Below are 54,400 nucleotides of genomic sequence, written 5' to 3'. Positions count from 1 at the left end.
GTGCCATGTCTTGGACTCCGCGAAGGTCAGCATCGTTTTCATGTGCAAATTATCGACCACAAGGATCATCCCGAAGAAGCGCAGGGCTGTTCGTGCTGTCGGGTCTTTGCTTGCCCAGCATCAAGTTTTGGCAGCATGCGCCTAAAATGCCCTTGAGGAAATCACCATGAACGCTGACCTGCACTGCCATTCTGTTGTCTCTGACGGCACCCTCACCCCTGAAGCCTTGGCCGAACGCGCCAAAGCCAATGGCGTTGAACTGTGGGCACTGACCGACCATGACGAAGTGAGCGGACAAGACCGCGCCCTTGCAGCGGCACGCGCTCACGGTCTGCCCTACCTCACGGGCACCGAGATCTCGGTCACCTTTGCCCATCAGACCGTGCACATCGTCGGCTTGGGCTTTGACGCGCACAACACGCAATTGACCGATGGTTTGCGCCGCACCCGAAGTGGCCGCAGCGAACGCGCCCAGGAAATGGCAGATGGCCTGGCCAAAGTCGGCATCTTGCACAGCTACGAAGGCGCACTGAAATACGTGGGCAACCCCGAATTGATTTCGCGCACTCACTTTGCCCGCTTCCTCGTCGACTCGGGCGTGTGCAGTGACACCTCCGAGGTGTTTCGAAAATACCTGACCGAAGGCAAACCCGGCTATGTGCCCCACCGCTGGGCACGCCTGCAAGAAGCCGTGCAATGGATCACCGAAGCAGGCGGAATCGCCGTCATTGCCCATCCCGCGCGATATGGCTTCAGTCCCAATGAAGAATATGCACTCTTCAGTGAATTCAAGGCACACGGGGGTCGGGGGGTGGAAGTCGTCACCGGCAGCCATTCGTCGCAAGATGCCATTCGTTACGCAGAAACCGCCCTCGAATTTGACCTGGTGGCCTCTCGGGGCAGTGACTTTCACAGCCCCGATGAGAGCCGCATAGACCTGGGCACTTTGCCCTTGTTGCCGGGCCAATTGACCCCGGTTTGGGAACTGCTGGCCGACCGCGTGCAGTGAGTAAAACGAGCGCCCAAACGCTGCATGGCATCGGCTTTGCCATCCTGGCCATCGCCTGCTTTGCCACGCTGGACACCACCACAAGGCATGTCAGCATGGGCATGTCCGTGCTGCTGGCACTCTGGTTTCGCTATGCCATTCAAGCCGCCATCACCACCGCCGTGATTTGGCCCGGGCGAGGCCGCAAAATTCTGCGCACCCAACACCCCCGCTTTCAATTGGCCCGAGGGCTGCTGCTGTTTGCCTGCAGCATCCTGGCTTTTTTGAGCCTCAAGTACATGCCGGTGGGTGAATTCACCGCCATCGCCCTTTTGGCGCCACTGGTCATCACCTTGCTGTCGGCCTGGATACTCAAGGAAAAAATCCGCAAGCTGCGATGGCTGCTGGTAGCGGGGGGGTTTGTGGGCACGATGGTCATCATCCGGCCGGGCAGCCAGCACTTCGACTGGACCGTGATTTTGCCGCTCATGCTGGTGGCCACCAATTCGGGCTTTCAGCTCCTGACCAGCAAAATGGCCAAAACCGAAGACCCCTTGACCATGCACCTGTACACCGGCTGGATCGGTACCTTCATGTCCACACTGATCCTGCCCTTTGTCTGGGAAATGCCCACCAACTGGATCGTCTGGCTGCAGCTGTTCCTGATGGGCCTGATGGGAACCATCGGCCATTTCTTTTTGATCCTGGCCTACGGCCGAGCCCCGGCTGCCACACTCACCCCTTACATGTATACCCAAATCGGTTTTGGCGTGTTGGGCGGCTGGCTTGTTTTCGACCACCTGCCAGACCAGTGGACCTTTGTGGGCATGGGGCTGGTGGCACTGTGTGGTGCCTTGGGGGCCTGGCTCACCGTGCGAGAAACCCGCCTCACCATCATGCCACCTGAATCCTGAAGGCAAGACCCCATGGCCCAGTTCTTCACTGTTCACCCCGACAACCCGCAAGCCCGACTGCTCAAGCAGGCCGTGCAACTGCTCAACCAAGGCCAGATCTTGGCTGTGCCTACCGATTCCAGCTATGCACTCGTTTGCCACTTGGACGACAAAAACGCTGCCGACCAATTGCGCCGGGTGCGAGGCGTGGACGACAAGCACCACCTGAGCTTGCTGTGCCGCGACCTGAGCGAACTGGCCAACTACGCCAAGGTGAACAACCAGCAATTTCGGGCCATCAAGCAAGCCACGCCAGGGCCATTCACCTTCATTTTGGAAGCCACCAAAGAAGTCCCCCGCCGAGTGAGCCACCCGCAGCGCAAAACCATTGGCTTGCGTGTGCCTGATCACAAAGTGCTGCAAGAGTTGCTGGCCTTGCACGGCGCCCCTTTGCTCGCATCCACACTCATCATGCCCGGCGAATCACTTCCGCTCAACGACCCCGAGGAAATTCGCGAACGCCTGGAGCACCAACTTGGTGCCGTGATCGATGCAGGCGCCTGCTCGCTGGCGCCAACGACCGTGGTTGACATGAGTGGAGAGTCACCGCAGGTACTGCGTTACGGCCAAGGCAAGCCTGCCCTGCTGGGACTCTGATGACCTGCCACGCTGTCTGAGACAATCGAGGGGTGAACATCTCTGATCTCATTCAAACCGTTCTGATTTATGCCCTGCCTGTGATCTTTGCAATCACTTTGCACGAGGCCGCCCACGCTTATGCCGCACAGCGGCTTGGAGACCCCACGGCTGCCATGCTGGGGCGAGTAACGCTAAACCCCCTGACGCACATTGATCCGGTAGGAACCATTTTGCTGCCCTTGCTGTTGTACTTCAGTACCAGCGGGGCCTTTTTGTTTGGTTATGCCAAACCCGTGCCAGTGCGCTTTGACCAGCTTCGACACCCCAAGCGAGACATGGTGTGGGTAGCGCTGGCCGGGCCAGGCGCCAATCTGCTTCAAGCATTGCTGTGGGGCGTGCTGCTGTATCTGCTGGCGGGCAGCGGCGTCACACAGCGCTTTTTTGTCGAAATGTGCAAAGCTGGCATGCTGACCAACGTGGTCATGTTTGCATTCAATTTATTCCCGCTGCCGCCGCTCGATGGCGGTCGCATTCTGGTGGGCCTTTTGCCATGGCGGCAGGCGGTGTTGGTCTCACGCATAGAGCCTTTCGGGTTTTATATCGTCATGGCCCTGGTCATCACAGGTGTCATCAGCAGCCTTTGGATGCAACCCCTCATGAGCGTGACCTTTGACCTGATCAAACTGGCCCTCAGCCCTTTGTCTTTTTTGCTTCGTTGAATCCTTCCGAACTCATGACCTCCAAGCCTCGCACCCGCGTCCTCACCGGCATCACCACCACTGGCACACCCCACCTGGGCAACTATGTGGGGGCTATCCGCCCCACGGTACAAGCCAGCCGCGACAGCCAGACCGATGGCTTTTACTTCTTGGCTGACTACCACGCCCTGATCAAATGCGATGAACCCGCCCGGATTCAACGCTCCACGCTGGAGATCGCGGCAAGCTGGATCGCCTCAGGCCTTGATCCGGAAAAAGTCACCTTTTATCGCCAATCCGACATCCCGGAGATTCCTGAACTCACCTGGCTTTTGACCTGCGTGACTGGAAAAGGCTTGCTCAACCGCGCCCACGCCTACAAAGCCACCGTCGACAAAAACAATGCAGCAGGCCATGACCCCGACAGCGACGTGACGGCCGGTCTTTTCATGTACCCGGTGCTCATGGGAGCAGACATTTTGATGTTCAAGGCGCACAAAGTGCCCGTCGGTCGCGACCAGATCCAACACATCGAAATGGCACGCGACATGGCGTCCAGCTTCAACCATTTGTATGGTGCGCATTTTGTACTGCCCGAGGCCGTGATCGAAGAATCCGTGGCCCTTTTGCCAGGCCTGGATGGGCGCAAGATGAGCAAAAGCTACGACAACACCATCCCGCTGTTTGCCCCCTCTGCAACGCTTAAAAAGCAGATTGCAGGCATCGTGACCGACTCCAAACTTCCAGGCGAGCCCAAGGCCACAGAAGGCTCCGCGCTTTTTCAGATCTACCAAGCATTTGCCAACGACCAGGAAACAGCCGATTTCGCTCGGGCCTACGCTGAAGGCATCGGTTGGGGAGATGCCAAGCAAATGCTGTTTGAGCGCATTGATCGCGAAGTCGGCCCAATGCGCGAGCCATACGAGGCCTTGATCAACAATCCAGCAAAGTTGGACAAGATATTGTTGTCTGGTGCCGATAAAGCACGCCAACTGGCCACCCCTTTCATGCGCGAATTGCGCCATGCCGTAGGTTTGCGCTCGCTGTCATTTGGCGCCACCACCGAAGCACCCAAAGCGCTCAAAACGGCTGCGCCAAGCTTCAAGCAATACCGGGAAAAAGATGGTCAGTTTTACTTCAAGCTGGTCGATGCACAAGGCCAGTTGATACTGCAAAGCACGGGCTTTGCCTCACCCAAAGAAGCAGGCCAAACCATTGCCCGTCTACAGACCGAAGGCATCGACAGCCTGTCCGATATGGGTGCATCATTGCAAGCACTGTCGCCTGAGAAAAAATTGCGCTTGGCCCAAGCCCTGTCGGAAATTGCACACTCACAAAAAACAACTCAATAATTTTTTTGGTTTTGGCGTTTAATATTGCTGAAACCAACAAATAAGTGTATCCTTAATCCTTTAGCTTACTACCGAGACCAATATGACTGTGTATGTCATCGATGACCACCCCTTGATGCGCGATGCGCTGACCATGCTCGTTCACCGTGTGCGCCCGGGACTCAAAATCATCCCGATTCACAAACTGAATGTGGTGGAATCCACCGTTGAAAAGAACGGTACGCCTGAGCTTTTCTGCCTTGATTTGCAATTGCCGGACACCCTGGGCATGTCGGGTGTTCAGGTGTTGAAAGCCAAATACCCGGATGTGCCGCTGGCCGTAGTGACCAGCGCCAGCGCCAGTGAATTTGAGGCACGCTGTCTCGAAGCTGGGGCCAATGCATTCATCGAAAAATCAAACAGTCCGACTGAAATCATTGCAGCGCTGCGTACTCTGTTGGTTTCCGAAGAAGATGCTGCGGCCGAAGACGCCGCCAGCACTGCAGGCCCGACCAAATTGTCCAAGCGCCAAAAGCAATTGATTTTGATGCTGGACCAGGGTTTGTCCAACCGTGAAATCGCCGAAAAACTGGACATCAGCGAGCACACCGTCAAGGTTCACTTCTGGCGCCTGTTCCGCCGTCTGGGCGTCAACAGCCGAACACAAGCTCTGCACTTTGCACGCACCAACGGCTGGCTGGGTATTTGAGTCAACGGCACGCCAAGTGCCTGTCACGTTTTGAAAAACCGGCGCTCACGTGCCGGTTTTTCTTTGTGCCAAAGGCACAAATTGATCGCCCCTTGGTCACCCTCAAGCCAGCTTGAAGCGATGCGGCTCAATCCTTTTTTTTGTTGACCAGATCGGGCGTGACCGCATCCAGCACGTTCACTGTGGTCTTGACCCCATAGACCACCGCCGAGCCCGCAGCATCGGCAATGGCAAGGACCGTGCAGCCAGGCAAGCAGGCCACCAGCACAACGACAGAACAGGAACACAACAGAAACTTCATGGCCGCCCTTTGACTCTGTTGAAAATCATCCAGCTTGGAGCAAGAACCACTGGTGACAAAAAAATCCCGCATCAACTTGCGAAAAGCTCCCAAGCATGAATTGGGGCGACATTGTCAAGGAATGTCGTGGTTTGATGAGTGAAGTCCAACTTTTTAGTTTGACTTGGAATGTATCTTCAAGGAAAAAAGAAAAAACCCTAAGTAAATCAATCACTTAGGGTTTTTATTTGGCGGAGGAGGAGGGATTCGAACCCTCGGTAGTGTTGCCACTACGCCTGATTTCGAGTCAGGTACATTCGACCACTCTGCCACCCCTCCTGGGTTTCGTCGAAGAATGGATTCTAACAGAGCCCCCTCAAGGTTTCTTGACCCGTCATTCTCCGCATTGCACGGCGACATGGTCACTGAGCACTGCAGCGCAGCAGGCCAATCTGGTGCTCAACAGCAATGCCAAAACTCAGCGCGCATGAAGTTCAAAATACCCTGTTCAGCTTCGATCGGAATTCACACGCTCAACAGTTTCAAACCGCCCATATAAGGACGCAACACGTCCGGTATGGTGACCGAGCCGTCCGCATTCTGATAATTTTCGAGCACCGCCACCAGCGCACGGCCCACAGCCAATCCCGAGCCATTGAGCGTATGCACCAGCTCGTTTTTACCTTGCGCGTTCTTGAAGCGCGCTTGCAGGCGACGGGCCTGAAAAGCCTCGCAGTTGGAGACCGAACTGATCTCTCGGTACGTGTTTTGTGCGGGCACCCAAACCTCCAGGTCATAGGTCTTGCTTGCACCAAAACCCATGTCACCGGTGCACAGGCTCATGACACGGTAGGGCAAGCCCAGCTTTTGCAAGATGGCCTCGGCATGGCCGGTCATGGCCTCCAGCGCTTCGTAACTTTGATCAGGGTGCACGATCTGCACCATCTCCACCTTGTCGAACTGGTGCTGGCGTATCAGGCCACGCACATCGCGCCCGCCGCTGCCTGCTTCAGACCGGAAACAAGGTGTGTGCGCCGTCAGCTTGATCGGCAAATCATTTTCAGCAAGCACCTCGTCGCGCACCAAATTGGTCAGAGTAACTTCAGAGGTGGGGATCAGGTAAAGGGCTTGGTTTTCTTCACCTTCCTGCCCGCCCTTGTTGACCGCAAAAAGATCGGCTTCGAACTTGGGCAACTGGCCCGTACCACGGAGGGTATCGGCGTTCACAATGTAAGGCGTGTAGCACTCGGTGTACCCATGCTCATGGGTCTGCACATCCAGCATGAACTGGGCCAAAGCACGGTGCAAACGGGCCATCGGACCCCGCATGAACGTGAAACGTGAACCGGTCAGCTTGGTGCCGGTTTCAAAATCCAAACCCAGCTTTTGACCGATGTCCACATGGTCCTTGATGTCGAAGTCAAAGCTTGGGACGGTGCCCCAGCGACGCACTTCGACGTTGCCGCTTTCGTCAGACCCTAGCGGCACTGACTCATGCGGCAAATTCGGCACTGCCAGCAGCAAGTTTTGTAATTCAGACTGGATGACCTCCAGACGCTGGGCCGAAGTATCCAGCTCGGCCTTGATGACCCCTACTTGCGCCATGACCGCGTCGGCATCGGCGTGTTGGCCTTTGCCCTTGAGCATGCCAATTTGCTTGGACAAATTATTCCGCTGACTCTGCAGTTCTTCGGTGCGGGTTTGCAGGGTTTTTCGCTCACCCTCCAAACCTCGGAAAGCCTCAACATTCAGGAACGCCTGGGGGGATTTACGGGTCTGCAAACGCGCCACGGCGGCGTCCAGATCTTTGCGGAGAAGAACAATATCAAGCATGTCAGTATTGTAGTGACCCCGAACAGCCAAGATGCAAGCTGAAGCTGGGCAGCCAGAAGGCCATGGGCCTGGCCGTTGACAAAGGTCCCAATGCCACCCAAAAAAATCAGCGCCTTAAACCTTTGGGCAGAGGGAACTTGATGGTTTCCTGAATACCGTCCAATGTACGCACTGACACAACCCCCAAGCCACGCAGACGCTGGATCACATCCTGAACCAGTACATCCGGAGCAGAGGCCCCTGCAGTGAGGCCCACTTTTTGAGCACCTTCAAACCAAGCAGGGTTCAGGTCATCTGCACTGTCCACCATGTAAGCCGGCTTTCCCATGCGATCGGCCAACTCGCGCAAACGGGTGCTGTTGGAGCTCGTCGGGCTACCCACCACAATCACCACATCCACCTGCGGACTCATCAACTTGACAGCATCTTGCCGATTTTGGGTGGCATAACAAATGTCTTGCTGCTTGGGTTCTCGCACCTGCGGAAAGCGCTCTTTGATCGCAGCCATGATGCCAGCTGCATCGTCCACGCTCAAAGTAGTCTGCGTCACCACACCCAGCAGCACTGTCTGGGCGGGCTGCACTTTGGCCACGTCGTGAATGTCTTCCACCAGATGGATGCCGCTGTCGAGTTGGCCCATGGTGCCCTCCACCTCGGGGTGGCCCTTGTGGCCGATCATGATGAACTCATAGCCCTCTTTGTGCAACTTGGCCAATTCGACATGCACCTTGGAGACCAAGGGGCAGGTTGCATCAAATATGCGAAAACCGCGCGCCTTGGCTTCGTCATGCGTTGCCCGGCTGACGCCATGGGCACTGAAAATCAGTGTCGCCCCCGGTGGGACGTCTGACAATTCTTCGATGAAAATCGCACCCTTTTCCTTGAGGTCATTGACGACATAGGTGTTGTGCACGATTTCATGGCGCACATAAATAGGTTTGCCATACTTGGCCAGCGCGTGTTCCACGATTTCAATCGCGCGGTCCACGCCGGCGCAAAAGCCTCGGGGTTCGGCCAATAGCACTTCAGACGTCATCACAGCACTCCAATCAATTCAATTTCAAAAGTCACAGGTTGGCCGGCCAGCGGGTGGTTGAAGTCAAACAACACTGCGCCCTCGCTGTTCACTTGCAACACCGTGCCTGCGTAAGCACCTAGGCCATCGGGCGTGGGGAATTGCACCACATCACCCGCAGCATATTTTTCCATCGGATCACCCAACTCATTGAGGAGCTTGCGCGCCACCCATTGCTGCATGTCCGGATTGTGGTCGCCAAAGGCCTCGCCTGCAGGAATCTCCATGACCAGACTTGCGCCCTCAGCCATGCCCAGCAAACGCTGCTCCAGGGCAGGGGTCAAGGTGCCAGAGCCCAGCGACAGGGTGGCCGGTTTATCGTTGAACGTGTTGATGATGTCGCCTTGCGGGCCCGCCAGACGGTAGTGGAGTGTCAAAAAAGAGCCAGGTTCAACAATGGACATAAGGGTTTACTGGAATGCCGCAAATGCGGCCAAACAGGCATAAAGAAGGCACTATTGTAAAAAGCCCGGCCAACCCGCTCCGCAAAAGGGGCAAACAGGACCGAAGGCTGCTCCGGGGAGGGGCATCAAATGAGCATGAAGGACTTGCCTGCCGACGCGCGCCCGCGCGAAAAATTACTAGCTAGAGGCCCCCAAGCACTGAGCGATATCGAGTTGCTGGCCATCTTGCTGCGCACGGGCATGGCGGGCAAAAACGTCTTCCAGTTGTCTGAGGAATTACTGGCTCCAGGGGGCATCGCAGGGCTTTTGCAAGCTACCGTTGCATCGCTGCGATTGGTCAAAGGCCTGGGACCCGCCAAGCAAGCCGAACTGCTGGCCGTGTTCGAAGTGGCCCGCAGGGCTCTGAGCCAACGCCTGAAAGAACGCGAGGCCTTCCACACGCCTGACGCCGTCAAGCATTACCTGCAATTGCAACTGGCCCACAAAAACCATGAGGTCTTTGCCGTGCTGTTTTTAGACAACCAAAACCGGATGTTGGCCATGGAAGAGCTCTTCAGGGGCACTCTCAGCCAAACCAGCGTCTACCCCCGGGAAGTTGTCATGCGCGCCCTGCACCACCAAGCTGCGGCTGTGGTGCTCTCGCACAACCACCCCAGCGGATCGGTACAACCGAGCCGCGCCGATGAGCACCTGACCCAGACCTTGAAAGCCTCGCTGGCACTGGTCGATGTGCGCGTGCTGGACCACATCATCGTGGGGCAAGGGCAGGCTTTTTCCATGGCTGAGCAGGGCTTGATGTAAGGGTGCGCATTGGCGCACAGCGGCCTTCATGGCCACATTGGCCCCTAACCGCAGCCAATTTGCGCCCGACCGCAGAAGCGCAACCGCTAAACTCCTGACCTTTGATCATCCATAACGGCCATGTCTCATTACCACCTCTACGCCATCGGCAACGCCCTGGTCGATACCGAATACGAAGTTTCTGATGCCCTGCTGAACACCATGGGTGTGAGCAAGCGGCACATGACGCTGATCGACACCCCGCAACGCGCAGAACTGCTCACCCATGTGCAAGGCCTGCATGCCCGCCGAACCGGCGGCGGCTCTGCCGGCAACACCGTGGTGGCCCTGGCCCAGTTGGGTGGTAAAGCGTTTTACTCTTGCCGAGTGGCCGATGACGAACTGGGTGCGTTCTATACGCAAGACCTGCAGGCCAACGATGTCGCCACCAACCTGACCCACACCCGACCCACCGAAGGCCAGACTGGCAGCTGCATGGTGCTGGTCACGCCAGATGCCGAACGAAGCATGTGCACCTTTCTGGGCGCCACCTCGCAACTCGACAGCAAGGCCCTGCACCCGCAAGACATCGCCAAATCCAAGATTTATTACATGGAAGGCTATCTGGCCGCATCGCCAAGTGGGCTGGAAGCCGCAGTTCAGGGCCGCCGGATCGCTCAAGAGCATCAGGTGGCCACCGCCCTGACTCTCAGCGATGTCAGCATGATCAATTTCTGCAAGGCGGGTCTCGATGCCATGGTGGGTGATGGCCTCGACTATTTGTTTGCCAACGAGGAGGAAGCTCAAACCTGGTGCGGCACCACCGACCTGGACACCATCATCGGCCAACTGTCTGTCTTGGCCAAAACCGTGTGCCTGACCCGCGGCCCCAAAGGCTGCATCGTCATTCAAGGCCAAAGCCGAACCGATGTGCCTGCCGTACCCACCAAAGCCGTTGACACCAACGGCGCCGGCGACATGTTTGCAGGCACCTTCTTGTACGCCATCACCCACGACCGCACGCCAATCGAAGCAGCCGCGCTGGCCAACCGAACAGCCGCAGCAGTGGTGAGCCAGCACGGCAACCGCTTGACGGCCGCTCAAATGGACAAGCTTCACACCGAATTTAAAAACGCTTGAAGAACATGGCCATGCCAGAGGCGCACGATCAAACCCTGCAGACACCTCACAAAAACTCGACATTCCATCCAACGATATGAAAAAAATTCTCCTTTTGGGATCCGGTGAACTGGGGAAAGAATTCGTCATCAGTGTCAAGCGTCTGGGATGTCACGTGATCGCCTGCGACAGCTATGCAGGCGCACCCGCCATGCAGGTGGCAGACGAATACTGCGTCTTCAGCATGCTCGACGAAACGTCCCTAAGAGCCGCCATTGCCAAATACCAGCCAGACTTGATCGTCCCCGAGATCGAAGCCATCCGTACCGAAGTGTTGCTGGAGGTGGAAAAAGAAGGCTTTGAAGTGATCCCCAGCGCCCGCGCCGCCAACCTGACCATGAACCGTGACCGCATCCGCGATGTGGCCGTGGGGCTGGGTGTTCGCACCGCCAAATTCAGCTACGCCGACTCAGCCGCTGATTTGTTGGCCAAAGCCACAGAAATCGGCTTTCCGGTTGTTATCAAGCCGGTGATGAGTTCATCGGGCAAAGGCCAAAGCGTGGCCAAAACACCTGCCGACATCCAGCACTGCTGGGAATTCGCCTGTGCGGGCATGCGCGGCGACCGGCAGAAAGTCATTGTCGAAGAGTTCATCCACTTCGAGTTTGAGATCACCCTGCTCACCGTGCGCCAGCGCAAAGGCCCCACACTGTTTTGCGAGCCCATCGGCCACGTTCAGGAACGTGGTGACTACCAATACAGCTGGCAGCCGCAAGCCATGGCGCCTAACTATCTGCAGGCGGCGCAAGACATGGCCGAAAAAGTCACCACCGATTTGGGTGGCGCGGGCCTGTTTGGGGTGGAGTTTTTCGTCACAAAAGACGAGGTTATTTTCAGCGAATTGAGCCCTCGCCCACACGACACCGGCATGGTCACTCTGGTCAGCCAGAGTCTGAGTGAGTTTGATTTGCACGCCCGCGCCATTTTGGGTCTGCCCATTCCGCAGATCGACTGCGTGGAAGGCGCCAGCGCCGTGGTGCTGGCTGACAAGGAAGGCACCAATCCGCAATTCACGGGTGTACCAGCGGCTTTGTCGGAGCCGGGTGTGGACGTTCGCATCTTTGGCAAACCCAGCACGCGGCCTTACCGCCGCATGGCCGTGGCTTTGGCCAAAGGGCCCAACGCATTGCAACGTGCCAGGGATGCGGCGGGCAAGATCAAGGTGGTTTGAGACACAGCCTGTGGACGTCTGATCCTTTGGCTGCTTTGGGGGCGCCTCAATCGATCCCGGCACCCCATCGGTCATCCCATGCACGCGCAATGAGCCTCCGATCGCGCTTGGTGGGCCGGCCCTGCTCAATGCTGAGGGCGGGCTCCCGCGCCAAGCGGTGCATCTCGGCGGCTTTTTGGCGCGCCTGGATACTTTCAGGGGTTTCTTCGTAAAGCAACTGAGCGGCCGTTGCCGGACCCCGCACCCCGCTCAGGCCCTGCACCAGCACCGTGCGCTCGACCGCGCCTTGCCTTAAGCGCACCGTATCGCCCTCTTTGACCTCACGCGAGGCTTTGGCATCCAAGCCGTTGACCTGCACGCGATTTTTGTCAATTTCATCGCTGGCAATGCTGCGGGTCTTGAAGAAACGTGCAGCCCATAGCCATTTGTCGATACGTTGGGCATTCATCCTGGTTTCTCCATCAGCCGCATCAAAGCAACTGGCCTTGCAGGCTCAAGCCGTCTCGCACATGCGGGTAGCGCAGCCGTATCTTCAACTCTTGCTTCATGCGGGTGTTGTCCAGCCGTCGAGACTCGTTCATGAAGCTCAGCAGCATCAAGGGCAACGCCACATTGGCATCGCTGCGCGCCATGCGGGGCGGCTTGGGCAAGCCGTACAAGCCGGCTGCCAAATCAAAGTAATCACCCATTTTCAGGTCGGTGTCGTCTGTCACGTTCACCACGCGCTGCGGCTTGCCACGCCACAAGGCGGCAGCACAAGCCCGCGCCAGATCGTTCGCGTGGATGTGGTTGGTGTACACATCTTCTTTAGAGACCAGCACTGGCGTGCCTTTGAGCAAGCGTTCACGAGGGGTGCCGCCTTCCCGATCGGGTGCATAGATGCCGGGGATGCGCAGCACACTGACCCGCACGCCACTGCGCCCCAAAAATCGCATCAGCTTTTCAGCATCGACCCGGCGTTGCGCGCGGGGCGTGTGCGGTTTCACGGGCCACGTTTCATCGACACGCTGGCCAGCGCAATCGCCATAGACACCCGTAGTGGATCCGTACACCACCACTTGCGGTGGTGTGCGCAAACGCAAAACACGCACCAAGGCCAAACTGCGCGGATCCCTGTCGGACTGTCCACGCCTCTCGCTCGGGGGTGGGGCCAAGTGGATGACCCGGTGGGCGATGCCCGCTAGGCGCTTCAAACTGGCCGCATCGTCCAGATTGCCTTGCAAAGGGGTGATACCGCAAGCCCGCAACAAACGCACGCGTTCGGGGGAAGATGTCAGCGCCAGCAGGCGCACCCTCTGCCTTTTTGGCGCGCCCAACTGACCGGCTGTGCGCAAGCCCACATCGCCACAGCCCACGATCAGGACACGCTGGCGGCGAAAGCGGGCGGGCAAGGCGCCCAAGGGGTTTTGGTTTGAAGGCAAAATCAGAGGTTCCGGGTCGAATTCACACCCTCAAGGATACCCAAAAGATGAGCTTTCAAATTTCCGTGCTGCCCAGTGGCCGCAACTTCACAGCCGATGACAACGAAACCTTGCTGGCGGCAGGCATTCGCCAGGGCATTGGTCTGCCTTATGGCTGCAAGGATGGCGCCTGCGGTTCGTGCAAATGCAAAAAAATATCAGGCACCGTGGTGCATGGCCCGCACCAGGCCAAAGCATTAAGTGACGAAGAGGAAGCCCAAGGTCTGGTGCTGACCTGCTGCGCCAAGGCCCAGAGCGATGTGGTTCTGGAATCGCGCCAGGTCACTGCAGAAGGTGGTCTGCCCGTCAAGAAAATGCCGGTGCGCGTGGTCAGCCTCGAGAAAAAATCACACGATGTGGTCGTGATGACACTGCAACTGCCCGCCAACGACGTGATGAAGTTCCACGCCGGTCAGTACATCGAGTTCTTGCTGCGTGACGGCTCGCGCCGCAGTTACAGCATGGCCAATGCGCCCCATACCCTGGAAGTGGCGCCACCCACCGTGGAACTGCACATCCGTCACATGCCCGGCGGCAAGTTCACCGACCCGGTCTTCACCACCATGAAGAAAAAGGACATCCTGCGTGCCGAAGGCCCTTACGGCAGTTTTTACCTGCGAGAAGACAGCGACAAGCCGATCGTCTTGCTGGCCTCGGGCACAGGTTTTGCGCCCATCAAGGCACTCATCGAGCACATGCAGCACCGTGGTATCACCCGATCCGCCACGCTGTATTGGGGGGGGCGTCGCCCTGATGACCTCTACATGGCCGAATGGGTGCAAGCCCGGTTGGCCGAAATGCCCAACCTGCGCTACGTGCCCGTGATCTCGAACGCCGAAGTTGAAGACCACTGGACGGGCCGCACCGGCTTTGTTCACCAGGCCGTTTTGCAAGACACCCCTGATCTGTCAGGCTACCAGGTGTATGCCTGCGGTGCGCCCATCGTAGTGGACTCGGCCAAGCGCGACTATGTGGCGCAAGGCGGTCTGCCCGAGGAAGAGTTTTATGCCGACTCGTTCACCTCCGAGGCCGACAAAGCCCAAGTCTGATCGTGACGCCCTTGGCCTTCACTGAAGTGACCGCTCTCCCCCTTTTGCACGGAGTACATCCATGAATTTATTCACCCGCCGCCAGTTTGGCGCTGCATCGCTGGCACTCAGCGCCCCGGCCTGAGCGCAGGGCAAGCCGATCCGCATCATCGTGCCCTATGCGCCAGGCGGGCCCATCGACGTCACAGCAAGGGCTCTGGCAGAGCGTGTGAAGGACAGCCTGGGAACCGTGATCATTGAAAACCGTCCTGGCGCTGGCGGCAATCTGGGCGCCGACTTGGTGGCCAAATCAATCCCTGACGGGTTGACCCTGGGCATTGCGGCCACGGCCACGCACGCGATCAACCCTTGGCTTTTCGCCAAAATGCCCTACGACGCCAGCCGTGACTTTGCCCCCATCACCCAAATGCTGCGCGTACCCAATGTGCTGGTGATGAACGCCGAAACCGCACAGGGCCTGAAGATCAACACCCTGGCCGATCTGGTGGCATATGCCAAAGCCAACCCGGCCAAGCTGAACTTTGGCTCAGGCGGCAACGGAAGCGCGGGCCATCTGGCCGGCGAAATGTTCAAACGCGCAGCGGGCATTTTTGCGGTGCACATCCCCTACAACGGGGGCAACCCTGCGCAACTGGCCTTGCTGTCGGGTCAGGTCGACTTCAACTTCGACAACTTGGCCACTGCCGCAGCCAACATCAAGGCAGGCCGCCTCAAGGCGCTGGCGGTCACCACCGCCAAACGAAGCAATGCCCTGCCCGACATCCCGAGCATGAGCGAGACACTGAAAGATTTCGAAATCGACACTTGGTGGGGTTTGGTGGCGCCCGCTGCCACACCACGCGACGTGGTGGATCGACTGAACAAGGCCTTTGTTACAGCACTGCAAGCGCCAGAAACGCAGGCCCGATTTGCCATGCTGTTGGCTGAACCCGTGGGCAACACGCCAGAGCAGTTTGGCGGTTTCATGAAAAAAGAGCTGGCGCGCTACGAGGCGGTGGTGAAAGCCAGTGGCGCAAGGGTGGACTAAGAAACAAGATTTTTCTGCGCCCATCTTGTTGCACAAAAAAGCCCGGCATGCCGGGCTTTTTTTGGGGCTTGCAAAGGGTGCTTACTCACCCAGATAAGCCGCTCGCACCTTGGGGTCTTCGAGCATGTCCTTGCCCACGCCGGTCATGGTGATCAGCCCAGAATCCATCACATAGCCACGGTCGGCAATGGCCAGAGCACGGCTGGCGTTTTGCTCCACCAATAGCACCGTCACGCCTTGTGCGTAGACATCACGCACCACCTCGAATATTTTGTCGACCATGATGGGCGACAAGCCCATGGAGGGTTCATCCAACAGCAGCACCTTGGGGCGGCTCATCAGGGCGCGGCCCATGGCCAGCATTTGCTGCTCACCACCGGACATGGTGCCTGCCAACTGGTCCTTGCGTTCACGCAAACGCGGAAAGATGGTGAACATCTTCTCGATGTCGTCGGCAATCTCTGCGGTGTCTGAACGGATGTAAGCACCCATCTGCAGGTTTTCGGTGATGGTCATACGCGTGAACACACCACGGCCTTCCGGCACCATGGCCAGTCCTTGTTTGACCAAGTCCCAGGGGCCTTGGCCTTTGATGCTTTTGCCCATGTACTCGATATCACCCGCTTGCAGTGGCAAAGTGCCGGTGATGGCTTTCATGGTGGTGGTTTTGCCAGCACCGTTGGAGCCGATCAGCGACACCAGTTCGCCTTCGCGCACTTCAAGGCTCACGCCCTTGACTGCCTGGATGCCGCCGTAACCAACTTGCAGGTCTTTGACTTTCAGAAGAATGTTGGCCATCTCAGTGTCCTCCCGTGCCCAGATAGGCTTCAATGACTTTTTCGTTCTTCTGCACATCGGCAGGCGTGCCTTCGGCAATTTGCTTGCCGTAGTCGAGCACAGTCACACGGTCACACAAACCCATGACCAGCTTCACATCGTGCTCGATCAGCAAGATGGTCCGGTTGTCCTTGCGAATCTGGTCGATCAGTTCGCGCAATTGCACCTTCTCGGTCGCATTCATGCCGGCAGCAGGCTCGTCCAGGGCGATCAGTTGCGGGTCAGTGGCCAGTGCGCGGGCTATTTCCAAACGGCGCTGATCACCATAAGACAAGGTGCGGGCTTTGTAGTCGGCGTACTTGCCAATGCCTACATAGTCGAGCAGCTCTTGCGCACGCTGGGCGATCGCGGCTTCTTCGGCCTTGAAACTCGGTGTGCGAAAAATCGCGCCCAGCAAACCCGAGTGGGTGCGCACATGTCGGCCCACCATCACGTTTTCGAGAGCCGTCATTTCGGCGAAAAGCCGGATGTTCTGGAAAGTGCGGGCAATGCCCGCTTTGGCCACTTCGTGCACGGCCGTGGGCTGGTAAGGCTTGCCTGCCAACTCAAAGCTGCCGCTATCGGGTGTGTACAGCCCGGTGATCACGTTGAAAAAGGTGGTTTTGCCAGCGCCGTTGGGACCGATCAGGCCATAAACCTGACCGCGCTGGATGGTGATGCCCACATCAGAGAGGGCTTGCAAACCCCCAAATCTTTTGGAGATGCCCGCGACGTGAAGAACAGTGTCTTTGTTGGATGACGGATTCATACTGTGCCCCTTCATTTCGTCGAGAGCGATTTGCCATGCTCAGGCGAAGGCCACAAGCCGCGAGGGCGCATCAACATGATCACAATCATGGCCAAAGCCACCAAAAGCTGACGCATGATGGAGGCATCCAGGCGTCCTCCCGTGATCTCTTGCAAAGGTCCGGCCACATACCGAAGCACCTCAGGCAAGGCGGACAACAGAATGGCGCCCAAAATGACGCCGGGCAAATAGCCCAGACCACCCAGCACCACCATGGCGATGATCATCACCGACTCCATGAGGCTGAAGGACTCGGGCGATATAAAGCCCTGGAAACCGGCAAACATGGCGCCAGACACCCCACCGAAAGTGGCCCCCATACCAAAAGCCAAGAGCTTGAGGTTTCGGGTGTTGAGGCCCATGGCCTTGGCAGCGATTTCGTCTTCACGGATCGCCATCCAAGCACGACCGATGCGGGAAACTTCAAGTCGATGCGAAATCAAAATGGTGACCAGCACCAAGCTGAGGAACAGGTAGTAATACAGCGAGACTGAGGCAATCTCAAAATCACCGATCATCAGTTTCTTGCCCAGATTCAGGCCGAAAATAGAGATCGGATCGATCTGATCGAGGCCCTTGGGACCGTTCGTGATGTTCACCGGGTGGTCCAGGTTGTTCATGAACACGCGGATGATTTCACCAAAACCCAAAGTCACGATGGCCAAATAGTCACCGCGCAACTTGAGCGTGGGCGCTCCCAACAACATGCCGAACAAACCCGCCAGCGCGGCCCCCACAGGCACGATCAGCCAGATGGGCATGTGCATGCCAGCAGGAAACGCAGCAGCGATCCACGCGAACGTATTGGTCAGGTGTGGTGACGACAGCAGGCCATACATGTATGCGCCCACCGCAAAGAAGGCGACGTAGCCCAAGTCGAGCAAGCCTGCGTAGCCCACCACGATGTTCAGACCAATGGCCAACAAGATGTAAAGCAAGGCCATATCGGCGATACGCACCCAGGCGTTGCCAAAAATCTGCAAGACCAGAGGCAAGGCAATGAGGGCGGCACCGATCAGAATGTATTGAAGTGTTTTGTTGTGTTTCATGGCTGTTTTACCTCTATCAAGCGCGATCGGCCACACGTTCACCCATGAGGCCCGAAGGGCGCAGGGTCAACACGATGATCAACACAATGAACGCAAAGATGTCGGTGTAATGGCTGCCCAGTACACCGCCCGTCAGTTGCCCGATATAGCCCGAACCAATGGCTTCAATCAGACCCAGCAAAATGCCGCCAATGACCGCGCCTGACAAATTGCCGATGCCACCAAACACCGCCGCAGTAAAGGCTTTCAGGCCAGGCAAAAAGCCCATGGCATGTTGTGCAGTGCCGTAGTTGGAGGCGTACATCACGCCCGCAATGGCCGCCAGGATGGCGCCAATTACAAAGGTGGCAGAAATCACCATGTCGGGCTTCACGCCCATCAAACCTGCTACGCGCGGGTTTTCAGCGGTGGCGCGCATGGCACGGCCCAAACGTGTGTAGTTGACCAACCACATCAAGACCGCCAGGGACACGGCGGTCACACCCAATATCATGATTTGGGTCGGGGTGATGACCACGCCGCCCATGTTGATGGGCGTGCTCGACAACAATGTGGGATAAGCCTTGTAGTTAGGCTTCCAGATGATCATGGCCAGGGTCTGCAGCAAGATACTCACACCGATGGCCGTGATCAAGGGGGCCAGCTTGGGACTGTTGCGTAATGGCCTGTAGGCAATTTTCTCGATCGAAAAATTCAGAATGACGGCCACCACGCAAGCGATCAGTGTGGCCAGGATCAGGATGATCCAGCCCGGCGCGCCAGGCATGGCGTCTCGCATCATGCCGATGGCTGTCCAGCTCGTCAGAGCCCCCACCATCAGCACTTCTCCGTGCGCAAAGTTGATCAGGTTGATGATGCCGTAGACCATGGTGTAGCCCAGGGCCACCAAGGCGTACATGCTGCCCATGACCAGGCCGTTGATGACCTGCTGGAAGAAGACGTCCATATATTTCTCCGTGTTTTGACCTGCTCTTAGCGGGTATTGGCGTCGGTTATTGTTTTCAAATCAGGAATGACCTTATGAGTCAGTCCGAATAACTTTCAAAAAATCTCGCCAGATCTGAGCAGCATCCGCGAGGTGGCCGAATTGTAGTGAAAGAAATTACATCGTCAGCCTTGAACAGGATCAGGACTTACCCTGTGGCCGAATTTCGTTTTCTCAGTTCTTGCAGTTTGTCCGCGATTTTGATTTCCAGACCCCGTGGAACCGGCCTGTAAAAGCCGGGTTCCGCCATGCCATCGGGCAAGTAGCTCTCCCCCGCCGCAAAGCCTCCCTCTTCATCGTGGGCATAGCGGTAACCTTTGCCATAGTCCAGGTCTTTCATCAACCGGGTTGGGGCATTGCGCAAATGCATGGGCACCGGGCGGGTGCCGTCTTTTTTGACAAAGGCCTTGGCCTCGTTGAAAGCCTTGTAGGCCGCATTTGATTTGGGCGCCATGGCCAGGTAGATGACGCACTGCGCCAAAGTCAGCTCGCCCTCGGGGCTGCCCAGGCGCTCGTACACATCAGCGGCATCAAGGGCCATGCGCAAAGCCCGCGGATCGGCCAGACCCACGTCTTCACTCGCCATTCGGATCAACCTGCGTGCGAGGTAACGCGGATCCGCACCGCCATCGAGCATGCGGACGAACCAATACAGTGCAGCATCCGGGTCAGAACCCCGTACGGACTTGTGCAAGGCGCTGATGGTGTCGTAGAACTGCTCCCCACCTTTGTCGTAGCGACGCATGCGCTCGCCCAACACACGCATCAGCCAAGCATCGGTCACAGGGTCGACGCCTTCTTGCTTGGCCGCCATCGACAAAGTTTCCAGCGTGTTGAGCAAGCGCCTTGCGTCGCCATCGGCATAAGCCAGCAAGCGCGCAAGGGCCTCTGGCTCAATGTCGGGAATCGCGTTGATGCCCCTCACACGGACCACGATGTTTTGCAGGTCTTCTTCAGACAATGGCTGCAGTACATACACGGCAGCCCGTGAGAGCAAGGCCGAGTTGACCTCGAAAGACGGATTTTCCGTGGTCGCACCAATGAAAGTGAGCAAGCCACTTTCCACATGCGGCAGGAACGCGTCCTGCTGGCTTTTGTTGAAGACAGGTACGATCCTTTGCATTTGTTATAACTCAACGACTTGGAGTGCATACGAGTGGTGTTTTTGCACAAACAACCACTTTTGATGCACAATTTTTCGCACCACGGATTTTGATTGTGCAAACTGGGGAGTGACCCAGATTGCACCGCAGCACAAAGGGGCTCAAAAACGGATGAAAAAACGTCCTGCTTGCCCCCTCTTGGAATCAAAGAAAAGAAAGGATTCACAGTGTCGGTCTACGCATTTAAGTACAAGGTTCTGAACAAGGAAACAGGCCGCAAGGTATCCGTCACCCGTTGGCGCGTCCAAATCCGCAAAGGCGGGGAGAACCTTAACAAAGTCTTTGATGATGAGGCTATTGCCAGGTCATGGGAAAAACAAGAGCTTCATAGGATCAACACCGGGGTTCCCCAGAACCTCATTTTTGACATGAAGTACCAACTTGAGATGCCCAACATGACGGCACTTCTCCGGGAATACTTCAACCAGTTCATGAGCAAACAAGCTGCTAGTTCACTTAAGACTAACCAGAATCGTTGCCTGAGTGCCATCCCCTCAATCCCCATCTACCTCAAAGACTTGGGATCTAAGATTGACAACTACCGCTATCAAAGCACAGTGGTTGATGCCATGTTGGGTAGGAGCTACGCCAAGGACTATATTGAATTTGGCCAGTTCAAGATAGACACAGTAGATTTCTGGCTCCTGATTGCATACATGGATTCCAGAAGAAGAACAGGCATCAAAGACAACACAATTCTTCGTGAAATTTCAACTATCAGTTCAGCTTTTGAAAAAGTCTACAAGCTCTATCCTGACAAGTTCCCTAAAGGCATCATGAATCCAGTGAAGATGCTTCCACGTGGAGAAAAGCCAAAAGCATATCTCGGACGTAAGCGGGTTCTTTCTGAGGATGAAGCCGTACAGATTGCAGAATGGATGAAGCTAAAAACCAATCAAGAACCCTACTATTTGTTTGTCACCTGCCTTGAATCTGGAGCGCGAAAAAGTGAAGTGCTAGGTGCTCAATGGGAGAACGTGAATCTTCAGCTTTGGTCCATTCACATTCCAAAAACCAAGAATGGAAAGCCAAGGGACATCATGATCCCTGAAGATGAAGATTTTCGGGAATGGCTGAAAGCAAACCGTTTAGTAAAAGGCCCAATCTTCAAACTGACAGGATGGAACTTTAGGCAATATTGGGTTGATGCATTGAAGGCACTTGGCCTCTATGAAGACCCAGATACGCGCCTTCACTTTCACGATACCCGCCGCACCGCACTAACAAAGTTGATTCGTCAAAAGAAGTCCAACAACTTCCAGATCGCAAAAGAGATGGGTGTTTCACCTCAAACCGTGGAACACACCATTCAGAACATGCCTGATCGTTTGTCAGAAGTTTTTGCCAAGCTTCGTTCAGGTCAATCATTGAATGAGGATGAAATCATGCTTCTTGCTGGTCATAGTTCTTCTTCAATGACCAATGCGTACTATGGAGACAGAAACTAGGCCCGCTAAACTTTATGTCTCATTTCATTAAAACAAGGCGCAATCTAGTTGACGATCTATGTTCTTGAATATAAAGTACATTTATCAACAAGCAAAAGCACTGTAGTAGCTTGTTGAAGACCTCAAGCAACTACAGTTTGACATTCACTATTGGAGAATTTACATGGCAGAAGCCAAGAAACTGACACTCGCTGACATCCTCGCCAAGCGCAAAGAATTTGAAGACATGGTGGCCGCACAGTTGGAGTCAGAACGCCCTACTGCTCTCGCTGCTGTGTTGGAACAAATCAAGATGTTCAACTTCACTGCTGAAGAACTGGAACTTAAGACTGGTTCCTCTGGCAAGACTGCTGCTGCTAAGGTTGCTGGCACGCGCACTATGAGCAAGCCACTGAAGTCCACCAAGGGTGCTGAAACTGGTGTGTGGCTGGCCCACCCTCCTAAGTTCTTGGAAGCAGAAGGCGCTTTCACAACCTACAAGGCAGGCAAGCCAGTTGATGCATGGTTGGTCACTCCCTCAGAAAAGAAAGCAAAGCTGAACTTCTTGAAGAAGCTTTCCAGTCATCAAAGCAAAGTCCCCACCAAAGAACAGTTGGGTGAAATCACAGAAGCCGAGTTCAAAGCTGCATAAGCTTCCTCAACCCAAAAAAACAAAGCACCCAATTGGGTGCTTTTTTACTTCTGCAAGTTTAGTTATTCAAATCGAAACTTCGCACCGTCAAGATACTCTTCCACGTTGTCAATTCCAATCCAACGCCGATTCAAATTCTCTGCAACATAGCCAGTTGTCATGGAACCACCAAAGGGATCAAGAACAATGTCCCCTTCTTGAGTCAGCATCTTGATAAAGAACTCTGGCAACTGAGCAGGAAACCGAGCAGGATGAATTTTCACCCCTAGCTCTTTGCACTTCTTGGTGTAAACGTCATTGGCAGAATTGTTCCCCATCTTGAGCAAGTCAGTTGGAGTGTCGTCGTCAATGAAGTTCGGAGGTATAGAGCCACCATTGTGAATCTTGTCAAAGGATTCATTGATGTTGTGACCAGAAGGACGAACCGTAGTTTTCACACCTTTGGCAGCAAGCCGGAGCATGTCCTTACCATATGGGCGCAAAACCTGCCGATTGTCAGCTTTCGGGTTGGGGCCCTTGCTGAACCAAAAGACGTACTCGATGGAGTCCTTGACCCGGACACGCTTCACCGTCACCCACTGAGCAGGGACTGGCATCTTGGCGGGGTTGTACCAAAACGTCTCTTGAGCTAACCTGAAGCCTAGCTCTTCTACCAGCGCAATCACAAGCTTAAAATGGTAGATCGATCTTGTAGGTTCACCGGGATTCCATGAACCACCGATGTTGAGAACAAAGCTACCGTCTTCAGTCAAGATTCTTTTGATCTCACGAGCAAAATCAACAAACCATTCAACATAGTCTTTTTGACTGACATTCCCGTACTCCTTCTTGAAATGGAGTGCGTAAGGGGGAGAAGTAAAAACAAGATTTACTGAATTATCAGGAACCGACTTCAGAACTTCCAGCGAATCCGCATGGAAGATAGCGCCGCTTTTCGATTCGAAAAACGGCTTAAAGCCGTTGACCAACTCAACAGGAGCGCTACCGCCCTCCTTTGAGAAGTCAATTTTTTGTTGAGTAGTCACAGTGAAGAAGTCTCATAAATTTGGATTGATGACCGGCATTGTGGCGTACGTACCAGAGGGGAGCAAGTCGAAGTGACCACACCGCTAGAACTAGACGCGTTTATCGCAAAACTGACACCTGCACAGAAGGACGCACTATGGCTGTCCCTGCGCGAAGATCACCCCATACACCCACTGGAAAAGCAGTGGAACATCTCTGCTGAATTCGTTCTAGAAGCGATCAGTCGCAGCCAGGACATCACCAAGCGTGGAGTCCGTGGAATCATTGCCGAACTAGCTTTCTCCACTTACATCCTTAAACCGATTGAAGACGAGTGGAAAGAAGAAATAATTACCGGCGATCAACCCTATGATGCACACATATCTAAAACGATAGATGGCAAAAAGATTAATGTTCTTATTCAAACCAAAAATCAACGGGTTGTAAAAGGCAATCCACTTCGCCCAACACAAACCGCTATCAAGCAAGATTCTCATCTAGCTGATTGGTTCATTGCTGAAACGCAAAAGACCAGAACAGGAAAGAAGAAGAAGTCAACCACCAATGATGAAGGCGTGGTTGAAGTTGAAGAAGTAGACACCCGCCCCTATAGGTTTGGGGAATTTGACATTCTATCAGTCTGCATGCAGCCATCTACCACAGAGTGGACAGACTTCATGTTCATGCCTGCCAGGTCACTTCTACCCTCTGCAAAGAACAAGGATCTAGTTGCTACTTTCCAGCCAGTCCCACCACCGAAGACCAAGGTGTACAACTGGACTCCTGACCTGTTGGAGTGCATAGACTGGGTGCTACACCCAGAGAACATGCCAGATCCATTTATTCCAACCCCCAAGCCTGCAACCAAGAGCAAGGGTAAAAAAAAAGAGCAAGAAGAGCAAAAAGCAAAAAGCAAAAAGCCCTGAACTCTTCTAGGCGCACATAAAAAGGAAAGCACCCAACGGGTGCTTTTTTTTCATGCCTTCATTTTTAATTTATTCTCAGAGCTAGCACCAAGGGTCTTTTCTCTCATAGCCTTCAAGCCAGATGAGAATCGTTGCCTCATTGTTTTGTCTTCATAGACATCCGTAAGGTTTTCAGCAACTTTATTTGCTGTAAATCCCATGATTGAACTTGCACTTGCAAGTGCTGCGCCTGCTGCTACTGGTATTGCTAAAGCTCCTAATGCTGGACTAGCAACGGCCACACCCAATGTAGCAATCATTGCACCACCACTGACCATCAAGAACTTCATTGCCCTATTCTTGTATCTATTCTTCTGAACAAAATAGTTGCCTTCTTCTAACTGCGTATCTGACTCCATTTATTCTTAATTTTAGTAAATTGAAATAGACAGTCAACATAACAATTTGACTTTCTACAATAAATTTCGTAAAACAATAGCAGAAATGAAAATGCCCAAGCGGTTAACTTGAGCATTTTAGAAATTCAGGAATAACAAAAGCTGTGGAGGCTATGACCTGATGTAAATATTAAAACGTATTTAAAATCACTTGTCAATAACCAAATAGAACCTTTTCCTGAATTTCAATAGAAATAAAGGAATTTCCATGTTAACAAGTTTTATTGAGGCATTGCCAGAAAAAGTAAGAAGTGCTGAATACAAGGATGAAGGCACAAGATTCAGAAGAAAAGAAAAGGCCTTGAGCTATCGCTACATAGAGTTAAATCAGCTCTATAAGAAGTTCATTGCACTCGACATTGACAAGCCAGGTGCAGCATTTTTCTGGGAGGACAAAGGACTCCCCCCACCAACCTTTGTAATCATCAACCCAGAGAACGCTCATTGCCACTATCTGTATGAACTTAGGGTCCCTGTCTACTACACAGAGGAAGCACGCAGAGCACCACAGAAGTTCTATGAGGCAACAGACATTGCTTTGACCCACATGCTAGGTGCCGATCAAGGATTCACTGGCCACCTTGTCAAGAACCCCATTCACCCATACTGGCGCACGCTCTGTCATGGCAACAAGGTCGATCTTGAGGACTTCCAGGAGCATGGTGTTGATCTCAGAGCATACAAGCGCAAGCTGGCCTTGCACGACTCAGGAATTGGGCGAAACACTACCTTGTTTGACACCCTCAGACACTGGGCCTATGTAGAGGTCAAAAAACACCCTTCCCTTGCTGCTTTTCAAGCTTCCGTGGACTCCAAGGCATTGACTATCAACGGTCACTTCCTAGACCATTTAAATGGTGTTCTACCAGCGAAAGAAGCCCTTTCAACAGCAAAGTCTGTAGGCAAGTGGACTTGGAAGCATAGAAACAGCATTGGCAACCAGAAGAACAGAGGTGTTCTTGAGCTTCCAGAAGACATGCCAATCAAAGAAAAGCAGGCACTTGGTGCTGATTACTCACATGTTGTGAGAACAGAGAAAGTGGATGACACCATCAAAGCAGCTATCTACACCTGCAAGCAACGTGGTTTAACTCTGACATCTGGCAATTTGGAAAAGTGTGGTCTAGCCAGAAGTACCTTTTCCAAACATAAAGAAGCTGTTCAAAACTGGACAAGAATCCTAACTACATAACTAGTCATATGGGTTCACTATGGTGTATATCAGATAGTTACCCCCATCTACCGGGGTCATTGAGCAAAGAAAATTCCGAAGGACTTAAATCAAAAATCAAGATCCCGCCAGGGTTTCAATTGCATACGATATATCCGAAGGACAAACTTCAATAGAAGTAAGAAAAATCGCGCCGCACGCAATTTTTGACTTCTAATTTTCTTGCGCTAACTTAATATCAGCATCGGTTTCCAATCCCTGTTTAGCCAGTGCGAATTTTTATTATTATTAAGCAAGAGAAATCCCAGAAATGGGATTTTCTCATTTACGCTTGACTTTCTCATTTATTTCTTTAAACTCAGCCAAAAGGAATTGAAAGAGATGGATCACACAGATAAACCAAAAAACAAAAAGAAAAATCTGGAATATTTACTTAAAGGCATTGACTTGAACGCCATTCAATTGAATATTGATATCGCTAAGGACTCAAGAAACATCGAGAGGCTTTTTTGGTTTATATGCGTACTTCTTTCAATTGGCCTTACGTGCATCATCTACATTTTCTTGCACCATTACAAATACATTTAACAAAAAAACACTATGAAATTAAAAATAACAGTCGCCTTGCTAACATTTATGGCCTTAAATTCTTTTGCTCAAGAGATGAACAAGACTCCCCCTGAAGATCCTTTAGTCATTCAAAGCAGCCAAGGTAGAATTGAAATTAGAAATCCTTCTTCTTGCACACAACATAGAGCCGACAATGGTTCTATTGCAATCACCTGTCAGAATCAGTGCAAGCAGACTACTGACAGCAAGGATGGGAAAGTCTTAATTCAATGCTAATTAACAGACAAAAATAAAGCGCCTCTAGGGTGCTCTATCTTATTTAGCCTGCCAAGCCTTGAAGAACTCATGAAGTGATTCATGAGCCTCTACGACTTTTTGGCAGAATTCAGGATTCTCAAACAAAAAATAATAGAGCGAGTACTTGTCAGGCTCAATATTAATGCCAGTCTTTGCGACATCAACCACAGCATCCTTGAAATAGGGAGCCGGACCGATGAGAATGATACTGGGGTAAGCCAGTGCAATCAGTGTGTCGTCAATGGTAGTGTTCGTATCCTTGCGGAAAACGGGCTTAATACACTCTTCAAAAAAACGGAAATGAGGGTTCATGATGTCCATATGAGTTGCGAAGACGTATTCGCTCATCAAAGTGGAGTATGAATTTTTTCATGTTATTACTTTGGGAGACGCCCCATTGATGGAGCGCCATTACTAGGTTTTTGATTTTTTCAACTGGTCAGAATCAAGGAAGAAAAATGTCTTGAACTGGCCATTCGTTCTGATACCGAATTCTAAGGCTTTAACTTCGACACTCAAACTCGCTTCAGAGGAATCTTTTCGGATCTGAGGCCTACGTTCATCAGTTAGCCCCTTCACAATGCCGTAGACACGAATCATAGTTTTCTGGCCATCTCTCAGCGATTCAATCTCCTTGGCTTTTTCAATAGGCACTTTGACCGTCAATTGCATATCCCCGCGATTGTCACCGAGCATGCCTAGCGCCTTAAAATCTGGACGATAGAAGAGGTTGTAGCGGTAGTTTTTTGAGTTCTGATAGGAGACAACTTGATAGATGGCGTTTGGCCGAATGGTGAGGTAGTACTCGCCATTGCTCACATCAGGGCCAGCAACAAAGAGCATTTCACCTTGCCAGCCGTACACGACATTGAGCTTGCTTTTATCGGAAGCCACTTCATTTTTAACTTTTTCCGCAGCTTCTTGTTTTTTAAATTCGTTCGTTTCCGTAGCCAACTGGGGACTAAGGATACCTGCCAATACGATCCAATCAGGTTGCTCAACTGAAGCTGCTTGCTGAATCCATGTTTTCACATAGGCTTCAAAAGTAGATTCTGGGAATTTCTGATACTCATCTTTGCTGGCTTCAGAAAGCTCTTGACGCGTGTAGTTTGTATACAGCGAAGGAATTTCAAAAACAGGCACCAATGTTTGATTGCTAACTGTGCCAAATTTTTCTGTTTGCCTGTAGATTGGTGTATTGTCTAGGGCTGCTGGCGGATTATTTTGCGATTGCACATCCTCTGATTTCTTGCCACATGCGGTAAAACCGGCAACGATCAGGAATACAGCAAAAACTTTAGTTAGGGTATTAATCATGAGAACACCCTTAGAAACTGTATTGAAGGCTAATGTTGAAGTTGTTCAGATTGACCCGACCGAATTCCTCTTCTGAGCCAACCTTTCCGTAATAGGCATACTTGCCGACGACCGCCACATTTGTTGTTAATTCGTATTGAGCACCAATGGCAGCATAAGGAGACAACCCCATCTTGCTGGAGATTTCAGGCGTTCCCGTCAAAGGCACCACGGTACCGCTGTGTGTAGGAGAACGTTTGGCATCGTAGACAAACGCCCCTGCCTCAACAAGAAAGGACACCTTCTCAACCACTGGAAACGTTCCCACCGCTGACAGTGAGTAGCCCTTGACGTTCAGGTCAGAGTTAGCGTTTCCACCTGTGATGTTGTAGCCCCACTTTTGCTTTCCAAAGTCGGTGTACTCAGCCTTGACAGACCAGTTTTGCGAAAAACGATACCCACCATAGAGATTGAAGGACGTGCTGTCGCGTGTTTCGTAGGTGGAGGCATTGAAGCCAGCAGCAGCGATGCTTGGATTCACCCGGAAGTCTTGAGAGTCGAAGGTCATGTTTGACTGACCCACACCAGCACCCACGTACCAGTCGCTCTTTTGGTCCTGGGCATGAACCAAGGAGGAAAGCACCAACCCAACCAGCGCGAGGCAGAATTTCTTCATCATCGTTTTTTCCCTAAAAGTTGAAAAATCATCACTTGAGTGCGAGAACACGACCTTTAAGGTCGTGACTCAACTTTAGCGCATGTTCAACGCATTAGGTTGACTAGCAACCATACAAGTTGTCACACTTAAAGTTACTCAATGCCCACACAGATCACACCGCACAAGGAGCTTTTCAAAAGCATTGGTAAGGCCTTAGCGCTTCGGAGGGAGTCGTGCGGCCTGACTCAAGAGGAAGTCTCTCAAGCACTTCAAATCGGCCCTGAAGCTGTGAGCCGCATGGAGCGAGCCATCACCATGCCAACAGTGCAAAGACTCGCTGAACTTGCCGACCTCTACAGGTGCGGCATTGACGAACTACTGATAGAGAGCAGCAGCAGGACAAGTGACCAGGCAGAGCTGATCTCACAAGTTCTTCAGACCCTGCCTGAAGCAGACAGGGCCATGATCGTTGAAGTGGTGCAAAAGATTGCGGAAAGGCTGAAGCACCACCTGTAAGCAAGCCAACTTTCAGTTGGCCTCACGGCCCTGATCAGCCACAGTTCTTTGACCACCTACGCCCAAATACTTCTGCCTCATTGCCAACATAGTGACTACAGGCTTTTGGGCGCTGATTCCGACCAGCAAGGCTTCTTGCGGCACTTCTCTTCCGTTGAGGTACCAGACTAAGGTGCCATCAATTCCAACCAAAGCTGGACCGTCCTCACGGTGAACTAAGCCATTCACGTACCAAGCTTGAGCACCGTTCATGAACTCAATGGCTGGTCCACCAATTCGGTGTCTCTGACCATTCAGATACCAGGAATGGCTTCCGTCTGAAAAGATCACAGCAGGACCAGCTTTACGGTGCCTTCTGCCACGTATCCACCATTCTTTTCCACCGTCGCCCCATTCGACAGCAGGCCCATCCTCACGGTGTAATTCCCCATTGAGATACCAAGACACTGAACCATCAGATTCAGTGCAGGCAGGACCATCCTCACGGTGAAGCTGGTCATTGAAATACCAGTATTCAACGCCTTCATCTATATATTGTCCATTTTTCATTTCATTTTTCCTTTAAAGCTTTTTCCATTACAAAAAAAGATCACAAAAGTCAAATTTACATTAAAACCCGTTATCGAGTATTAAGCATCTTCGGATGCTTTTTTTACAACCCTACGTTTCTCTTGGTGTAACCAAGAACCAGTTCATAGATCTATTTTCTTGACAAGAGTACAGTTCGTTTTGTTGATTAAACAAACAAAGAAATTAATCAACAACAACTAACCCAATAAATCTAGATTGGCGCATGGGGTGCTAAATTAGAAGGGTTAAAAACTGACTCAACTGAAAGGAAATTTATGAATCAATTAAATCTTGTCGCAGTGCCTAACGGTGTTTTTGGTCTTGACGAAATTCTTAAAACCGGACCAATGAAGAAATTCGTTGAAGAGATTAAATCCGTGGAGGACGCAGAGACAAACAAAATTAAAGTCTTTCTTGTTGCGTATCAAATCTCTGATACTTTGGCTCAAATGAAATTGCAAGGTTTTGACAAGTCACAGGTAAACATGAATAACTTGAAGGAATCCATCAAGGTGACTATTGAACTTGGTTATGAAATGATCATGAAGACTTTTAGCAATCACGAACGAAAAACAATTCGTGAGTTGTTTAGGAAAACCATAGCGAACTAAGCAAAAACAGACACCACACTGGTGTTTTTACAGCGATTACCCACTTCATACCTACCACTTGAATTCATTCAAATGGAAAGGAGGGTTCTAAATGTGACTTAAACAAAACCAACTTAAAGAAAGGGTTCCACCATGAACCACGCAGAACAAAAATACTTCGGAATTAATGCACTTCACAACCTTGATGGCCAAGCTGGTCTTGCCACCGTTCCAAGCAACTTCGTTGACTTGGTATTGACTGACCCTCCCTACGGCATTGCAGACAGTTCCAAGCTCACCAAGAAAGGCAGCAAGATTGTCACCACCCGCCAGGCATGGGGTTCAGACTTCCAAGATAGCTGGGCCAACATTGACGACTACTACCAATGGCTTAAGCCATTCATTGCCCAGTTTGTCCGTGTGCTCAAAGACAACGGCTCAATGATTTTGTTTCTTGACCGCAAATACACCGGTTTGATTGTTCATTACCTTGAACGAGATTTTCACTTGAATTTCAAGAACAAGATTTACTTCAAAAAACTGAACGCTGTCCCTAGCATCCGTAAGGTTAATTATCGAAGCTCCATCGAAGAATGTGTATTTCTTACTAAAGGCAAGCAATACACCTTTAACTTTGGTGAACAAAAGGACATGACCCAAGTTTTTGAGGGGCCAATTGGCAGGAAAAAGACTAAACACCCAACAGAAAAATACTCTTGGATGATTGAGCCACTTATCAAAATCCATAGCAAAGAGGGGGATGTTGTCTTAGATGCTTTTGCAGGTTCAGCCACAACTCTGGTCCTTGCAAAGAAACACAACCGACATGCGATTGGCTTTGAGAAGAGTCCTGCCATGTATGAGATGGCCAAGGCCAGGATCGAGGCAGAGCAACTTGCCTTTGACTTCTACGCACCAGATGACGAACCTGCCATCGTGCGCGAGTTGGACAGGCTCATGGATACCGAGTTGGCAGACTTGGTTGCAGCATAAGGAGAGCAGCCATGAAAAACACTACTTGCCTCCAATACTGCATCAATGGAATGTATGACAAGCTTTTCAACTTTGTCAAGACTCAAGATGGCAGAAAATTGATTCCGGTTTTCAAGAAACTGGGAGCGACTACCGAAGATCGGATTAAAGAACTTTTGATTGGCTACAACAGCTATTTCATGGTTCAAGCAGGAATGCAACTTAAAGGCATGCCTAAGCATCCACTATCAGTGATTGAATTCATGGGGTCTGAAGACTTCTCTGCATTGCATGATGAACTTACAAAAACAGTTCAGGACAATTACCCGATACTAATGTCCTACTTAAATCGGAAACAGAAGCGAAAACTAGAAGTGCTATTCGTATAAAACAAAAGCACCCACTGGGTGCTTTTTGTTGACTATCAATGTGATTTTGCTATAAATAATAGAAACAGGAGAAAAAATGAAAGGAAAAGTAGCAATAGAATTTGAATCATTCCAACGAATCTACTTTAATGTAAAGTCAGGAATTGCCACACCATCAATCCAACAATCTTTATCTGATTCAGCAACAGACGATCCATTCTTTGAGCAAGAATCCACATTTAGCGATCTTCTTGATCTAGCAATCAAGGGAAACAGTGTGTTCAATGGCACTATCAGACCAGAAGACAGGACATATCTTTTAGATGGTTTTGAGGCTTTGCAAAAAATCATCAATGAAAAGAAGAAACAGGTTGAAGCGATTCCAGACTTCGGAGAAGTCATACAAATCAAGTTCAAGCCATAAAAAAGCACCCAATTAGATGCTTTTAAAATTATTCGGGCTTTGGATTTTTGTAGGCTTCTTCGATCTCATGTGCCGCTCTAGTTCTTGCAATTTTTCGAGCTATTGTGTTTTCTATACTTTCAGAAACTTCTGTTTTTTTCATGTTACAGTCATCATCAAATTCAAGTTCATATACAGGAATAAATTTTGATAGTGCGCTAATATTGGCAGATGTGGCTGGCGCAGTAAACGGAATTCCTCCGACAGTAAAGAAAATGAATTTAACTCCATTGGGAAGTGTCTTAATTTCTGCGAATCCAAAGCCCATAAGCTGATTGCAGCTTATCGGTTTCGACGGTTTTTGCCCTTCAAGCTGAATTGTCTGAGTCACAAAAATATCCTTAATGACAAAAAATATGGGGGAAATAATTTGGCTTACTATGATCATATGCTGTTCTCCTATTTGGAAACAACATACAAAATCAAAATAAATAGTCAACCAAAATCGATGGATACATTTTCAATTAAAACCTCATTGAGTCAAGTCTGACCACCTTCCTGTTCCTAACAATTTCATCCATCTCAGCCGCAAGGGTCTGGTGAAACTCCAACATAGCGGCACTCACTAAACAGCCTTCAAACCAGTAGTCTTCAATTCGATTCTCACCACTGCCCTTGATGACAGCAGGCCCATCCTCACGGTGAAGCAGACCATTCTTCTTCCAGATCTTCACAGTGTTATCGACTACCCACTTCAATTCTGGCTTCATCCCACGACTCCAAGACAAGGACAGCTTCAGTCTAGCGTGCTCTTCCAAGCTTGATCTACGCCCCCTTTGTCAGTCAAAATCATATGAATTTAACTAGATAAGGCGCAACGTGAGCAGACAGCTTCAACTTAGACACATCGTAGGACAGCGGATCAAGCAGAAGCGCATGGAGGCAAAGCTCGTTCAACGGATGGTGGCCGAAGAGCTAAACATGTCCACTGAGGGCTATGCCAGGTATGAACGCGGCGATAGCTCACCAGATGTGGAGTTGCTAGGCATGCTTGCCAAGACTTTTGGATGCTCAGTAGCTGAACTGGTGACTGAAACCAGCACCGCCTTGAATGCGCAGGCCCAGCACATTGCCAACCTCATGGATGGTCTAGGCAGCGGCGATAGAGATGAATTGCTGAAGATCGTTGAAGGTGTGTGTGCCATCGCCCATAAGAAGTACAAAAAAATCGCATAGAAGATTAATCGCCGCCCTGGACAGAAAAAAAGAGCACCATTTGGTGCTCTTTCTTTTGTTCTCCATGATTACAACGAAACGAACACAACTGGAATGCCAGTACCTGTATCGCTAGCGCAAGAAGTTGTTAGCGCACCAATATTCAACGATCCAGTTCCAAATGGTTTAACCTGAACAGTACCAGTGCCCACTTCGATCTGATCCCATCCTGCACCCGCTCCTGAAATCAACTTCGCACAAACTGAACCTGGAACATTGTTGTATTCAACTCTGAACGCGTTGTTTGTGCCACCAAGACTAACTGGTGTAACTATCACGGGCCCGCCGAAACTATTGGTGATGGTTCCATTTCCTGCTTGATATGGCATAGGACGCATTGAGTCAGGTGTTATACGACCATCATTGAGAATGGTATTGGTTATCCCTGCATAATTCTGTGTTCCGCCATATAAACTCTTGATTCCACCTCTTAAAGTGTCTAAGTTTTTGCCTTCGGTTAGTGCTGCATTTGAGTTTTGAACTTTGCTGTAAACGGTATAGATACCAATACCAGCCAAGGCAATGAATCCAACCACCAACAAGATCTCTACAAGAGTAAAACCGTTCTTTTTATTTTTAAGCATTCTCATTATTTCCCCTTTTTTATTGTTATTTATTTAAGCTAGATCAAGAAAATAAAAAGTCAACGGTTGTTGACAAATAAAACTAAACTGCTAGATTAAAAATGATCGAACGTCGGACATTCCTACCTTTGGTTATTGTTAGAAAAAGACTGGCATACGCTGGTCTTTTTCGCTCTTCATTAGAAATATGCAACATGGAAAACATTACAAACCCACCATGCCTGGCCGTCCGAATCGACACCTTTAGATATTGATATACGCTCGCTATGCAATTCGAGTGCTATATTTTCGCTCGGCAACTAGGTCACGCGAGGGAGAACGCTTCGCCGTTCCCTAATTATGTGAGGCCGGGGCCGCCACAAGGCAAGTGCGTTGCAACAAGCTTATTCACTACGGTCAATTTTTATAAATTCAGAAGGGTCTTCTGATAGAAACCATTTCATCCAAGATTCTTCCAAATTCATTCCTTCTGTTAAATCCATCTCTTTACCCAACTTATTCATTCCATTCTTGAACCAGGGCTTAATAATTTCTTTTTTCAAGTCTCTTCTTATAAGAAATTCAACTCTATCTTCGAAAGTTACTCCCATAATTCTATAAATATCTTTTGCAAGCAAATAAGTAACTCTTGAAATTGTTAGGTTTATTCTAACCTTTCCATTTTTAGGCAATGTCATCTTCACCTCCGATATCATATTTGCCACCAAACTGGTTATCATCATTATGCTCATCATCGTCATGCGAAGCTTTTTGAGCGTTGGAAGCTAAGTTGGCCTGCATCACATATTTAGTAAGCAAATCGCTTTTCATCATGTCCTTAAACCACTGGTTCTTTGACATCACATCAACATCTCTTTTTAATAAGTCCTCAATCCTTGATTCCATAGATATACCTTGACGGTTATATGCCATTCTGCAAAGAATATATAGGTCATGATCTATTCTTGCTCCAATACGAACAATCTTTCTTTTGGATTCCTCTTCTGCATTCATCACACCAACCTTCTTTAACGCTCTTTTTTTTGTTGCCATTTGTTATTCTCCTTTTGGGCCATTCGTATATGAATACCAAGCCAAAAACGATTGTCAACCAAATATTCATACACACACGTGTACTGTGCGTACGAATACTCGTTCAAATTGGAGTGCCAACGGCTGTATCTTCTTGCGTAGTAGTTTCTATAGACTGCCGCGCAAAATGGAGTGCCACTGTCCATAGCAAATGGTGTACAGCTTGCTATGGAGTGTTGTTTGCAAAAACATGAATTGCTATGAAGTTCAATAATCAAAAAATCGTTTTGATATGAATGTCCTTTTGACTATCAAATGACTACTTAGTGATATTGAATTATTGACATCCATATTTAAAGCGCTAGCATTAAATAAAGCACCGTTACTCTAACCCCCTACAAATTCAAAAAAACAGGGTTTCAAGAGATTAAGCAAGGTCAATCAATCCTACGTTATCCCTTTCGGGCTAACTTTAGGTTGAATATCGTGGGTTTCACCCACACCCCCTGCTGCGCGAAGCTCGATAAAAATAACAAAAAGGGAGGCTTCCAATGGAACCCATAAAAAAAGAAAAAGACCCGACTCTCAAAAAAAGAGCGGGCCAAGCAGGCGTAGAAGCCAACAAAGAAATTCGTACCAAGCGTTTTGAAATCAGATTCACACCTGAAGAGTGGATCGCTCTTCAAGATAGAGCCGCTGAAGCTGGCGCTTCTTCTACTGCGATCTGGGCCCGTGCTGTGCTTCTTTCAGCACACGATCAATCCAACCAGGAAACCAAAGCAGAGCACAAATTGCGTGTTCAGCTTTTGGCCTCTCTTGGAAAAATTGGTAGCAATATAAATCAGATTGCTAGATCTCTAAATCGTTTGAAAGTTTGGAATGAATCAACCGAAGGAATGTTCAAAGAACTCACCAAGATTCAGGAAGGAGTGTGCACTATTGCAGAACTATTCAAAGGGAAAAAATGAACATAACCATTTTCCCAACTGGCAAATGTGGCGCCGAATCAGCGGTTAAATACTTACTCAGTGATACCGATCATGAAGGCAAGAAGCGCCCTGTTCAACCAGAAATTCTATTCGGTGATCCCAACACTTTCACCGAAATTGCTAATGCCACGAAAAGGCTGCACAAGTACACCTCTGGTGTCATCGCCTTTCGTGATAACGATTCTGTAACCCAAGAACAGATCACAACGCTGATTGAGACATTCCGTTCAACATTCCTACCATGTTTGCAGGTTGATGAAAACTTTGCTGACTTCTGGGTCATGCACAAAGATAAAGAAAATATTGAACTTCATTTTCTTTATGCCAATACAGAGTTAACCAGTAATTCTCAATTAAACATTCATCCACCCGGTGAAAAAAACATTCAGTTTTTCAACACCTTTGTCAGTGTCATGAATGACAACTTCGGATTCGCACAAGTGGTGCCAGATCCACTCAAAATCAGTTTGAAACCCTTTGAGGCCAAGTCACCCAATGGGAAGAAGAACAAGAAGACTAAGACCGACTTTGCAAAAGTTCTTCACTCTGAAATCGTGGGTGGCTTCATAACGAATCGAAACCAGCTTATCGGATACATGAAGAAGAACGGCATGGACATTCCGAAAATTGGTGACGACTTCATCACCGTTCGCCTGCCTGGTACAAAGAAGAACACCCGCTTGAAGGGGCCACTTTTCAAGAGGGATTCAGACTATGGCCAACTGGTGAATGAACACCACCAGTCCAAGATCCCGAAGTTCCTAACACCTGACGAAGCACAGTCACAAAGGGTCAAGCTTATCCACCATATCGAGGCAAGAACAGCCTTCAATCAGCGCCGATACCTAACACCTAGAGCAGGTGCCAAACGCACTCACAAACCGTTCAAGAAGGCTTCTGGTGTAACCAAGGTTCATGAAGAAAGGCCAGTGCCAACCAAAGAAATCCGCAATGCATTGGAGGAACAGCTTACCCAGTTGAAAGAGCAGTCTGATCCTGCTACCAAACTACCAACGGCAAGCCTCCCTCACCACGTTGCACGACGCCAAGATGAACAGGAGCGTGAAGGCCCGTTGTCTGGTGTCATGGCTGCTGGTGCCGCACTTGGTGGACTCGAAACACAGATTGGCAGTCTATCTATGCAGTATCACAGCCTGCTTCTTCAACTTGCCAGTGCTAATGGCCAAAGAGCTTCACAAATCAAAAGCCAGCTTATGGCATTGGAGCAAAAACTGATCGCTTTAAATCTTGAACTTGAAAAGAAAAAGGCACAACACAAAGGTGAAAAAGATTTAAAGATCAAGTAAGCACCATTAAAGTAATTTTAATATGACAGTAAAAATCATATGATTTTCACTTGACATTGCACTTGCTTCTGCTATTTGTACATAACAGGAGAAATCGAATGATCAAGAGAGAGTCAAATGCATATAAGCAAATAAAAGGCAACATAGCAAAGCTGACAATCATTCAGCAAGCTACAGAATTCTCCCCTCAAAAGCTCGTCCACTTACACCTTGTGTATTGCACTGATCTTTTAGAAATAATGGATGTAGGAAAACTCAGCACAAAGAGCTTCTATAAATACTTCATCAAGGAATCTTGTAAGTATTTAAAAGAAAACCAAGCCAGCAAAGCCTATCAAACAATTTTTGAATCAGTAAAAGAACATTACCTTACAAAGAAATACTTCGGTTCAGATTACTATGAGATTATCAAAGAATACAAAGAAGCGGAGAGCACGCTTAGGGATTTCGTACTTGATGGCTACAAAGCTCTATTTCCTATTACGCCCGAAATGACCAAGGCAGAGGTAGCCAGAAGGAATCAGAGGATGGGAAAAATATCAGTGAGGAACTGGATTGGTGACATTGGAAATTATCAATTCTTTCACCAGGCCCCAAACTTCATGCAAGTGAATGTCAATAATGAAATACAGATGGCAGAGATATTTCTGCACAACCTTATGGATGACAAGAGTCTTGACTTGGAAATCATGAAGCTTTCCAGCAATCTATACCTTGAAGAGAAGTTGGCTCCAAAGTCAATTCAAATCAAAACCAAGCTAGTAAAAATATAACCCAAGGAGAAACAATGAACAGAAGGGAGCTAGATAAAGAAATATTACATGCCATTGAAGTTTTGAAACAAAATAGCATAAAAGTTACCGCCATCAACATTCAGAATATTTCTGAAACAAAGTTAAGGCTCTATCAGATTTACACATCAAAGCATAAGAATCTGATGGAAATTAGAGACAAAAAGCAACGACGTGATAAATCGGAGATCGTAAGTTCCATACTCTCAAGTGAAGTCGAAAAGGAAAAAGCTTTGGGTGCGCGATATTTGATAGTGAACAATCCGTCAGTCGACAACAAGCCAAACAAAGTCAGCATCGATCTGAACTACTCAATCGGGGACACAAGAATGATCATCATCAGAAACGATGCAGACTCAGACGATCTCGAAGAAATGATTGAAGATGCGACCTTTATTCTCAAGAAGTTTATTGAGAGAATTAAGCGTGAACAGGCAAAGCTTTCCAAATGAAAAAGCACCCGATTGGGTGCTTTAAAATTGAATGTGGATCACTTAGCTATCTTTTTATTCTTCTTCGCGTTTGCCTTTTCCTCTTCATATTTCATTTCGTGGACAAATTTCTTGGCCTTTTCATGAGTTAAGAAGCACTTCAAAATCTTGTCAGATCCTTCGTGTTTTACACAATATCTAACTCGATAATTTAAGGTGCTTACATTTTTTTCTTTACCATCTTCATCAAGAGGGTAGAAATATTCTCTTGAAAGAACGATCTCAAAGCTCATTGATCTTTTCCTATTTCTGATAATTTCTTTAATAATCTTCGTCTTCATTTGTTATTCTCCTTCTTGAGAACAACATACAAAACACAATGCCAAAGTCAACAAAAATCAGTATCGAAGAGTGGCTTTTGTTCTTTCAGTTAAATTCATATGAATTTAACTTACTACTTTTTCTTCAGCCCACCTTTTTCTATTTGATAACTCACCGTATCGAATAGAAAATCAGCAAGTGTTTTAGCTGAATTCACGGCAAGTTTTGCATGGTGCCGACTTGGCTTGTAGGCAACACCATGAGCATCGGACATCCTGTTTCGCATGGCAGCAAGGCCATTGATAATGCTGGACAACCCTGAAAGAACCTGCTTAAGTGACTCGGATATGTCCTGCCTGCTGGGATCGAGATTAAGCAACTTTCTCACCCGATTGAAAAGCTTCACTAGGTCCCCATCATTGCCTAGGGCATTTGCATCTAGATCGGCTTCGATCTTTACGCAGACCGCCTCAACCAGACTTCTTGCATTGGTAATGGCACCTGAATAGTCGCCCACTTCAACCTTGTCTCTGCACTTTTGAATTTGCTCTTCAATCAGAAGTTCACTAAGTTCTTCCGATTCTGCAAAGCGGTTTTCAACCTCAATGACTGCACCAGCCAGTTCACGAACTTTGTAAAAGTTGCCATCTCTGACAACTTCATAACCGTCATACTTCAAAATTTCGTTGATCTGAACAGCGCAAGCCTCCACTGTTCCAGTGGTAACTTCAAGCCAAAGCCTTAGGTCAAGCATTTCCCGAAAGGCATCTTTCAGCTTTGGCTTTCCATTCAGTTCTGCAACCTTCTCTTTCGCAAAGGTTGCACGACTGGGGAATCCCTGTCCATAGACTTCCCTAAAGCCCATCTTATTGAAGAAGGCTACAAGTTTCGGACCGCTTCTATACGGCCACCCTTCAGGATCGCCTGCAATGAATTCGCCAATTCTTTGAGCAGAGAAGTCGGACAACTTCATTATTTAAAGTCTGAAAAATCGAGACTAACAATGACCTTCTCAAGTCCGATTTTCTTTTGCTTCAAAAAGTCCATCAATTCCCAAGTGAATTCATAGCTCTTTGATGGTGTCACCGTAGCAATTCGCCACGAAGCACTTTGCCCTTGCTCATCTGGTTCTTGCCACCAGCATAGATCCGCCGCAGTTAACAATCTCAACTCACCGTCCATATCTGGGAAGCTACAGACTCGCTGCAAATAGTCAGCATTGATAAATTTGTTTGTCTCATCCCAAGCTCCACGATCAAGAAGGAACGCGTAGAACTGGCGCGAAATCCTTGGTAGTCCCCTCAACTTCTTGATGAGTTTTTTGAAGTCCTTTTCGACATCTTCTTGGCTAACATCGTAGGTTGCCTTCTCCTTTGCTGCCTCAGAGACTAGATGTCCGTAGTAGGTGTCGATACCTTCAAATCGCTCACGTGGTACCTGCTCAATGAATGAGTCAATGTTTGTTTGAAACTTACCATGTTTGTCTGGAACTTCTAGTTCAATCTTGACACGGGCCACTTCCTTACTGACCAAGTCATGCAGTCTTTGAAGTTGTTCAATTTGAAGGGATAGAACCTTCTTCAACACGTCCCCAATATCAAGAATGTGTTCTTCAGCAATGAAGCCGAACGGCTTGGAAAGGGCAGCATCTAGTGTGTAGCTGCCTTGCTTGTCCTGCAAGATCAACACAAACATTTTCGGAAACTTTCCAACTTGCTTGGCCGCTTTCTTCAGTGTCTCGTTGACCTTGCTTGAACTCTTCGTGGACGTCACCTGAAAGGCAACTTTTGCAACTTCGTCGCCCAAGTCCAAGCCGGGGTTGTTTGATCGCTCTTCATTGAGATTTATCAGCTTGTAACCATAAACAATGTTGAGGATGTCTTTGAAAAAATCCTCTAGATAGCGATTCAAATCAAAAAGCTGAAGTCCACTTCGGCTCTTAACCTGTTGTGAAACCGCCGTCAGTTCATCGATGATCTGACCAATGAAATAGCCTCTTGTAATCATTCTTTTCCAGCCTCTTCATCCCATTTTTTTAGCAGCGCAAGCTTTTCAGCAATCTTGACTTCAAGTCCTCTTGGCACTGGCTTATACCAACCCGCTTCTTCTATGCCTTCAGGAAGATAGGTTTCACCAGCAGCATAGGCATTGGGTTCATCATGAGCATATCTGTACTCATGCCCATATCCCAGTTCCTTCATGAGCTTTGTTGGAGCATTGCGAAGGTGAACAGGAACCTCACGGCTCTTGTCCTGCTTCACGAAGGCTTTAGCTTGGTTGTAGGCGTTGTAACCAGCATTGCTTTTCGCAGCTATGGCCAGATAGATGACAGCTTGCCCCAGTGCCAATTCACCTTCAGGACTACCCAACCGCTCATAGGTCAGTGCAGCATCGTTAGCTATCTGCATGGCCCTTGGATCAGCCAAGCCTATGTCTTCCCATGCCATGCGAACAATTCGCCGGGCCAGATACCTTGCATCAGCACCACCGTCCAACATTCTTGTCAGCCAATAAAGGGCAGCATCAGGATGGGACCCACGCACTGACTTGTGCAAGGCTGAAATCTGGTCATAGAAGTTATCGCCACCCTTGTCAAAACGACGACTGTTCAAGGTCAAAGCATTCTGCAAGAAGTCAGCATTGATTGCTGTGATCCCAGAAGCCTTAGCTGCTGTACTGGTCTGCTCCAACAGGTTCAAGAACCTTCTGGCGTCCCCATCTGCGTAGCCAATGATGGTGTCCCTAGCCAGGTCATCAAACTGAAGATGGCCAATGGCAAGCTCTTGAGCACGGACAAGCAACAGCTTCAGTTCTTCGTCTGTCAAGGACTTCAAAACATAGACCTGAGCCCGCGACAACAAAGCCGAATTCACTTCAAAAGAAGGGTTCTCAGTGGTAGCACCAATGAAGGTGACTAACCCACTTTCAGCATAGGGAAGAAGTGCGTCTTGTTGGGACTTATTGAACCTGTGAATTTCATCTACGAACAAGATCGTGTGCTTGCCCATAGAGAGGTTCTGCTGTGCTTGCTCCATTGCAGCGCGAATGTCTTTGACACCAGAGAACACCGCAGACAAGGCAATGAACTCGCACTTGAAGGCTGTAGCTGTGAGGCGTGCCAAAGTGGTTTTACCAACACCCGGCGGCCCCCAGAAGATCATGGAGTGTGGTTTGCCTGACTGGAAGGCAAGTCTTAAAGGCTTACCTTCACCCAGCAAGTGCGACTGTCCGACCACCTCGTCCAAGGTCTTTGGACGAAGTGCTTCAGCCAGTGGTGCGGAGGGCTCTTGTGCGAACAAATCAGCCATGCTTCACCCCCATTGAACAATGCGGAAGCACAAGGAATTGCACAAGCAGCTTCCTAAGTCGTTGATTTATAAGGGACTTGACAGCTTTGTTGAAGCGGTGCACTTCATCCACAAACATGATCGTGCGCTGGGGGTGCAAGCCGGTGCGAACGGCCTCGGCTTTTTCCACGGCCTCGCGGATGTCCTTGACGCCACCCAGCACCGCGCTGATGCACAGAAATTGGGCATCAAAGGCATCGGCCATCAAGCGGGCGATGGTGGTTTTTCCTACGCCTGGCGGGCCCCACAAAATGCAGCTGTGAGGCTGACCGGACTCGAATGCAAGACGCAAGGCCATGCCCTCGCCCAGCAGATGCTGCTGGCCCATCACCTCGCCCAGATTTCGAGGGCGCAAGCGCTCGGCAAGTGGGGCGTGGGGGGACAAGTTGGCCGCTTTCATTGACCCCTCCCGCACATCATGGCTTGATGACGTCAGCGCCAGCAGGGGCTTTGAATACAAATGTGCTGGCGGGTAAAACCGGGTTGATCTCAAAAGCCGAGAAAGTCAACACCGAACGCTGGCCAAGGCTGTCCTGCACGTCCAGCACGGCCAGTTCGGGTCCTGCGGGGGTAGCTCGCAAGCCCACCAACACCGAGCGAATTTGCCCGTCTGGCGATTGCGGTGTGGCACGTACCCATTGCAACCCATTCCGCTCAGGCTCTGGCGCGAATTGGAAATCGGCTTTCAGGGCCTGTAAGTCAGCGGCAGCCGTCAACAAGGCAGCCGGGGTTGAACCCAGCACCAGAGATTGCTTGCGTGCCGTGACCTGGTTCAGTTCCACATCGTGCAGCCAAAGGGTCTGACCATCGGCGACCAGAGTTTGCACAAAAGGCTTGCGGTAATCAAAACGGAATTTGCCAGGCCGATGGAACTCAAAACTGCCACTCGATGTTTTAGCCCGAGGCGCCTGCCCGGCACGGCTGGGTGAAGTGACGACCTGGACGAACTGGGCACGCCCACTGCGCGCCTGCTTCATGAACTGAGCCAACAGGTCCAGGCCATCGGCTTGCACCGGAACCATCAAGGCCAAAGCCCCACAAGCCAAAAAGCACTTGCCCAGAAATGCCAACGCGGTGCGACACAACCAGAAAATTGAATGCATAGCTGTTACTCGGCCCTTGCAGGCACCAGAATTTCGCGCTGGCCGCTGCCGCTCATGCTGCTGACCAAGCCGGCTTTTTCCATGTCTTCAACCAATCGGGCTGCGCGGTTGTAGCCAATCTTGAGGTGACGCTGGACCAGTGAAATGCTGGCTTTGCGGTTTTTCAAAACCACCTCGACCGCTTGGTCATACATCGGGTCTTTTTCGCTGTTGTCGCCCTCACCGAGCATGCCACCATCATCGTCCGCTGTGCCGCCTTGCAACACGCCCTCAATGTAATCAGGCTCGCCCTGACTCTTGAGATAGTTCACCACGCGGTGCACTTCTTCGTCGCTCACAAAAGCACCATGCACACGGATCGGGAAACCTGTCCCCGAAGGCATGTACAGCATGTCACCCATACCCAGCAAGGCCTCAGCCCCCATCTGATCGAGGATGGTGCGGCTGTCGATCTTGCTGGACACCTGGAACGCGATCCGGGTCGGGATGTTGGCCTTGATCAGGCCGGTGATCACGTCCACGCTGGGACGCTGGGTGGCCAAAATCAAGTGGATGCCGGCGGCACGGGCTTTTTGAGCCAGCCGGGCAATCAGCTCTTCGATTTTCTTGCCCACCACCATCATCAAATCGGCCAGCTCGTCGATCACCACCACGATGTGCGGCAAACGCTTGAGTGGCTCGGGATCGTCCGGGGTCAGGCTGAAGGGGTTGTAGATGAACTCTTCGCGTGCCGTGGCTTCGTCGATCTTGACGTTGTAGCCCGCAAGATTCCGCACACCCATTTTGCTCATCAGCTTGTAGCGCTTTTCCATCTCGGCCACACACCAGTTCAGACCGTTTGCAGCCTGACGCATGTCGGTGACCACCGGGGCCAACAAGTGCGGAATGCCTTCATAGACCGACATCTCCAGCATCTTGGGGTCGATCATCAGCAATCTCACATCGCGTGCCTCGGCCTTGTAGAGCAGCGACAAAATCATGGCGTTGATACCCACCGACTTGCCCGAGCCGGTGGTACCGGCTACCAGCACATGCGGCATCTTGGCCAGATCGGCCACCACCGGGTTGCCAATGATGTCCTTGCCCAGCCCCATGGTCAGCATCGACTTGGCTTCGTGATAAACCTGCGAGCCCAGAATCTCGCTCAGCTTGATCGACTGGCGTTTGGCGTTGGGCAGTTCCAGTGCCATGAAATTCTTTCCGGGAATCGTCTCGATCACCCGAATTGACACCAGACTGAGCGAACGCGCCAAGTCTTTTGCCAGATTGACCACCTGGGATCCTTTGACGCCTGTGGCAGGTTCAATTTCGTAGCGTGTGATCACTGGGCCCGGGGCAGCGGCCACTACACGCACCTCGACGCCAAAATCTTTCAGTTTCTTCTCGATCAACCTGCTGGTCATCTCCAGCGTTTCAGGGGACACCGTCTCTTGACGACTCGACAAACTGTCCAGCAAATCCACCTGAGGAAGTTTGCTGTCCGGCAATTCAGTGAACAGTGGTTTTTGGCGCTCCTTGACCACCCGATCACTGCGCGGGACGTTCATGACCGCAGGCTCAATCACCATCGGGGTCGCTGAAGGCATGGGCAAAGGCACAGGCTCCAGATCGAGCTCACCCTCGGGCGCCAAGGGCAAATGGTCTATGTCCCATTGAGGTTCGATGGCCTGCATGGGCATGGATTTTTCACGTTCACGCAAAGCTTTTTGTCCCAATGCCAGATCTTCTTGAATTTCACGCTTGACATGGCGGGACTGAATCAGGCCATCAATGCGGGCCCCAACAGACTCGGCCAACTGGCCCCATGAAAAGCGAAAGACCATGGCTGCACCCGCCACCACCAGCGCGATGCCGATCAATGCCGCGCCGGTAAAACCAAACCATTGCACACTGACTGCGCCAACCCAATACCCCAACACACCACCACTGTGCCCCGGCAGATGAGGCTCCAGGCGGTACAAACGGGCCCATTCAATGCTCGCGCTCGCCGCCACCAAGACCACCAGGCCAAGCCAAAAAATCCAGCGGCTGTGCCGCCAGTCGGCAGATTGAGGAAACTCGTCTTCATCCGATGGGCCGCGCATCCAGCGGGCCAAAACCACCAACCAGGCGCGGGCCGCCGCTGCGAGGCACCACCATGCGGAATAGCCAAAAGCAAAATACACCAGATCTGCCAGCCAGGCTCCTGCAGGGCCAATCCAGTTGCGTACGCCTTGGCCGCTGCCAGAGGTGGACCAGGCGGGATCGGCAGCTTGATAGCTGAGCAAGGCCAAAAGGCAAAGCAAGAGCAAGGCACCCCCCATCAACAAGCCGATTTCTTGTGCAAATCGCGCCCAGAAAGACTGCGGTGCATCCAGCGCCTTGGCCTGGACCGCAGGGTTGGTCAATGTGTGCAGTGAATAGGTCATAAATTAGGCCTCAAGCTTACCCCATCAAGCGGCCGTTGCGGCATTGCTCGCCCCGAGCTGAGACCCTGACAACATCTTGTATTTGGGGGTTTCTTACAATCGTGCAGTTCAATGCACCACAAGCCCTTTGTCTTTCAACCAACTGCTCAACCCGATTGCCAACATGTCTGCCACTACCAAACACGCCCAAGTCCTGATCCTCGGTTCTGGCCCTGCTGGCTACACCGCCGCTGTGTACGCGGCCCGCGCCAACTTGAAACCACTGCTGATCACAGGCATGGCCCAGGGGGGTCAACTCATGACCACCACCGAAGTGGACAACTGGCCCGCCGACGTTCATGGCGTGCAAGGCCCGGAGTTGATGCAACGTTTTCAAGAGCATGCAGAGCGATTCAACACCGAAATCGTGTTTGACCACATCCACACTGTCAAGCTCGAACAGCGGCCCTTCACCTTGATCGGTGACAGCGGCACTTACACCTGTGACTCACTGATCATAGCCACGGGCGCTTCGGCCAAATACCTAGGACTGCCCTCTGAAACAGCCTTCATGGGCCGGGGCGTGAGCGGCTGCGCCACGTGCGACGGCTTCTTTTACCGAGACCAGCTCTGCTGTGTGGTCGGTGGCGGCAACACCGCTGTTGAAGAGGCCTTGTATCTGTCAAACATCGCCAGCAAGGTCTACTTGATCCACCGCCGTGACAAATTCAAGGCCGAGCCCATCTTGGTGGACAAGCTGATGGAAAAGGTGGCTGCAGGCAAGATCGTGCTCAAGACCTTCCAGACCCTGGAAGAAGTGCTGGGTGACGCATCGGGCGTCACGGGTGTGCGCCTCAAAAGCACCGTGAATGGTGGCCTGGAAGACATCGAACTCAAGGGTTGTTTCATTGCCATTGGCCACTCCCCCAACACCGACATCTTCCAGGGGCAACTGACCTTGGAAAACAACTACATCGTGACCCAAAGCGGCTTGAAGGGCTTCGCAACTCAAACTTCCGTACCCGGTGTGTTTGCCGCTGGCGATGTGCAGGACCACGTCTACCGCCAGGCCATTACCAGCGCGGGCACTGGCTGCATGGCTGCCCTGGACGCGCAGCGTTTTCTGGAACAAAACAACGGCTAAGGAAACTTCCCTGAGCCTGCCGTGCCTTGCCCAAATGGGAAAAGAGCCGCTTTCTGGCTATAATCCTAAGCTTTGCTGCTTCTGTCCCGACGTTTCATCGGGGACCTTGAACGCAGCGATCTGGGATACCGCCACCCATAATGGCGAGGTGAGGCTGGAGCGCCAGGCCCCATGCAAGTCTGCATGAGACCATTCGGCACCGGCTGTTTTAAAAGTATCGGAGTGTCCACATGGCACGCGTTTGCGAAGTAACGGGCAAAGGCCCAATGACGGGAAACAATGTTTCCCACGCCAACAACAAAACCAAGCGCCGGTTCTTGCCGAACCTGCAATACCGTCGTTTCTGGGTTGAAACAGAAAACCGTTGGGTGCGTCTGCGCGTTTCCAGCGCCGCTCTGCGCCTGATCGACAAAAATGGCATTGATGCCGTTCTCGCAGACCTGCGCGAACGTGGCCAAGCCTAAACCCAGAACATTAGGAGTCATACACCATGGCAACCAAAGGCGGACGCGAAAAAATCAAGCTGGAATCCACAGCTGGCACTGGTCATTTCTACACGACCAGCAAAAACAAGAAAACAATGCCCGAGAAAATGTCGATCATGAAGTTCGACCCAAAAGCTCGCAAGCATGTTGAGTACAAGGAAATCAAGCTGAAGTAATTCAGCCTGAGCTTTGTATCCCCAAAAACCCGCTGTTCCGACAGCGGGTTTTTTTATGCCTGAGCGCAATCGCTGGGCATGCACTTAGACACATAGTTAAAAGCAGGGACTTCACCAAGAGGCGCCGGCACTTGCCGCCTGACATTCAATAGCGCCTTAGGGCTTGACCCCTGACGGCAATGTTGCGTGGAATTACCCCAAGAACCGCCGCCCAAAAACAGACATGGCCCGAAGGCCCTGTCTGCATGAACGCGAAAAGGATCAGGCGGCCTGGCGAACAGCCCTCAACTTCACAGAGAAGTCTCGCAACGCAGCGATTCCACTTTCTTCGGCACGGCGGCACCAGGCTTGCAAATCAGCCGCCAGTTGTTCACGCGAATGTGAGGTGTTCAGCCAGATTTGGCTGAGCTCTTCTCGCATTTGCACCATTTTGTCGAGCACAGGGCTGGCTGCCCGGGCTTGCCTGAGCTGCGCTTGCGCAGAAGCAGGAACCTTGGCGCTGTCACGATGCAACCAGCGCTGAGCGGCTTGCAAGGCGTGGGCGTCGAGCTTGAGTTTGCTGGCTTCTTGCTGCATCACGGTGCGCACATTGCGTGCATAACCGGCCATCACTTCGTAACGGTTGGCAATCAAGGCTTCCAGCGTCTTCTCATCGGCCACGGGGCGGATGTCGCCGTATGCAAGACGCGGCGGCGTCTTCTTGACGGTGGCCAGACCCATGGTTTCAAGAATTCGGATGTACAACCAGCCGATGTCGAACTCGTAGGGTTTGACAGACAACTTGGCCGATGTGGGGTAAGTGTGGTGGTTGTTGTGCAACTCTTCGCCACCAATCAGAATGCCCCAAGGCGAAATGTTGGTGCTGGCGTCATGCGCCTCAAAATTACGGTAACCCCAGTAATGCGCAGCCCCGTTGATGAGGCCTGCGGCCGTGATCGGGATCCATGCCATCTGAACAGCCCAGACCGTCAGGCCCAGAAAGCCAAACAGCGCCACATCGATGATCAGCATCAAGGCAACGCCTTGCCACGAAAAACGGGTGTACAGGTTGCGCTCAAGCCAGTCATCTGGCGTGCCATGCCCAAACCGCTTCAGGGTCTCCAGGTTCTTGGATTCCTTGCGGTAAAGCTCGGCACCGGTCAACAACACAGTTTTGATGCCGTGCACATGCGGGCTGTGAGGGTCTTCAGCTTGTTCACATTTGGCATGGTGCTTGCGGTGAATGGCTGCCCATTCCTTGGTGACCTGGCCCGTGGTCAGCCAGAGCCAAAAACGGAAAAAGTGTGAAGGGATCGCGTGCAAGTCCAAAGCACGGTGCGCCTGGTGACGGTGCAGAAAAATGGTCACGCTGGCGATGGTGATGTGGGTCAGGCCCAAGGTGATCAACAGCATTTGCCACCAAGAGAAGTCAAACAGGCCATGGCCCATCCACTGAATCACGGAATCCAAAAAGGCCCAATCAGGCAACAACATGAGTTTGTCTTTCTACTGACGCCTGATTTCAGGCAATTTGTCGATTTTAAGTTTTCCGCCGTCAAAAAGACAGCTATTTCCGCCGAATCCGAACTGAATGAATCAGAAAATTTACTTTCTGACCCATGCTGCGGCAAAAAAACCATCTGTGGCATGGCGGTGGGGCCATAACCTCAGGAATGTGCCGCCAGGCGGGGCATCGGGGTTGGCATCGCCCGATGGCGCAGGTGAACACAAATTGGCGGCGTCCGGCACCTTCAGCCGTTCCAGTTCCTCGGCCACATTCAAGGGAACGAAGTCGGGGTTGGCGGCACCAAAGGCTTGGGCGATCAGCTCGTTTTCTTCCGGCAAAACACTGCAGGTTGCATACACCAGCCGTCCGCCAGACTTGACCAAGCGTGAAGCACTTTGCAAGATGGCTTGCTGCTTCTCGGTCAACTCCTGGACAGCTTGGGGCTTTTGGCGCCACTTCAAGTCGGGGTTGCGGCGCAAGGTGCCCAAGCCCGAGCAAGGGGCATCGACCAGCACACGGTCGATCTTGCCCGCCAAGCGCTTGACGCGGTCATCACGCTCGTGTGCGATGGCTGCCGGGTGCACGTTGGACAGGCCGCTGCGTGCCATGCGGGGCTTCATCGCATCCAGCCGGTGGCCGGACACATCAAACGCGTACAGGCGACCGGTGCTGCGCATGGAAGCGCCCAGCGCCAGCGTTTTGCCGCCTGCGCCTGCACAAAAATCCACCACCATCTCACCCCGGTGCGCGTCCACCAGCAAGGCCAGCAACTGCGAACCCTCGTCCTGCACTTCAATGGCGCCACGGGTGAAGGCATCGGTACGCTGCAAAGCGGGCTTGGTCTCCAGCCGCAAACCCCAAGGCGAGTAAGGCGTGGGTTTGGACGCGATGCCGGCTTGCGCCAACTCTTTTTGAATCTCGCTGCGTTTGGACTGCAGCATGTTGACGCGCAAATCCAGTGGTGCCGGTTCTTGCAGGTTCTGGGCCAGCGTCCAGAAATCCTCACCCAGCTGGGCTTGCAGGGCCTGTGCCATCCATTCGGGCAGGTTGTGACGGTGCGGGGCCATCAGGGCACTGGCAGGAATGGCGTCACAGGTGGCCAGCCATTGTTTTTCGGCATCGTTGAGTGCGGCAGCCAGAAAGTCGCGCGGGCCGAAGAACCCCAAAATCGCGAGCTTGCGTTCTTTGGGGCCTGAGCCCGAGCGGGCCAACTGCTCAAACAGCAATTTTTTGCGCAACACAGCAAAAGCCGTTTCTGCCAGTGTGGCGCGCTCACGGGGACCAAGAGCACGGTGCTCGCGGAAATAGCGCGACACAACTGCATCAGCAGGGTGTTCAAATTGGAGGCACAGCCTGACCAGATCGGCACAGGCGTCTAAAAGGGCTTTTGGATGCATGGAGTCTATTGTCCCATCCCAGCCCTTGCAGAATGAACCCCACCCCAGAAAGCGCCCATGTCCGAGCTACTTCCACCACTGATCGAAACGCCCAAAGGCCTGTACAGGCATTACAAAGGCGGTCTGTACCGCGTGCTTGGCACCGTGCGCCACAGTGAAGACCTGCAGCCCATGACGCTTTACCAGGCCCTTTATGGGGAACAAGGCCAGTGGGTCAGGCCAGCGGCCATGTTTGCGGATGTGGCCGAGTTCAACGGCAAGGTGCAGGCGCGCTTTGAACGGATCGGCGACTGAAACTGCCAACTGGCAGGCACGTTCAGGCCCGGCTTGAATCTGTGGACCGCAAAAAGTTGGCCACAGCACGCGGATAAATGAGGTGTTCTTGCGAGAGCACCCGAGCCCCCAGCGCATCGGCGGTGTCACCGGGCAAGATCGGCACCACCGCCTGGGCCAGGATGGCGCCGTGGTCCAGCTCGGAGGTGACCTGGTGCACCGTGGCCCCGGCAAACTGGCAGCCTGCATCGATGGCCCGCTGGTGCGTGTCAAGCCCCGGGAAAGCGGGCAGCAAAGACGGGTGAATATTGAGCAGTCGCCCCTCGTAATGCGCCACAAAACCTGGTGTGAGGATGCGCATGAAGCCAGCCAACACGACAAGGTCTGGGGAAGATCGGTCAATTTCGGCCATCAAGGCAGCATCAAATGCTTCGCGGCTGTCGAAAGCCTTGTGGTCCAGCACCCCCGTGACAATGCCATGCGCTTGGGCCACACGCAAGCCTTGGGCATCGGCCCGATTGCTCAAAACGGCGGCCACGCGGGCGTTCAATCGCTCAGCCCAACGGCCTTGCTCGGCAGCATCGACAATGGCGGCCATGTTCGAGCCCGAGCCAGAAATCAGAATGACAATGTTTTTCATGCAGGACTGAATTATCCCCGCACACTTTTGACAAACCGGCTTTTGTCGCACCAAGGACAGGCCTTAACACGTTGCGCATGATAAAAAGTACGACCGTTTGTTTTTGATGGCGCAGCCTTCAACCGACGCCCCACCACCCCACCGGAGAAAGTTCCCCATGGATTTGGCATTCACCCCCGAAGAACTCGCATTTCGTGACGAGATTCGCACCTGGGTCAAGGACAACTTGCCTGCAGACCTGGCCCGTAAAGTGCACAGCGCCATGCGCCTTACGCGCGAAGACATGCAGCGCTGGGCGAAAATTTTGGGCAAAAAAGGCTGGTTGGGCTGGGGTTGGCCCAGCCAATTTGGCGGACCGGGCTGGACGGCCATTCAAAAACACCTGTTTGAAGAAGAATGTGCCTTGGCCGGCGCCCCCCGCGTTGTTCCATTTGGTCCTGTGATGGTGGCCCCCGTGATCATGGCTTTTGGCAATGCCGAGCAACAAAAACGCTTTTTGCCCGGCATCGCCAGCGGCGAAGTCTGGTGGAGCCAGGGCTACAGCGAACCGGGCTCAGGCTCGGACCTCGCGTCGCTGAAAACCCGCGCTGAACGCGTGGGCGACAAATACATCGTGAACGGCCAAAAAACATGGACCACCCTGGGCCAATACGGTGAATGGATCTTCTGCCTGGTGCGCACCAGCACCGAAGGCAAGCCACAAACCGGCATCTCCTTTTTGCTGATCGACATGAAGTCGCCCGGTATCACCGTGCGCCCCATCAAGCTGCTGGACGGCGAGTGCGAAGTCAATGAAGTCTGGTTTGACAACGTCGAAGTGCCTGCCGAAAACCTGGTCGGCGAAGAAAACAAAGGCTGGAACTACGCCAAGCACTTGCTGGCCCACGAGCGCACCAACATTGCCGATGTGAACCGGGCCAAGCGTGAGCTCGAGCGCCTCAAGCGCATCGCCAAAGCCGAGGGCGTGTACGACGACCTTCGATTCAGGGACGAGATTGCCAAGCTCGAAGTCGACATCGTGGCCCTCGAAATGCTGGTGCTGCGTGTGCTGTCAGCCGAGAAATCAGGCAAAAACTCACTGGACATTGCGGGCCTGCTGAAGATCAAGGGCAGCGAAATCCAGCAGCGCTACAGCGAGCTCATGATGCTGGCCGCTGGCCCCTTCAGCCTGCCCTGCATTTTCGAAGCCATGGAGGCTGGCTGGCAGGGCCAATTCCCAGGTGGCGTGCTGGCCAATGCGCCGCTGGCTGCCAACTACTTCAACATGCGCAAGACCTCCATTTATGGCGGCAGCAATGAAGTGCAACGCAACATCGTCGCGCAAACCGTGCTCGGCTGACCCGAAAGGATTTCAAAATGGATTTCGATTTTTCAGAAGACCAAGAACAATTGCGTGATGCGGTGCGCAAATGGGTGGACAAGGCCTACAACTTCGATCGTCGGCGCGCCATCGTGGCTGCCGGTGGTTTTGACCGCGCAGCCTACGGCGAGATGGCCGAGCTGGGCCTGACAGGCCTGTATGTGAGTGAAGAAAATGGCGGCATGGGCATGGGCCCGACCGAAGCCATGGTCACCATGGAAGAGCTCGGACGCGGCATCGTGCTCGAACCTCTGACCCAGACCCTGATCGCCAGTGCGACACTGCAAACCCACGCCCCTGCGGCCTTGCAAACCGCCTGGCTGCCCCGCATGGCTTCGGGTGACGCGATCGTGGTGCTGGCCTACCAGGAGCGTGCTGCCCGCTACCAACTGAACCGCTGCACCGCACAGGCCAGCGAGTCGAACGGTACCTGGACCGTCAGCGGTACCAAGAGCGTGGTGGCCGTGGGCGACCAGGCCGATGCTTATCTGGTGCCTGCCACTGTGAACAACCAGATCGCGCTGTTTTTGGTTGAACGCAAAGCCAGTGGCGTGAGCACACAAGCCTATGTCACACAAGACGGCTCATGCGCCGCCGAAGTGGTGCTCCACCAGGCATCGGCGCAACTGGTCACGCTGAACGGTCTGACCGCCCTCGAAGAAGCCGTGGACATCGGCATGGCCTGCGCCTGCGCTGAAGCCGTGGGTGTGATGGACAAGACTTTGGCCATCACCGTGGACTACATGAACACGCGCAAGCAATTCGGCGTGGCCATCGCCAGCTTTCAGGCCCTGCGCCACCGCGTGGCCGACATGAAAATGCAACTGGAGCTGGGCCGCTCAATGAGCTACTACGCCAGCTTGAAGCTGAACGCGCCCAAAGAAGAACGCCGCCGCGCCATGGCACGTGCCAAATACCAATTGGGCGTGTCCATGCGCTTCATCGGCCAGCAAGCGGTGCAACTGCACGGTGGCATTGCCGTGACAGACGAGTACATCGTCAGCCATTACTTCAAGAAACTGACGCAGCTGGACATGACATTTGGCGACACCTTGCACCAACTGGGTGAAGTATCAGCACGCATGCAAGACACTGCTGGCGTGTTCGCCTGACGGGCTCTTCGGCACTTGGCAAAAACAAGGGCTCCACCAGGAGCCCTTGTTCATTTCAGCGCGGTCATTCCAAGGCCGTCATTCCGCTTCACGCACACGCAAAAAGCTGGCAAAACGCGGCAAGCCCGAAGGCGTGCGGTCTCGGTAACGGTAAGTGACCCAAGCGCCGATGGGTGGTGGCTCGCGGCGCAGCGCATCGCTCAGGCCCGATCCCAAGGCAAATCGCTGGCCTGAGGGCATCTGCAACAGCAAAGCACCGGTCTGGCCCTTTAACCGGCCCTTGCCCGGTTGGTGCCCCACCACTTGGCCTTCTTCGTCGGGTTCAGGCTTGAGCTTGTACAAGGCATCTGTGCGCCCTGGTCGCCACAGGGCATCGGCCCGGTGCAGCACAAGGCCCTCACCTCCTTGACGCACAGTTTCTTGCAAACGCACTTGCACATCCGAATTGTCTTTGACGGTCTCCTGATGCACTGGCATCAACCAATTCACACCTGCGGCCTTCAGAGTTGATTGCAAAAAAGACACCCTCTCAGCAAAGGGGGCTGCACGGCCTGGGGCATCAAACACCAAATACTTCACTGCGCGC

General features: G+C 51.9%; 64 protein-coding genes, 1 tRNA gene and 2 pseudogenes (2 of these 67 running past the window's edge). 32 read left to right on the top strand and 35 right to left on the bottom strand.

What is annotated here, in order from left to right:
- Positions 1-7, bottom strand: partial view of a YfhL family 4Fe-4S dicluster ferredoxin gene (locus B9Z45_RS02345; protein ID WP_108405628.1) — the start only. Its footprint begins 242 nt before the window's first position; the window shows 7 of its 249 coding nt (coding positions 1-7); it begins with the start codon at positions 5-7; its stop codon lies beyond the left edge, outside the window.
- 159 nt (positions 8-166) lie between these two features.
- On the opposite strand from B9Z45_RS02345, the gene B9Z45_RS02340 reads away from it, so the two are divergent.
- The 6 genes from B9Z45_RS02340 (at position 167) to B9Z45_RS02315 (ending at position 5,258) form a co-directional block, all read left to right on the top strand.
- Positions 167-1,009 (top strand): 3',5'-nucleoside bisphosphate phosphatase, encoded by an 843-nt coding sequence (locus tag B9Z45_RS02340; protein WP_108405627.1) that lies wholly within the window; start codon positions 167-169, stop codon positions 1,007-1,009.
- A complete protein-coding gene (locus B9Z45_RS02335) occupies positions 1,006-1,902 on the top strand; it encodes a DMT family transporter (RefSeq protein WP_108405626.1) in 897 nt (298 codons plus the stop codon). The genes B9Z45_RS02340 and B9Z45_RS02335 overlap by 4 nt, the downstream gene beginning before the upstream one ends.
- Positions 1,903-1,914: 12 nt before the next feature.
- A complete protein-coding gene (locus B9Z45_RS02330) occupies positions 1,915-2,538 on the top strand; it encodes an L-threonylcarbamoyladenylate synthase (protein WP_108405625.1) in 624 nt (207 codons plus the stop codon).
- A gap of 32 nt (positions 2,539-2,570) precedes the next feature.
- Positions 2,571-3,239 carry a site-2 protease family protein gene (locus B9Z45_RS02325; protein WP_108405624.1) on the top strand — a complete coding sequence of 223 codons (669 nt, stop codon included), beginning with the start codon at positions 2,571-2,573 and terminating at the stop codon, positions 3,237-3,239.
- Positions 3,240-3,253: 14 nt separating this feature from the next.
- A complete protein-coding gene (locus tag B9Z45_RS02320; RefSeq protein WP_108405623.1) occupies positions 3,254-4,570 on the top strand; it encodes a tryptophan--tRNA ligase in 1,317 nt (438 codons plus the stop codon).
- An 82-nt stretch (positions 4,571-4,652) separates the two neighbouring features.
- A complete protein-coding gene (locus B9Z45_RS02315; RefSeq protein ID WP_108405622.1) occupies positions 4,653-5,258 on the top strand; it encodes a response regulator transcription factor in 606 nt (201 codons plus the stop codon).
- A 127-nt stretch (positions 5,259-5,385) separates the two neighbouring features.
- Here the strand turns inward: B9Z45_RS02315 and B9Z45_RS17005 are convergent, their stop codons facing one another.
- The 5 genes from B9Z45_RS17005 to B9Z45_RS02290 all read right to left on the bottom strand — a co-directional run bounded on the left by B9Z45_RS17005 (position 5,386) and on the right by B9Z45_RS02290 (position 8,850).
- Entirely contained in the window at positions 5,386-5,559 is a 174-nt protein-coding gene (locus B9Z45_RS17005) for a hypothetical protein (RefSeq protein WP_158270359.1), read from the bottom strand.
- Positions 5,560-5,787: 228 nt separating this feature from the next.
- Positions 5,788-5,877 (bottom strand) — tRNA-Ser (locus tag B9Z45_RS02305).
- 186 nt (positions 5,878-6,063) lie between these two features.
- Positions 6,064-7,371, bottom strand: coding sequence for a serine--tRNA ligase (gene serS / locus B9Z45_RS02300; protein WP_108405620.1), 1,308 nt, complete (start codon positions 7,369-7,371; stop codon positions 6,064-6,066).
- A gap of 106 nt (positions 7,372-7,477) precedes the next feature.
- Positions 7,478-8,407: a 4-hydroxy-3-methylbut-2-enyl diphosphate reductase gene (gene ispH, locus B9Z45_RS02295; protein ID WP_108405619.1), complete on the bottom strand. Its 930-nt coding sequence runs from the start codon at positions 8,405-8,407 to the stop codon at positions 7,478-7,480.
- On the bottom strand, positions 8,407-8,850 hold the full coding sequence (locus tag B9Z45_RS02290; RefSeq protein WP_108405618.1) for a peptidylprolyl isomerase: 444 nt from the start codon (positions 8,848-8,850) through the stop codon (positions 8,407-8,409). Before B9Z45_RS02290 ends, ispH begins: the two co-directional genes overlap by 1 nt.
- A gap of 129 nt (positions 8,851-8,979) precedes the next feature.
- Between B9Z45_RS02290 and radC the strand changes: the two genes are divergently transcribed.
- The 3 genes from radC to purT all read left to right on the top strand — a co-directional run bounded on the left by radC (position 8,980) and on the right by purT (position 11,980).
- On the top strand, positions 8,980-9,651 hold the full coding sequence (radC, locus tag B9Z45_RS02285) for a DNA repair protein RadC (protein WP_108405617.1): 672 nt from the start codon (positions 8,980-8,982) through the stop codon (positions 9,649-9,651).
- A gap of 120 nt (positions 9,652-9,771) precedes the next feature.
- Positions 9,772-10,770 (top strand): adenosine kinase, encoded by a 999-nt coding sequence (locus B9Z45_RS02280; protein WP_108405616.1) that lies wholly within the window; start codon positions 9,772-9,774, stop codon positions 10,768-10,770.
- Positions 10,771-10,846: 76 nt separating this feature from the next.
- The gene (purT, locus tag B9Z45_RS02275; RefSeq protein ID WP_108405615.1) at positions 10,847-11,980 is read left to right on the top strand and encodes a formate-dependent phosphoribosylglycinamide formyltransferase; all 1,134 of its coding nucleotides are present in this window, start codon (positions 10,847-10,849) and stop codon (positions 11,978-11,980) included.
- Positions 11,981-12,026: 46 nt separating this feature from the next.
- Here purT and B9Z45_RS02270 read toward each other — a convergent pair whose 3' ends face one another.
- Both B9Z45_RS02270 and B9Z45_RS02265 read right to left on the bottom strand, forming a co-directional pair.
- Complete coding sequence (locus B9Z45_RS02270; RefSeq protein ID WP_108405614.1) at positions 12,027-12,428, bottom strand: RNA-binding S4 domain-containing protein; 402 nt, start codon at positions 12,426-12,428, stop codon at positions 12,027-12,029.
- A 22-nt stretch (positions 12,429-12,450) separates the two neighbouring features.
- Positions 12,451-13,401, bottom strand: coding sequence for an SDR family oxidoreductase (locus tag B9Z45_RS02265; protein ID WP_108405613.1), 951 nt, complete (start codon positions 13,399-13,401; stop codon positions 12,451-12,453).
- Between the two features lie 47 nt (positions 13,402-13,448).
- Between B9Z45_RS02265 and B9Z45_RS02260 the strand changes: the two genes are divergently transcribed.
- A complete protein-coding gene (locus B9Z45_RS02260) occupies positions 13,449-14,489 on the top strand; it encodes a CDP-6-deoxy-delta-3,4-glucoseen reductase (protein WP_108405612.1) in 1,041 nt (346 codons plus the stop codon).
- 127 nt (positions 14,490-14,616) lie between these two features.
- A pseudogene (locus B9Z45_RS02255) lies at positions 14,617-15,516 on the top strand (tripartite tricarboxylate transporter substrate binding protein); the annotation flags it as partial.
- Between the two features lie 81 nt (positions 15,517-15,597).
- Here B9Z45_RS02255 and B9Z45_RS02250 read toward each other — a convergent pair.
- From B9Z45_RS02250 to B9Z45_RS02230, 5 genes and pseudogenes are all read right to left on the bottom strand, one after another.
- Entirely contained in the window at positions 15,598-16,314 is a 717-nt protein-coding gene (locus B9Z45_RS02250; RefSeq protein ID WP_108405611.1) for an ABC transporter ATP-binding protein, read from the bottom strand.
- 1 nt (position 16,315) lies between these two features.
- A complete protein-coding gene (locus tag B9Z45_RS02245; protein ID WP_108405610.1) occupies positions 16,316-17,101 on the bottom strand; it encodes an ABC transporter ATP-binding protein in 786 nt (261 codons plus the stop codon).
- 11 nt (positions 17,102-17,112) lie between these two features.
- The gene (locus B9Z45_RS02240) at positions 17,113-18,189 is read right to left on the bottom strand and encodes an ABC transporter ATP-binding protein (RefSeq protein WP_108405609.1); all 1,077 of its coding nucleotides are present in this window, start codon (positions 18,187-18,189) and stop codon (positions 17,113-17,115) included.
- A gap of 16 nt (positions 18,190-18,205) precedes the next feature.
- Complete coding sequence (locus tag B9Z45_RS02235; RefSeq protein WP_108405608.1) at positions 18,206-19,135, bottom strand: branched-chain amino acid ABC transporter permease; 930 nt, start codon at positions 19,133-19,135, stop codon at positions 18,206-18,208.
- Between the two features lie 187 nt (positions 19,136-19,322).
- Positions 19,323-20,276: pseudogene (locus B9Z45_RS02230) on the bottom strand (replication-associated recombination protein A); the annotation flags it as partial.
- Between the two features lie 228 nt (positions 20,277-20,504).
- On the opposite strand from B9Z45_RS02230, the gene B9Z45_RS02225 reads away from it, so the two are divergent.
- Both B9Z45_RS02225 and B9Z45_RS02220 read left to right on the top strand, forming a co-directional pair.
- The gene (locus B9Z45_RS02225) at positions 20,505-21,785 is read left to right on the top strand and encodes a site-specific integrase (protein WP_108405607.1); all 1,281 of its coding nucleotides are present in this window, start codon (positions 20,505-20,507) and stop codon (positions 21,783-21,785) included.
- A gap of 163 nt (positions 21,786-21,948) precedes the next feature.
- Positions 21,949-22,416, top strand: coding sequence for a hypothetical protein (locus B9Z45_RS02220; RefSeq protein ID WP_108405606.1), 468 nt, complete (start codon positions 21,949-21,951; stop codon positions 22,414-22,416).
- A gap of 62 nt (positions 22,417-22,478) precedes the next feature.
- Here the strand turns inward: B9Z45_RS02220 and B9Z45_RS02215 are convergent, their stop codons facing one another.
- Entirely contained in the window at positions 22,479-23,441 is a 963-nt protein-coding gene (locus B9Z45_RS02215) for a site-specific DNA-methyltransferase (protein ID WP_108405605.1), read from the bottom strand.
- Positions 23,442-23,513: 72 nt separating this feature from the next.
- Here B9Z45_RS02215 and B9Z45_RS02210 point away from each other — a divergent pair, with 72 nt between their 5' ends.
- Positions 23,514-24,347: a hypothetical protein gene (locus tag B9Z45_RS02210; RefSeq protein ID WP_199221820.1), complete on the top strand. Its 834-nt coding sequence runs from the start codon at positions 23,514-23,516 to the stop codon at positions 24,345-24,347.
- A gap of 50 nt (positions 24,348-24,397) precedes the next feature.
- On the opposite strand, the gene B9Z45_RS02205 is transcribed toward B9Z45_RS02210, so the two are convergent.
- A complete protein-coding gene (locus B9Z45_RS02205) occupies positions 24,398-24,745 on the bottom strand; it encodes a hypothetical protein (RefSeq protein ID WP_108405604.1) in 348 nt (115 codons plus the stop codon).
- 247 nt (positions 24,746-24,992) lie between these two features.
- Between B9Z45_RS02205 and B9Z45_RS02200 the strand changes: the two genes are divergently transcribed.
- Both B9Z45_RS02200 and B9Z45_RS16855 read left to right on the top strand, forming a co-directional pair.
- A complete protein-coding gene (locus B9Z45_RS02200; RefSeq protein WP_108405603.1) occupies positions 24,993-25,976 on the top strand; it encodes a replication initiation protein in 984 nt (327 codons plus the stop codon).
- A gap of 579 nt (positions 25,977-26,555) precedes the next feature.
- A complete protein-coding gene (locus tag B9Z45_RS16855) occupies positions 26,556-26,801 on the top strand; it encodes a hypothetical protein (RefSeq protein ID WP_146180863.1) in 246 nt (81 codons plus the stop codon).
- Positions 26,802-26,840: 39 nt separating this feature from the next.
- On the opposite strand, the gene B9Z45_RS02190 is transcribed toward B9Z45_RS16855, so the two are convergent.
- The 3 genes from B9Z45_RS02190 to B9Z45_RS02180 form a co-directional block, all read right to left on the bottom strand.
- Positions 26,841-27,170 (bottom strand): hypothetical protein, encoded by a 330-nt coding sequence (locus tag B9Z45_RS02190; RefSeq protein WP_108405601.1) that lies wholly within the window; start codon positions 27,168-27,170, stop codon positions 26,841-26,843.
- 66 nt (positions 27,171-27,236) lie between these two features.
- Complete coding sequence (locus B9Z45_RS02185; RefSeq protein WP_108405600.1) at positions 27,237-28,139, bottom strand: hypothetical protein; 903 nt, start codon at positions 28,137-28,139, stop codon at positions 27,237-27,239.
- Between the two features lie 10 nt (positions 28,140-28,149).
- Positions 28,150-28,797 (bottom strand): porin family protein, encoded by a 648-nt coding sequence (locus B9Z45_RS02180; RefSeq protein WP_108405599.1) that lies wholly within the window; start codon positions 28,795-28,797, stop codon positions 28,150-28,152.
- A 138-nt stretch (positions 28,798-28,935) separates the two neighbouring features.
- Between B9Z45_RS02180 and B9Z45_RS02175 the strand changes: the two genes are divergently transcribed.
- Positions 28,936-29,292: a helix-turn-helix domain-containing protein gene (locus tag B9Z45_RS02175; protein ID WP_108405598.1), complete on the top strand. Its 357-nt coding sequence runs from the start codon at positions 28,936-28,938 to the stop codon at positions 29,290-29,292.
- Positions 29,293-29,304: 12 nt separating this feature from the next.
- Here B9Z45_RS02175 and B9Z45_RS17200 read toward each other — a convergent pair whose 3' ends face one another.
- Complete coding sequence (locus B9Z45_RS17200; protein ID WP_199221819.1) at positions 29,305-29,841, bottom strand: hypothetical protein; 537 nt, start codon at positions 29,839-29,841, stop codon at positions 29,305-29,307.
- Positions 29,842-30,137: 296 nt separating this feature from the next.
- Here B9Z45_RS17200 and B9Z45_RS02165 point away from each other — a divergent pair, with 296 nt between their 5' ends.
- From B9Z45_RS02165 to B9Z45_RS16850, 4 genes are all read left to right on the top strand, one after another.
- The gene (locus B9Z45_RS02165; RefSeq protein WP_108405597.1) at positions 30,138-30,473 is read left to right on the top strand and encodes a hypothetical protein; all 336 of its coding nucleotides are present in this window, start codon (positions 30,138-30,140) and stop codon (positions 30,471-30,473) included.
- 132 nt (positions 30,474-30,605) lie between these two features.
- Positions 30,606-31,445, top strand: a complete 840-nt coding sequence (locus B9Z45_RS02160) for a site-specific DNA-methyltransferase (protein ID WP_108405596.1) — start codon at positions 30,606-30,608, stop codon at positions 31,443-31,445.
- 11 nt (positions 31,446-31,456) lie between these two features.
- The gene (locus B9Z45_RS02155; protein ID WP_108405595.1) at positions 31,457-31,813 is read left to right on the top strand and encodes a hypothetical protein; all 357 of its coding nucleotides are present in this window, start codon (positions 31,457-31,459) and stop codon (positions 31,811-31,813) included.
- Between the two features lie 76 nt (positions 31,814-31,889).
- Positions 31,890-32,216, top strand: coding sequence for a hypothetical protein (locus B9Z45_RS16850; RefSeq protein WP_146180862.1), 327 nt, complete (start codon positions 31,890-31,892; stop codon positions 32,214-32,216).
- Positions 32,217-32,244: 28 nt separating this feature from the next.
- Here the strand turns inward: B9Z45_RS16850 and B9Z45_RS02150 are convergent, their stop codons facing one another.
- A complete protein-coding gene (locus tag B9Z45_RS02150; RefSeq protein WP_108405594.1) occupies positions 32,245-32,643 on the bottom strand; it encodes a hypothetical protein in 399 nt (132 codons plus the stop codon).
- Positions 32,644-32,719: 76 nt separating this feature from the next.
- On the bottom strand, positions 32,720-32,965 hold the full coding sequence (locus B9Z45_RS02145) for a hypothetical protein (protein ID WP_108405593.1): 246 nt from the start codon (positions 32,963-32,965) through the stop codon (positions 32,720-32,722).
- A 109-nt stretch (positions 32,966-33,074) separates the two neighbouring features.
- On the opposite strand from B9Z45_RS02145, the gene B9Z45_RS02140 reads away from it, so the two are divergent.
- A complete protein-coding gene (locus tag B9Z45_RS02140) occupies positions 33,075-33,431 on the top strand; it encodes a helix-turn-helix domain-containing protein (protein WP_108405592.1) in 357 nt (118 codons plus the stop codon).
- 68 nt (positions 33,432-33,499) lie between these two features.
- On the opposite strand, the gene B9Z45_RS02135 is transcribed toward B9Z45_RS02140, so the two are convergent.
- The 3 genes from B9Z45_RS02135 to B9Z45_RS02125 form a co-directional block, all read right to left on the bottom strand.
- Positions 33,500-34,054: a type 4 pilus major pilin gene (locus tag B9Z45_RS02135; protein WP_158270358.1), complete on the bottom strand. Its 555-nt coding sequence runs from the start codon at positions 34,052-34,054 to the stop codon at positions 33,500-33,502.
- Positions 34,055-34,437: 383 nt separating this feature from the next.
- Complete coding sequence (locus B9Z45_RS02130) at positions 34,438-34,731, bottom strand: hypothetical protein (RefSeq protein WP_146180860.1); 294 nt, start codon at positions 34,729-34,731, stop codon at positions 34,438-34,440.
- The gene (locus B9Z45_RS02125; protein WP_108405589.1) at positions 34,718-35,086 is read right to left on the bottom strand and encodes a hypothetical protein; all 369 of its coding nucleotides are present in this window, start codon (positions 35,084-35,086) and stop codon (positions 34,718-34,720) included. The genes B9Z45_RS02130 and B9Z45_RS02125 overlap by 14 nt, the downstream gene beginning before the upstream one ends.
- 530 nt (positions 35,087-35,616) lie before the next feature.
- On the opposite strand from B9Z45_RS02125, the gene mobC reads away from it, so the two are divergent.
- The 4 genes from mobC to B9Z45_RS02105 all read left to right on the top strand — a co-directional run bounded on the left by mobC (position 35,617) and on the right by B9Z45_RS02105 (position 38,604).
- Positions 35,617-36,033, top strand: coding sequence for a plasmid mobilization relaxosome protein MobC (mobC, locus tag B9Z45_RS02120; protein ID WP_108405588.1), 417 nt, complete (start codon positions 35,617-35,619; stop codon positions 36,031-36,033).
- Positions 36,030-37,361: a relaxase/mobilization nuclease domain-containing protein gene (locus B9Z45_RS02115; RefSeq protein ID WP_108405587.1), complete on the top strand. Its 1,332-nt coding sequence runs from the start codon at positions 36,030-36,032 to the stop codon at positions 37,359-37,361. The genes mobC and B9Z45_RS02115 overlap by 4 nt, the downstream gene beginning before the upstream one ends.
- Before the next feature lie 98 nt (positions 37,362-37,459).
- Positions 37,460-38,134, top strand: coding sequence for a hypothetical protein (locus tag B9Z45_RS02110; protein ID WP_108405586.1), 675 nt, complete (start codon positions 37,460-37,462; stop codon positions 38,132-38,134).
- Between the two features lie 14 nt (positions 38,135-38,148).
- Entirely contained in the window at positions 38,149-38,604 is a 456-nt protein-coding gene (locus B9Z45_RS02105) for a hypothetical protein (RefSeq protein ID WP_108405585.1), read from the top strand.
- 38 nt (positions 38,605-38,642) lie between these two features.
- Here B9Z45_RS02105 and B9Z45_RS02100 read toward each other — a convergent pair whose 3' ends face one another.
- The 7 genes from B9Z45_RS02100 to B9Z45_RS02070 form a co-directional block, all read right to left on the bottom strand.
- Positions 38,643-38,924 (bottom strand): hypothetical protein, encoded by a 282-nt coding sequence (locus tag B9Z45_RS02100; RefSeq protein ID WP_108405584.1) that lies wholly within the window; start codon positions 38,922-38,924, stop codon positions 38,643-38,645.
- Between the two features lie 113 nt (positions 38,925-39,037).
- The gene (locus tag B9Z45_RS02095) at positions 39,038-39,877 is read right to left on the bottom strand and encodes an abortive infection family protein (RefSeq protein ID WP_108405583.1); all 840 of its coding nucleotides are present in this window, start codon (positions 39,875-39,877) and stop codon (positions 39,038-39,040) included.
- Entirely contained in the window at positions 39,877-40,911 is a 1,035-nt protein-coding gene (locus B9Z45_RS02090; RefSeq protein ID WP_108405582.1) for an SMEK domain-containing protein, read from the bottom strand. Before B9Z45_RS02090 ends, B9Z45_RS02095 begins: the two co-directional genes overlap by 1 nt.
- On the bottom strand, positions 40,908-42,212 hold the full coding sequence (locus B9Z45_RS02085) for a replication-associated recombination protein A (protein ID WP_108405581.1): 1,305 nt from the start codon (positions 42,210-42,212) through the stop codon (positions 40,908-40,910). Before B9Z45_RS02085 ends, B9Z45_RS02090 begins: the two co-directional genes overlap by 4 nt.
- Positions 42,205-42,651 (bottom strand): AAA family ATPase, encoded by a 447-nt coding sequence (locus tag B9Z45_RS02080; RefSeq protein ID WP_108405580.1) that lies wholly within the window; start codon positions 42,649-42,651, stop codon positions 42,205-42,207. The genes B9Z45_RS02085 and B9Z45_RS02080 overlap by 8 nt, the downstream gene beginning before the upstream one ends.
- A gap of 16 nt (positions 42,652-42,667) precedes the next feature.
- Positions 42,668-43,273: an outer-membrane lipoprotein carrier protein LolA gene (locus B9Z45_RS02075; protein WP_108405665.1), complete on the bottom strand. Its 606-nt coding sequence runs from the start codon at positions 43,271-43,273 to the stop codon at positions 42,668-42,670.
- Between the two features lie 86 nt (positions 43,274-43,359).
- Positions 43,360-45,762, bottom strand: coding sequence for a DNA translocase FtsK (locus B9Z45_RS02070; protein WP_108405579.1), 2,403 nt, complete (start codon positions 45,760-45,762; stop codon positions 43,360-43,362).
- Between the two features lie 163 nt (positions 45,763-45,925).
- On the opposite strand from B9Z45_RS02070, the gene trxB reads away from it, so the two are divergent.
- The 3 genes from trxB to rpmG all read left to right on the top strand — a co-directional run bounded on the left by trxB (position 45,926) and on the right by rpmG (position 47,546).
- The gene (gene trxB / locus B9Z45_RS02065) at positions 45,926-46,885 is read left to right on the top strand and encodes a thioredoxin-disulfide reductase (protein WP_108405664.1); all 960 of its coding nucleotides are present in this window, start codon (positions 45,926-45,928) and stop codon (positions 46,883-46,885) included.
- 230 nt (positions 46,886-47,115) lie between these two features.
- Positions 47,116-47,349, top strand: a complete 234-nt coding sequence (rpmB, locus tag B9Z45_RS02060) for a 50S ribosomal protein L28 (protein WP_108405578.1) — start codon at positions 47,116-47,118, stop codon at positions 47,347-47,349.
- A gap of 26 nt (positions 47,350-47,375) precedes the next feature.
- Positions 47,376-47,546 (top strand): 50S ribosomal protein L33, encoded by a 171-nt coding sequence (rpmG, locus tag B9Z45_RS02055; protein WP_006298735.1) that lies wholly within the window; start codon positions 47,376-47,378, stop codon positions 47,544-47,546.
- 261 nt (positions 47,547-47,807) lie between these two features.
- Here rpmG and B9Z45_RS02050 read toward each other — a convergent pair whose 3' ends face one another.
- Together B9Z45_RS02050 and B9Z45_RS02045 are read right to left on the bottom strand one after the other, a co-directional pair.
- Complete coding sequence (locus B9Z45_RS02050; RefSeq protein ID WP_108405577.1) at positions 47,808-49,019, bottom strand: fatty acid desaturase; 1,212 nt, start codon at positions 49,017-49,019, stop codon at positions 47,808-47,810.
- 111 nt (positions 49,020-49,130) lie between these two features.
- On the bottom strand, positions 49,131-50,429 hold the full coding sequence (locus B9Z45_RS02045; RefSeq protein WP_108405576.1) for an RsmB/NOP family class I SAM-dependent RNA methyltransferase: 1,299 nt from the start codon (positions 50,427-50,429) through the stop codon (positions 49,131-49,133).
- Between the two features lie 57 nt (positions 50,430-50,486).
- Between B9Z45_RS02045 and B9Z45_RS02040 the strand changes: the two genes are divergently transcribed.
- Positions 50,487-50,723, top strand: coding sequence for a DUF1653 domain-containing protein (locus B9Z45_RS02040; RefSeq protein ID WP_108405575.1), 237 nt, complete (start codon positions 50,487-50,489; stop codon positions 50,721-50,723).
- A gap of 22 nt (positions 50,724-50,745) precedes the next feature.
- Here B9Z45_RS02040 and purN read toward each other — a convergent pair whose 3' ends face one another.
- Positions 50,746-51,342, bottom strand: a complete 597-nt coding sequence (gene purN / locus B9Z45_RS02035) for a phosphoribosylglycinamide formyltransferase (protein ID WP_108405574.1) — start codon at positions 51,340-51,342, stop codon at positions 50,746-50,748.
- Positions 51,343-51,499: 157 nt separating this feature from the next.
- Here purN and B9Z45_RS02030 point away from each other — a divergent pair, with 157 nt between their 5' ends.
- Together B9Z45_RS02030 and B9Z45_RS02025 are read left to right on the top strand one after the other, a co-directional pair.
- A complete protein-coding gene (locus tag B9Z45_RS02030) occupies positions 51,500-52,681 on the top strand; it encodes an acyl-CoA dehydrogenase family protein (RefSeq protein ID WP_108405573.1) in 1,182 nt (393 codons plus the stop codon).
- Between the two features lie 17 nt (positions 52,682-52,698).
- Positions 52,699-53,814 (top strand): acyl-CoA dehydrogenase family protein, encoded by a 1,116-nt coding sequence (locus B9Z45_RS02025; RefSeq protein ID WP_108405572.1) that lies wholly within the window; start codon positions 52,699-52,701, stop codon positions 53,812-53,814.
- Between the two features lie 78 nt (positions 53,815-53,892).
- Here B9Z45_RS02025 and B9Z45_RS02020 read toward each other — a convergent pair whose 3' ends face one another.
- Positions 53,893-54,400: the 3' portion of a DNA ligase gene (locus B9Z45_RS02020; protein ID WP_108405571.1), read on the bottom strand. The gene runs 425 nt beyond the window's last position; the window shows 508 of its 933 coding nt (coding positions 426-933); the start codon falls outside the window, past its right edge; it ends in the stop codon at positions 53,893-53,895.

The sequence above is a fragment of the Limnohabitans sp. 2KL-17 genome (genome assembly GCF_003063415.1).
In the GTDB taxonomy this organism is placed as follows: domain Bacteria; phylum Pseudomonadota; class Gammaproteobacteria; order Burkholderiales; family Burkholderiaceae_C; genus Limnohabitans_A.
This window is presented reverse-complemented; position numbering and strand designations above follow the sequence as displayed.

Coding starts and splice junctions, on each gene's coding strand:
- B9Z45_RS02340 (WP_108405627.1), top strand. CDS start 167: ATGAACGCTGACCTGCACTGCCATTCTGTTGTCTCTGACGGCACCCTC.
- B9Z45_RS02330 (WP_108405625.1), top strand. CDS start 1,915: ATGGCCCAGTTCTTCACTGTTCACCCCGACAACCCGCAAGCCCGACTG.
- B9Z45_RS02320 (WP_108405623.1), top strand. CDS start 3,254: ATGACCTCCAAGCCTCGCACCCGCGTCCTCACCGGCATCACCACCACT.
- B9Z45_RS02315 (WP_108405622.1), top strand. CDS start 4,653: ATGACTGTGTATGTCATCGATGACCACCCCTTGATGCGCGATGCGCTG.
- B9Z45_RS17005 (WP_158270359.1), bottom strand. CDS start 5,559: ATGAAGTTTCTGTTGTGTTCCTGTTCTGTCGTTGTGCTGGTGGCCTGC.
- serS (WP_108405620.1), bottom strand. CDS start 7,371: ATGCTTGATATTGTTCTTCTCCGCAAAGATCTGGACGCCGCCGTGGCG.
- ispH (WP_108405619.1), bottom strand. CDS start 8,407: ATGACGTCTGAAGTGCTATTGGCCGAACCCCGAGGCTTTTGCGCCGGC.
- B9Z45_RS02290 (WP_108405618.1), bottom strand. CDS start 8,850: ATGTCCATTGTTGAACCTGGCTCTTTTTTGACACTCCACTACCGTCTG.
- radC (WP_108405617.1), top strand. CDS start 8,980: ATGAGCATGAAGGACTTGCCTGCCGACGCGCGCCCGCGCGAAAAATTA.
- B9Z45_RS02280 (WP_108405616.1), top strand. CDS start 9,772: ATGTCTCATTACCACCTCTACGCCATCGGCAACGCCCTGGTCGATACC.
- purT (WP_108405615.1), top strand. CDS start 10,847: ATGAAAAAAATTCTCCTTTTGGGATCCGGTGAACTGGGGAAAGAATTC.
- B9Z45_RS02270 (WP_108405614.1), bottom strand. CDS start 12,428: ATGAATGCCCAACGTATCGACAAATGGCTATGGGCTGCACGTTTCTTC.
- B9Z45_RS02260 (WP_108405612.1), top strand. CDS start 13,449: ATGAGCTTTCAAATTTCCGTGCTGCCCAGTGGCCGCAACTTCACAGCC.
- B9Z45_RS02250 (WP_108405611.1), bottom strand. CDS start 16,314: ATGGCCAACATTCTTCTGAAAGTCAAAGACCTGCAAGTTGGTTACGGC.
- B9Z45_RS02245 (WP_108405610.1), bottom strand. CDS start 17,101: ATGAATCCGTCATCCAACAAAGACACTGTTCTTCACGTCGCGGGCATC.
- B9Z45_RS02240 (WP_108405609.1), bottom strand. CDS start 18,189: ATGAAACACAACAAAACACTTCAATACATTCTGATCGGTGCCGCCCTC.
- B9Z45_RS02235 (WP_108405608.1), bottom strand. CDS start 19,135: ATGGACGTCTTCTTCCAGCAGGTCATCAACGGCCTGGTCATGGGCAGC.
- B9Z45_RS02220 (WP_108405606.1), top strand. CDS start 21,949: ATGGCAGAAGCCAAGAAACTGACACTCGCTGACATCCTCGCCAAGCGC.
- B9Z45_RS02205 (WP_108405604.1), bottom strand. CDS start 24,745: ATGGAGTCAGATACGCAGTTAGAAGAAGGCAACTATTTTGTTCAGAAG.
- B9Z45_RS02200 (WP_108405603.1), top strand. CDS start 24,993: ATGTTAACAAGTTTTATTGAGGCATTGCCAGAAAAAGTAAGAAGTGCT.
- B9Z45_RS16855 (WP_146180863.1), top strand. CDS start 26,556: ATGAAATTAAAAATAACAGTCGCCTTGCTAACATTTATGGCCTTAAAT.
- B9Z45_RS02190 (WP_108405601.1), bottom strand. CDS start 27,170: ATGAGCGAATACGTCTTCGCAACTCATATGGACATCATGAACCCTCAT.
- B9Z45_RS02185 (WP_108405600.1), bottom strand. CDS start 28,139: ATGATTAATACCCTAACTAAAGTTTTTGCTGTATTCCTGATCGTTGCC.
- B9Z45_RS02180 (WP_108405599.1), bottom strand. CDS start 28,797: ATGATGAAGAAATTCTGCCTCGCGCTGGTTGGGTTGGTGCTTTCCTCC.
- B9Z45_RS02175 (WP_108405598.1), top strand. CDS start 28,936: ATGCCCACACAGATCACACCGCACAAGGAGCTTTTCAAAAGCATTGGT.
- B9Z45_RS17200 (WP_199221819.1), bottom strand. CDS start 29,841: ATGAAAAATGGACAATATATAGATGAAGGCGTTGAATACTGGTATTTC.
- B9Z45_RS02165 (WP_108405597.1), top strand. CDS start 30,138: ATGAATCAATTAAATCTTGTCGCAGTGCCTAACGGTGTTTTTGGTCTT.
- B9Z45_RS02160 (WP_108405596.1), top strand. CDS start 30,606: ATGAACCACGCAGAACAAAAATACTTCGGAATTAATGCACTTCACAAC.
- B9Z45_RS02155 (WP_108405595.1), top strand. CDS start 31,457: ATGAAAAACACTACTTGCCTCCAATACTGCATCAATGGAATGTATGAC.
- B9Z45_RS16850 (WP_146180862.1), top strand. CDS start 31,890: ATGAAAGGAAAAGTAGCAATAGAATTTGAATCATTCCAACGAATCTAC.
- B9Z45_RS02150 (WP_108405594.1), bottom strand. CDS start 32,643: ATGATCATAGTAAGCCAAATTATTTCCCCCATATTTTTTGTCATTAAG.
- B9Z45_RS02145 (WP_108405593.1), bottom strand. CDS start 32,965: ATGAAGCCAGAATTGAAGTGGGTAGTCGATAACACTGTGAAGATCTGG.
- B9Z45_RS02135 (WP_158270358.1), bottom strand. CDS start 34,054: ATGCTTAAAAATAAAAAGAACGGTTTTACTCTTGTAGAGATCTTGTTG.
- B9Z45_RS02130 (WP_146180860.1), bottom strand. CDS start 34,731: ATGACATTGCCTAAAAATGGAAAGGTTAGAATAAACCTAACAATTTCA.
- B9Z45_RS02125 (WP_108405589.1), bottom strand. CDS start 35,086: ATGGCAACAAAAAAAAGAGCGTTAAAGAAGGTTGGTGTGATGAATGCA.
- mobC (WP_108405588.1), top strand. CDS start 35,617: ATGGAACCCATAAAAAAAGAAAAAGACCCGACTCTCAAAAAAAGAGCG.
- B9Z45_RS02115 (WP_108405587.1), top strand. CDS start 36,030: ATGAACATAACCATTTTCCCAACTGGCAAATGTGGCGCCGAATCAGCG.
- B9Z45_RS02110 (WP_108405586.1), top strand. CDS start 37,460: ATGATCAAGAGAGAGTCAAATGCATATAAGCAAATAAAAGGCAACATA.
- B9Z45_RS02105 (WP_108405585.1), top strand. CDS start 38,149: ATGAACAGAAGGGAGCTAGATAAAGAAATATTACATGCCATTGAAGTT.
- B9Z45_RS02100 (WP_108405584.1), bottom strand. CDS start 38,924: ATGAAGACGAAGATTATTAAAGAAATTATCAGAAATAGGAAAAGATCA.
- B9Z45_RS02095 (WP_108405583.1), bottom strand. CDS start 39,877: ATGAAGTTGTCCGACTTCTCTGCTCAAAGAATTGGCGAATTCATTGCA.
- B9Z45_RS02090 (WP_108405582.1), bottom strand. CDS start 40,911: ATGATTACAAGAGGCTATTTCATTGGTCAGATCATCGATGAACTGACG.
- B9Z45_RS02085 (WP_108405581.1), bottom strand. CDS start 42,212: ATGGCTGATTTGTTCGCACAAGAGCCCTCCGCACCACTGGCTGAAGCA.
- B9Z45_RS02080 (WP_108405580.1), bottom strand. CDS start 42,651: ATGAAAGCGGCCAACTTGTCCCCCCACGCCCCACTTGCCGAGCGCTTG.
- B9Z45_RS02075 (WP_108405665.1), bottom strand. CDS start 43,273: ATGGTTCCGGTGCAAGCCGATGGCCTGGACCTGTTGGCTCAGTTCATG.
- B9Z45_RS02070 (WP_108405579.1), bottom strand. CDS start 45,762: ATGACCTATTCACTGCACACATTGACCAACCCTGCGGTCCAGGCCAAG.
- trxB (WP_108405664.1), top strand. CDS start 45,926: ATGTCTGCCACTACCAAACACGCCCAAGTCCTGATCCTCGGTTCTGGC.
- rpmB (WP_108405578.1), top strand. CDS start 47,116: ATGGCACGCGTTTGCGAAGTAACGGGCAAAGGCCCAATGACGGGAAAC.
- rpmG (WP_006298735.1), top strand. CDS start 47,376: ATGGCAACCAAAGGCGGACGCGAAAAAATCAAGCTGGAATCCACAGCT.
- B9Z45_RS02050 (WP_108405577.1), bottom strand. CDS start 49,019: ATGTTGTTGCCTGATTGGGCCTTTTTGGATTCCGTGATTCAGTGGATG.
- B9Z45_RS02045 (WP_108405576.1), bottom strand. CDS start 50,429: ATGCATCCAAAAGCCCTTTTAGACGCCTGTGCCGATCTGGTCAGGCTG.
- B9Z45_RS02040 (WP_108405575.1), top strand. CDS start 50,487: ATGTCCGAGCTACTTCCACCACTGATCGAAACGCCCAAAGGCCTGTAC.
- purN (WP_108405574.1), bottom strand. CDS start 51,342: ATGAAAAACATTGTCATTCTGATTTCTGGCTCGGGCTCGAACATGGCC.
- B9Z45_RS02030 (WP_108405573.1), top strand. CDS start 51,500: ATGGATTTGGCATTCACCCCCGAAGAACTCGCATTTCGTGACGAGATT.
- B9Z45_RS02025 (WP_108405572.1), top strand. CDS start 52,699: ATGGATTTCGATTTTTCAGAAGACCAAGAACAATTGCGTGATGCGGTG.